This is a genomic window from Corynebacterium sp. HMSC05C01 (genome assembly GCF_001807155.1).
Lineage (GTDB): Bacteria > Actinomycetota > Actinomycetes > Mycobacteriales > Mycobacteriaceae > Corynebacterium > Corynebacterium coyleae.
This window is the reverse complement of the sequence record NZ_KV787948.1, coordinates 1-57387: the sequence shown is the minus strand read 5'-3', so window position 1 is coordinate 57387 and position 57387 is coordinate 1. Positions and strand designations below refer to the sequence as shown.

Sequence of the window (57387 nt, the reverse complement as noted above, 5' to 3'; positions counted from 1 at the left end):
TCGAGGCCGTCACCCTTCTGGTCGAAACCGACGATGGTCGGGTGGATGGCGGTCTTCGACTTGTTCAGGTAGTTGACGTAGTCAATCAGGCCGTCTGGGTAGTGGTAGACAACCTTCTTCTCGCGCTTCTTCTTGACGTCCGGTGCAACCTCATCGCCAGCCTCAACCGGGTTTCCGTCGCCGTCCTTATCAACCTCGGACGCATCGACGGTCTCGGTGGAATCGTCGAACGAGTCGCCGCCGATCAGCGCAGCGGTGTCGCCCTCTTCGGCGATCGCCTCGAGCTCAAGTTCCTCGTCAGTGACGCGCTGGTCCGTCAGCGTGATCGTCAGACCCTTGTTCAGGAACGCCATTTCCTGCAGGCGGCGTGCGATGGTGTCGTAATTGAACTCGACCGTCTCAAAAATCTCCGGGTCCGGCCAAAAACGAATCGCCGTACCAGTACCGCGGGCATTACCGCCCTCTTCCAACTCATCCGGCACGGCCATGTTGAAGCGCTGGTACCAGTGCCTACCGTCACGCTTAATATCCGCCTCAACGCGAGTGGACAGCGCGTTCACCACGGAAATACCCACACCGTGCAGGCCACCGGAAACCGCGTAGGACTCCGAGTCGAACTTGCCGCCGGCGTGCAGCTGGGTCATAACCACCTGGACAGTCGGGGCGCCGGACGGGTGCATCTCCACCGGAATACCACGACCATTATCGACGACCTCAACGCCGCCATCTGCCAACAACGTCACATCGACCTGGTCGGCGTAGCCCGCCATCGCCTCGTCGACAGAGTTGTCCACGACCTCCCACACCAAGTGGTGCAGACCGCGCACACCGGTGGAACCGATGTACATGCCTGGGCGCTTACGCACCGCCTCGAGGCCCTCGAGGATAGTAATCGACGACGCGTCGTAATGGGGTTGCTGTTCAGCCACTGCGGGACGCTCCTCCATGCGTGAAATATGGGCCATAGGCCCGTTGAACTCGTTTCATCTTACACGCCGAGGGGGACATAACGGGCACCCGTCCAACCCGCGAGCGGGCGTTTCACGCCCCAATTTCACGTTTTCGGGTTTTAAAGGACAGTCAATCCGTCAAGGAAATCTTGTTGCTGGGCGATCACAGAACGAAAGCGGTTGTTTTGTCGGATAACCTCCGCAACGTCCTCGTCGATATAGCTCGCGATACTAACGAGGTTATCCGCATCACTATTAAAGTTGTGCCGTCCGAGAAGATGTTCATGATGAGCGATCCGGTTCCGTAACTTGGCAAACTGGTTTAATTCGTTCCTCAGCTGGGAACGCTTGCCTTGATAGTTCGGAAAAGCCTCAACCAAACACGGCTCCCATAGCGTCTGTTCGTAGTTGAGATAGCCGCGCCCTGGACCCGAGTCTCCGTTATTCAACAAGCTAAGCCACATTCCTAGAGAAACTTTTCCTACAAAATAGTCCCCCGAAATAGCAGAACTGGGACGCTTCCGTTTAATCTCACTCAGTTTCTGTTCAAATGCACGGTAGTCTTTTCGCGTCAGAAGGATGTACTTGCTCTTGAGCTGATTCCCTTCTTCGGAAGACGATATGGAGTCTTCTCCATTCATCACTAACGTATGCCAACCGTCTTCGTGGTCTATATCGAAGTAGTCGCACAGTTCGTCGTTCATAGCGTTGCGGACGAGAACCTCCACCAGCGCCACTGCGGGCCAAAAAGACCCCGCGATTTGTGAGTCCCAGAAATACAGTCGACTTGCAGCCCGGTTAATTCTTTCAGAAAGTTCGAGGTGTTGTTCCGCCCTTGGTAAGCGATCAACTGGCGCTTCCTGTCCATTCTTTCCTGGCGTTAAAACATAATCCCGAAACGTTGACATTCTCGGCGAAGAAGCGATGAGATTCATATTCAGATCGCTGAAATTCATTTCCACCCCCAGAAATTTCAAATGCCCCGAGCGTCCTGAAAACTCAGAACCTTCGCCGTTACTGGCTCAATCTGCGGGGCTTACATGGAAAACAATAAGCGACACTTTTCCCCAACGCAAGCTCTAACTGCGTGAGGGTATTGACATTCAAATCAGTAACCCCGGTGATGTGCTGATGCAGGGATCGCTCCGGGGCTTTCGGGGGAAACAATACCACCGTAATCCCTACCCATACGTATCCCGCGGGCCGCGGCCTTTGACGTGCAGCGGCCCGTAGCGCCAACTTTTCGTCTTCGGTCCGTAGATGTGCAGTTTGGTCACCACGTCCGGCCCGACTTTCTCGGCGATGGCGCGCAGCACTTCGCGCTGCATGTACTTCATCTGGGTCGCCCACGCGGTGGAATCACAACTCACGTGCACTTCGTCGCCCTTGATCATCTCCACGTGCGTGTGCTGTGCGATCTTCTCCCCGACCAGGTCCTCCCAGTGCCCCATCACCCAGCCATGCGCCATCTTTTCGGTCCAGTCGCGTTTGCGCACTTCTTTGCCCAGCAGGTTGGCAAAAGAGGAGACTTTGTAACTCCTCGGCAGCGCGCGTCCGTCCAGGCCGGTGGGAATCCCCCGAACATCTGCTTGTCGACGACCCCCTTCCGGCAAGTCCAACCCCGGCACCGTGATGGTGCGGTGGTCGTCGACAAGCGTTGGTGTGTTGCGCCTTGGAATCACACTTGTGCCCTGCCGGGAGAGGTCCGGCAGGCGGCCGCCGCGTTTGCGGGCGGTGGCGCGCAGGTTGTCGAAGGTGGTTTTAATGAGATCGCTCAATCGAACTCACCCCATCCTCCATGGTCACGGCGTAGCGGGCGGTGACGGCGTCGTCGAGGTTGTCGGGCAGATCGTCGCCAACCGCGGCGGTGATCAGGACCTGCTCGGTCTCTTCCGCCACGTGAACGAGGCGCTCGCGGCGTTTGGCGTCGAGTTCGGCGAAGACGTCGTCGAGAATCAGCACCGGATCCTTGCCGTCGCTGGACAACAATTGGTATTCGGCCAGGTGCAGTGACAACGCATACGACCAGGTCTCCCCGTGCGAGGCGTAACCTTTCGCAGGGTTGTCGCCGAGCATGAGCGCCAGGTCGTCGCGGTGCGGGCCGACCAGCGTGATGCCCCGGTCGATCTCCTCCTTGCGGCGCCGCCCCAACTCCGTGAGCATCGCCGCCTCAAACACCGCAGGGTCCCGCGAGGGCCCGCCGGCGAGCTCCGTGACAGCTTTGTCCAGCGTAGAGCGGTATTCCACCGACGCCGGCCGCGATTCCGGCGCCACCGAGTGGTACGCCTCCGCGATCAGGGGCCCAAGCGTATCGACGAGCCCATGCCGCCCCGCCACCACCTGCGCCCCAAAATGTGCAAGCTGGCCGTCCCACACGTCGAGGGTGCTCAAGGCGCTGGCGCCGTCGTCGTCACCATAGCCCCTGCGAAGCGCCATGTTTGAGTGCTTGAGCAGTGCGTTTCGTTGGCGCAGCACCCGCTCATAATCCGCGCGGGCCCCGCCAAGACGCGGCGTGCGCAGCGCCGCCAGGTCGTCCAGGAAGCGACGCCGCTCCGCCGGCTCACCATTGATCAGCCGCAGGTCCTCCGGCGAAAACATCACCGTGCTCAACACGCCCAGGATCTCCCGGGCGGACTTCAACTTCGTGCGGTTGATCTGCGCCTGGTTCGCCCCATGTGGCTTGATCAGCAGGTGTGTTGTGAGTTCCCGGCTGTCGTTGACCGTGGTGACCGAGACGCGCGCGTTCGGTTTGTTGCTGGCTACGAGGGGTGCGTCCGTCGATACGCGATGGCTCGACAACGTGGACGTGTAATGCACAGCCTCCACAATGTTGGTCTTGCCATGGCCGTTGCGGCCGGCGATCACCGTCACCCCCGGCTCGAGCTTGAGATTCAACTCGGGCCACGAGCGGAAATCACGCAGATCAAGCTCGCGGACGTGCATACAGGCCGCCCGCGACTAACCCGGCAGGCGAACCGGCATCAGCAGGTACGTGAAGTACGTATCCGGGGTGGGGAACGTGCCGTTCTCGTCCGCCTCCGGCAGCTCCTCCGGCTCCGGGATCATGATCGCCGGACGCGACGGCTCCGTGAAGCCGAACACCACGCGGTTCGTGCCAATCACCGACAGGCCCTCGCGCAGGTAGCCGGCGTTGAAGGCGATGAGCAGTTCGTCGGCACCGGTGAAGGCGGCGTCGATGGTCTCCTCAGCCGCACCGGAATCCGCACCGGAGGAAAACAGCGTGACCTGGCCTTCCTTGAAGTGCAGACGCAGCTGCGCGTTGCGGTCCGCGACCAGGCTGACACGACGGATCGACTCCATCAGCGGCGCAACCTCAACCGACGCGATCGACGTGTGCTCCTTCGGCAACAACGGCTCCACATTCGGGAACTCCGCATCCAACATGCGAGTTGTGGTTTCGCGGTTGCCGGTGTGCAGGCCAAACAGGCCCTCGCCGCCAATGTTGTCCTCGGAACCGACAGCGATCTCCACCGGCTCGTCGATACTCGTGTCCAGCGTACGAGCGTTATCCAGCAGCGTCTTCGCCGGAACCAGCAGATCCGCCTTCACGTTCGCGCTCGCTGGCTCCCACGTCAGGTGACGCTGCGCCAGACGGAAACGGTCCGTGGCGGTAAGGGTGACATTCTCGCCGTCGATCTCCACGTGAATACCCGTGAGCATCGGCAGCGTGTCATCACGACCTGCCGCCGCCGCGACCTGCGTGACCGCACCCGTCAGCGACGCCGGCGAAATGCGACCCGTGACCTGCGGCAAGTGAGGCAACTGCGGGTAATCATCCAAGGACATAATCGGCAGCTCGAAGCGCGCCGCGGCACCCTGCAGCACCAGCTTCTGACCATCCGTGGTCACCTCAACCGGCTTGTTCGGCATGTTCGCCACAATGTCCGCCAGGAGCTTGCCCGCCACAGCGACGCGACCAGGGTTAGACACCTCCGCGCCGATACGCACACGGGTGGACACCTCGTAGTCAAAGCCCGCGAATTCCAAACCATTGTCATCCGCAGTGATCACCACCGCGCGAAGCACCGGCTGCGTGTTCTTCGTCGGCAAACTGCGCGCAACCCACGCCGCGGCGTCAGAAAGGTCGTCCCGTTCGACGCGGAACGACACGTTGTTGTCACCGTTGATGTCAACCATGGCGGCGCAGACTCCTTGCACGTGGGTAGGGGCCGGATGTAATTACGCAACCACTCTAGGCGGGCACCCCGACACACGCCATTTCCGGGTGCCAGTTTTGTCATTCGCTCTTTGCCTCTCGACGCCTATCGACGAAGCCCCGGCGAGTTCTGCACACCCTCTCTTTCTCTTAGAAGAATTACAAGTAAATAGGTAGGAACAACAGTAAGTCCTGGGGAATCTGTGGATTACACCTTATCTGCGCCGGTCATCTCGGCGATCCGTCTTGTGATTCAGGGTGTGGATAACTTGTGGATAACTGCCCTTGCTTGTGGATAGATTTCTGTGCTTTTTGGAATTACACATTTTGTCCCGAGCTATCCACGGTTTGTCCACATTTCGCTCCCCAGCCGGTCAGCGGCCTTTTGTGACCAAAATCGCCTAATTACAACGGTGTAATTACACAGGTGTGGATAGGTCTGTGGATAGATCTAGGTTGGGTGGGGTTTGGCGTGGTTTTGGTGTGTTGTTGAGGCTCCCTGGCTGACACATTCCGCCAGAATCTGTCAGCCGTCGGCATCGCTGCTGGTCAGAAATGAACCCTGACAAATTTTGTGAAGTTTGTCAGGAAACGCCGTGCGGGAGGCGCGACAACCACAAAAAAGGGAGCCCACCGGAGTGGACTCCCCTATTAACTCAACCGCCTACCGCGCGCGGGCCCGGTTCTTCACCAGTTGCGTGAGCTCCTGGATCTCGTCGTAGGTGCCACGGTTTTCTGTCATTTCCTTGCGGATCTTGCGGTCGGCGTACATGACGGTGGTGTGGTCTTTGCCGCCGAACTCGTCGCCGATCTTGGGCAGTGACAGGTCGGTGAGTTCGCGGCAGAGGTACATGGCGATCTGGCGGGCGTGCGCCACCTGACGGGTTTTACCTGCGCCGACGAGCTGCTCCATGGTGACTTCGAAGTATTCCGCGGCGGCTTCTTTGATGGTGGCGGCGTTGATGTTCACGTCGCCTTCGTCGGGAAGAATGTCGCGCAGTGCTACCTGAGCAACTTCCATGGTGATTGGCTCGTTGATCAGCGAAGAGTAGGCGGAGACGCGGATTAACGCGCCTTCGAGTTCGCGGATCGACGACTCAAACTGCGAAGCGATGAGTTCGAGCACGGCGTGGTCGACTTGGGTGCCGTCGGCGGCAGCCTTCTTCATCAGAATGGCGATGCGGGTTTCTAGGTCTGGTGGCTGAACGTCGGTGATCAGGCCACCTTCGAAGCGCGTACGCAGACGGTCTTCCAGCGTGGTCAGTTGCTTCGGCGGGCGGTCGGACGACAGGATGATCTGCTTGTTTGCCTGGTGTAGCGCGTTGAAGGTGTGGAAGAACTCTTCCTGGGTGCCTTCCTTGCCTTCGAGGAATTGGATGTCGTCGACCATCAAAATGTCCAGGTTGCGGTAGCGCCGCTTGAAGGATTCTTGGCGGTCGTCGCGCACGGAGTTGATGTAGTCGTTGGTGAATTCCTCGGACGACACATATTTAATACGCAGCCCTGGCTGTAGGACGCGCGCGTAGTTGCCGGCGGCGTGCAGCAGGTGGGTTTTGCCGAGGCCGGAGCCGCCCCAGATGAAGAGGGGGTTGTAGGCCTTGGCGGGGTTTTCGGCGACGGCGACGGCGGCGCCGTTGGCGAAGCGGTTTGAGGAGCCGATGACGAAGTTTTCAAAGGTGTATTTCGGGTTGAGGCTGGCTTCGCGGTCGGGGTCGTGAGCTGGCTTTTCGCGCGGGATGCGGCGGTCCACGGTGGGATGAGCAGCTGCTTCTCGACGACGCCCCTCAACCTGAGCGGCATGCATCCGCGCCAGCTCGTCGAGGCCCATTGGGATTTGTTCGCCGGCGGCGGGTTGTTCTGCTTCGTACTCCCCCGCCACGGTTTGGGATTGGCCCCAGGAGTGCTGCTGGACCGGCGGCGTGGGCGGCTGCACCGGTTCGGGTTCGGGTTGTGGTTCAGGCTCGGGCTCGGGTGCGGCGACGGAAACGGCCAGGTTGTAGGGCAGTCCGGTGTGGGAGGTCAGCAGCGCTGTGATGTGCGGGGAAAGGGAGTCTTCGACCACGTTTTTGGCGGCTTGGTGTGGTGCGGAGAGGAGGGCGTAGCCGTCGACAAGCACGACTGGCTTCATGAGCCGCAGGTAGGCGCGCTGCTGCGGGGTGAGTGTGGGGACCGTGGACGAGGGTTGCTCGGAGAGTCTGAGGAGTTCGTCGACGATGCCACGCCAAAGATCCTCGAGGTGTTGATCCGCCAAGGTCCGCTCCAGTCTGTCAATTTCCTGTAATTCCAAATTCACCGCTTGATCCACAAGCGCTGAGGATGATCGGCTTGGCTCTCACCTGCCGATCCACAATGTTATCCACAGGTGTGGACAGCTTCGCATTCGGGAGTTGTCCACAGGTGCATTTTCCTCTGTGGATAACTGTGTGAATTACAGAAACCTGACCTGCCCTGCGGAAATGACCGCCGAACCGGGAAAGTCTCAACCATTACTTCACAGTTATCCACAGGGCTGTGCATGAACAGCCTGTGTGATTGTGGTGTTGAAACATTGTTACCCCGCCCGACCTCGCAGTGTCTAACGTTTTGTCATTCACCAAACTGTGGACAACTTCTGTTGTCGAACATGTGTCCCCATACTCACAGCTGCTCCGCAGGAAACTTCGGCGATTAGTTTCCCGACCTGCGAAAAAACACAAGCTTGTAATTACGGGGGCACCCGTTCGGGCCAGATGAGAAACCCGGAGTGTTGATTTGGCCGCGGCCGCAAATCTCGCGTAGTCTTATCCCCGTCTTCACGCCAGTTACCCCTGGCGTGCTTCACGAGAGCACCGCCCCCGCCGGGCACCGGGCCGCTTACCAAGGCGAGCCGGCGAAGGCGCTGCACGCGACTGCGCACCGATCCACTGGTGCCGAACCGCAATCTCGACGCACTCGTTTCAACTTTGGAACGGCTACTACCCCGGGAGGCTTTCACGAGCCGTCGGCCGTTCATGACCGCACAAGGAGTCCACCGTGTCTAAGCGGACTTTCCAGCCGAATAACCGTCGCCGCGCACGCAAGCACGGCTTCCGCGCTCGTATGCAGACCCGCGCCGGCCGCGCAATCGTTTCCGCGCGCCGCAAGAAGGGCCGCGCGAACCTTTCCGCGTAGTCTTACGCAACCATCGTGCTACCCCGCCCGCACAAACTCACTTCATCCGCCGACTTCAAAACGGCGATGAAGCAGGGAGTGCGCGCGGGGTCTCGCACATTAATGGTCCATGTCTACCCACGCCCGGACGAGGTCATCACAGGTGGCCCACGTTTCGGGCTTGTGGTGTCTAAGCAGGTCGGCAACGCCGTGACCCGCCATGCGGTGTCGCGGAGGTTGAGGCATGTGGTGGTGCAACGTGGGGTCGTCGATAAGCTGCCGCGCAATTACGACGTCGTCATTCGCGCCCTGCCGAAATCAGCCACCGCAACCAGTGATGACCTCGCGCGCGACATGGAACGCGCCATCACCAAAGCGCTGAACCGCTGATGGCGTACTACAACTTCGCCGGCGGCGAAATCCCCGCCGCCCGCGGACCGGCCGCCAAAGCGCTGGTCGGGCTGATTCGCGGCTACCAAAAATACCTCTCACCCCTTAAAATGGGCGGGACCTGTCGTTTTCTGCCGGTATGCAGCGCGTATGGGCTCGAAGCTGTGTCTCGGCACGGCGCTCTACGTGGTGGGATGCTGGCGGCGGCCCGGATCTGCAAGTGCGGACCCTGGCACCCGGGGGGCTACGACCCTGTCCCGGGCAGCATCGAATTGAGTGAGGAGTAACACCGAAACGTGCTGAATTTCATTTATTGGCCGATTTCCTGGGTGCTGAAGTTCTGGCACGAGGTTCTCGGCTTCATCCTTCCGAAGGATTCAGGTATTTCCTGGATCCTCGCCATCGTGCTGCTGACATGCACGGTGCGTCTGCTGCTGCTGAAGCCGATGGTGAACCAGATGCGGTCCACCCGCAAGATGCAGGAGATGCAGCCGCGGATGCAGGAAATCCGCGAGAAGTACAAGGGCGACCAGCAGAAGATCGCGGAGGAGACGCAGAAGCTCTACCGCGAGATGGGTACCAACCCGCTGGCATCCTGCATCGTGCCGCTGGTGCAGATGCCGATTTTTATTGGCCTGCTGCACGTGCTGCGTTCCTTCAACCGCACCGGTGACGGCGGCGGCGTTGGTCTTGGTTTCACGGTTGAGCAGAACCGCAACACCGCCAACTACGCCTTCCCGCCGTCGGACGTGCAGTCCTTCCTGGACGCGGACTTCCTCGGTGTGCCGCTGTCGGCGTACATGTCGATGCCGGAGGAGATGTTCGCAGCCTTCGGTAACGCTGACCTGACGCGTGCGAACATCATCGCCGTCTGTGCCCCGCTGGTCGTGCTGTGTGCTGCGTTTACGCACTTCAACGCCCGCATCATGATCAACCGCCAGGCCGCCCGCAAGGCTGCCGGCAAGACCGCGAAGCCGCAGGGCGAGATGGCCGCGATGATGGAATCCCAGATGGGCATGATGAACAAGATGATGCTCTGGTTCTTCCCCATCATGATTCTGGCCACCGGTGTCATCTGGCACATCGGCCTGCTGTTCTACATGCTGACCAACAACGTGTGGACCTTCTTCCAGACCCGTTTCCTGAACAACAAGATGGACGCCGAGGAGGCTGCCGAGGAGGCCCGCAAGGTGGAGATGAAGCGCACCACCGCGCCTGCCCCGGGTGCCCGCAAGGTGGATCGCCGCACGAAGAAGCAGCGCAAGCAAGGCAAGTAAGCATTTGCTTATCGACGACGCCCCGGCCCCACCCGGGGCATTTTTCATGCCCATATATATGGTGTGGGGCCGTGTCGTGGAGCCGACTACAGTGTTGTGCATGTCGGATACGTCCCCTGCAGCCGCAGCCCAAGTTTTCGGAGATCGCCTCGCATTAGCCGAGGCCTACCACCAGTCGTTGGCCACCACCGCCGCCGAGCGTGGTTTTATTGGCCCCAAGGAAGTCGCGCGCCTGTGGGAGCGCCACATCCTGAACTGCGCGGTGATCTCAGAGGCGTTCGAGGAGGGGCTGAAGGTGGCTGACATCGGCTCCGGCGCCGGCCTGCCCGGCATCCCGCTGGCGATCGCTCGGCCGGACCTGAAGATCACGCTCATCGAGCCGCTGCTGAAGCGCTCCACCTACCTGCGCGAGATCACCGAGGAGCTCGGCCTGGACAACGTCACCGTCATCCGTGGCCGCGCCGAGGAGCAGCCGAAGGCATCCTTCGACGCCGTGACCTCCCGCGCCGTGGCACCCTTGGGCAAACTTGCCGGCTGGTCGCTTCCGCTGCTGCAGGGCGGTGGGGCCATGATCGCCATGAAGGGCGAATCCGTCGCCGAGGAGCTGGAGCGCGACGCCAAGCTCATCGCCAAGGCTGGCGGTAAGGATCCCGAGATTCTCACCGTGGGTGCGACTACGCTTGAACAGCCAACCACCCTAATCCGCATCACCCGCAAGAAGAAGGGGGAATAAGTGGATCACTACGATGACACGCCTTTGATGGAGGAGGCGATGCGGGCGGCGAGGGTGTCGTCGAGAAGCGAAACGCTCCCGCGACCCGACCAACCCCGCGTGATCACCGTTGCCAACCAAAAAGGCGGCGTCGGCAAAACCACCACCAGCGTCAACCTCGCGGCGTCACTGAGCCGCCAGGGCATGAAAGTGCTGGTGATCGACCTGGATCCGCAGGGCAACGCCTCCACCGCGCTCGGCGCCGAGCACACCTCCGGCACCACCTCCAGCTACGAGGTGCTCATCGGTGAGGCCGACGCCGCCGATGCCGTGCAGGCGCACGCAGACAACGAGAACCTGTTCTGCATCCCAGCCACCATCGACCTCGCCGGCGCGGAAATCGAGCTGGTGTCCATGGTGCGCCGCGAATACCGGCTCCACGACGCCATCCGCCGCGGTTTCATGCAAGAACACGGCTTCGACTACGTATTCATCGACTGCCCACCCTCGCTCGGGCTGCTGACCATCAACGCGATGACCGCCGTCGACGAAGTACTCATCCCCATCCAATGCGAGTACTACGCACTCGAAGGCGTGGGGCAACTGCTGGGCAACATCGGCATGATCCGCGAACACCTCAACCACAACCTGCACATCTCCGCGATCCTTTTGACCATGTACGACGCCCGCACCCGCCTCGCCGCCGACGTCGCCGACGAGGTCCGTGGCCAATTCGGCCAAGTCGTGCTGAACAACGTCATCCCCCGCTCCGTGAAGGTCTCCGAAGCGCCGGGCTACGGCCAGACCGTCATCGACTACGACCCCGGCTCCCGCGGCGCACTCGCCTACTTCGACGCAGCCAAAGAACTCGCGCTGCGCGGCGACTACCAACCCCACCCCACCACCGGCCCAATTGGCGTGAGCCCGGAAGTCTCCGCCCAACTCGACAGCACTTCCGAGGAGGACTAAACCATGGCAGAACGCAAAGGCGGCCTCGGCCGCGGACTGGCAGCGCTGATCCCGTCGGCACCCGCAGACATTGACAAGAACGGCAAAACCCCCGGCATCGGTGGCAACGCCTCCGACGTGATCTTTGGCAAGCAGGACAAGGACTCTGGTGCTGGTTCTGGTGCTGCGAAGAAGGGAGCGCCTAAGGGGGCGCCGCGGGCTGTGAAGGGCGCGCCGACCGTTACTGCGAAGCAGGACAACGTCATGCAGCCGGTGCCGGTGGGCGCCCGATACCAGGAAATCCCGATCGGCCAGATCATCCCCAACCCGAAGCAGCCACGCCAGGTCTTCGACGAGGATGAGCTCGCCGAACTGGTCCACTCCATCCGCGAGTTCGGCCTCCTCCAACCCATCGTCGTCCGCGACACCCCCGAAGGCTTTGAACTCATCATGGGCGAGCGCCGTTGGCGCGCCTCGTCCAAGGCAGGCCTCAAGCACATCCCGGCGATCGTGCGCGAAACCTCCGACGAGGACATGCTCCGCGACGCACTGCTGGAAAACATCCACCGCGTGCAGTTGAATCCCCTCGAAGAAGCTGCCGCCTACCAGCAACTTCTCGACGAGTTCGGCGTCACCCAAGAACAACTCGCCGACCGGCTCGGCCGCTCCCGCCCCGTGATCACCAACGCGATCCGCCTGCTCAAGCTGCCGGTTCCGGTGCAGCGCCGCGTCGCCGCCGGTGTGCTGTCCGCCGGCCACGCCCGCGCGCTTTTGGGCATCAAACTTGGCGACGACACCACCGACGCCCAGGCCCAACTCGCCGATCGCATCGTCGCCGAGGGCCTGTCCGTGCGCGCCACCGAAGAGGCCGTCTCCATGATCAACGCTGGCGGCAAGGTGCCGGACAAGCCGAAGCGCCAGCCTGTCCCCCAGCCGGAGTACCTCACCCAGGCCGCCGACTCGCTTGCCGACATCTGGGACACCAAAGTCTCCGTCACCATGGGCAAGCGCAAGGGCAAGATCGTCGTCGAGTTCGGTGATAAGGACGACTTCGAGCGCATCATGAGCCTCATCCAAGGCACCGACTAGGGGTTTTAGGCGGCTGGTTTGGGTCGCCTGTGCGCCCGCGGTGTCCGCATGCCCGCTGCCGGCCTGCCACGCTGCCTGCCGTGCCCGCCACCGGCAGCCGATTCTGACAAATTCTGCCGGACTTTGTCAGGGTCGTTTCTGACCTGCACGTTTACCGGCGGCTGACAGATTCTGCCGCAATATGTCAGTGATTGGGTGCCGGGCGACGGGCGCCCGCTGCCGCGATAGAGGTTGCGATCGAGGCCGTTGCCGCTCCCCTCACCAAAAAAGTTCCACGGAAATCGGCAGATCGCGTTAGGCCCGGGAACTATTTTCGGCCTGCGACGGCGCGACCTGGGCGAAGTGAACTATTTGGGCCCGGAATGCCGAAATAGTTCCCAGGCCGGGAACTATTTGGGTAAAAGAGGGCCGCGGCGGCGCCCAACAACCGGCGGCTAGGCCTGCTCTTCGCGCAGGAGCTCCTTGAAGGAGTAGGTGCCGGTCGGGCGGGTGTCGTGGTCCAGCAGGTAGAGGCGCTTCACGGCGACGACGACGGCTTCGGCGATGGCGTCGCGCTGGGCGGGGTCGGTAAGTACGGCCAGGTCGCCTGGGTTGGTGAGGTAGCCGGCCACGAGCTCCACCGACGGCATGCGGGTCATCCGCAGCATCTCCCAGGTGCGGGCGTGGTTGCGGCAATTCTGCAGGTCAGTGCGGGCAGCGATCTCGCGCTGGATGTAACCGGACAGGGTTTCGCCGGTCATCGAGGAGCTGCCGTGCTCGGAGCCGAAGTAGAAGGTGGCAACGCCGTTGGCCTTCTCGTTTGGGTAGGAATCCAGACGCAGTGAGATCAGCAGGTCGGCGTTGAAGCCGTTGGCCAGGTCGGCGCGGTGCTTGTTGGATGGGTTGTCGCCGCGCGGGCGGGACAGGATGGTTTCCATGCCGGTGGCGACCATGCGGCCCTCGATGCGCTGGGCGAGGTCCCAGAGGATCTCCTCCTCCGTGATGGGACCATACGGGCCCTCCACAACCAGGCCCTTGTCGGAACCACCGAGGTCAGGGTCGATGACCACGCGCTTACCGGCGAGGTTCGGGCCGGCCTGGCGGACGGTTTCGCGCTCACGGATCGCCTGGGCGGAACCTCCGGTGATGCGGCGGCCAAGCAGGGACAATGCATGCAACGTGTCGGGGCCGCACACACCGTCGTCTTCCAAACCGGAGTTCAACTGGTAGTTCATCAACGCTTCGTAGGTCGCGGGGCCGAAGCGGCCGTCGATGCGGTTGGCGTAGAAGCCGAGCTCGTGAAGCTGTGTCTGCAGCTGGCCCACGTCGTCGCCGACCATTTCTTGGCCCGGCTGGTAGCTCAGCACGCGTGCGCCCAACGTGTAGGAGGCTTCGCGCAGCTCGCGGAGCGTCAGGTCGTCGATGGAGCCAGACGGCAAAATGCCGCGAGATTGTTGGAAGGCTTTGAGGGCTTCGGCGAGGGTGTCGTCGAAAAGCATCTCGCTTTCGGTGAAGCGACGCGTGCTATCGATTTCGCCTTCGTATCCGTCGAGGAGACCGAGGCGGGCCAGCGACAACCGAACCTCGGCAACCCGCGAGCTGGAGTCGCCAACGTGCAGCAAGTCTTGCACTAAGCACCTAACTTTCCCGGTCGAAAAAACAAAACCAACTACAACAGCTTACGCGTCGAGCTGCGCCTGGATCTTAGCGACGATCTCCGACTTCGGACGCAGACCCACAAACTCGTCGACGCGCTTGCCGTCCTTGAACAGCAGCACGGTCGGAATGGACATGACCTGGAACATTGCGCCCAGGGTGCGCTCGTTGTCCACGTTGACCTTGGCTACCTTAACCTGGCCTGCCATCTCCGACGCGATCTCATCGAGCAACGGGGAGAGTTTGCGGCACGGGCCGCACCACTCTGCCCAGAAGTCCACGAGAACCGGGGTGTCGGACTCGATGACCTCGCTCTTGAAGGTGGCCTGGGTGACATCTACTGGTGCGCTCATGGCCGTTAGTTTACAGCTCCGCGAGATAGTGCTGTGCGTCCAACGCGGCACGGCAGCCCGAACCAGCCGCCGTGATGGCCTGACGGTATGTCTTGTCCACCAGGTCACCGCAGGCGAACACGCCGGCGACGCTGGTGCGTGTCGACGGATCCTCCACCGAAACGTAACCGCCCTCGTCTACAGCAACCTGGCCCTCGAGGAACCCGGAGCGCGGGTCGTGGCCGATAGCAACGAACAACGCGGTGGCATCCAGGACGGACTCTTCGCCGGTTTCCACGTTGCGTACGTTCAGTCCGCCAACCTTGCCGTCTGCCTCAACGACTGATTCGACGACGGTGTTGGTGACAAACTCGATCTTCTCGTTCTGTCGCGCGCGCTCCAGCATGATGGCGGAGGCACGGAAGTTCTCCGAACGGTGGATCAGGGTGACCTTGTAGCCAAACTTGGTCAGGAAGGTTGCTTCCTCCATTGCGGAGTCGCCACCACCGACGACGGCGATGTGCTGGTCTTTGAAGAAGAAACCGTCGCAGGTGGCGCAGGTGGACACGCCACGGCCGGTCAGTTCGGCCTCGCCCGGGATGCCCAGGTGGCGTGGGGCTGCACCGGTGGCAAGGATGACGGCGCGGGCGTGGAACTCCTCGTCGTCCACGAACACTTTCTTAATCTCGCCGGAGAAGTCCACGCGGTCTACCAGTTCAGGGCGCAGGTCTGCACCAAACTTATCGGCCTGCTCGCGCATGTTGCCCATCAGGTCTGGGCCGAGCACGCCCTCGGGGAAGCCGGGGAAGTTCTCCACGTCGGTGGTGTTCATGAGTTCGCCGCCGAACTCGTAACCCTCGAATACGAGGGGCTTGAGCTCGGCGCGAGCGGCGTAGAGCGCGGCGGTGTAGCCGGCCGGTCCGGAGCCGATGATGATCACATCGTGGATGGTGTCTACATCGGTGCGGGCGGTGGCGGGTTCCGTTGCGGAATCGCCGCTTTCGTCGGTCTGCGGGGTAACGAAATTGAATCCGGAGAAGTTCATATCGGTGAGTCTAGCTGCTTGTTAACCTCTCCCCGATTGCTGCAGCTACTGCCTCCCGGGCACGGTATCTCCGGGACTTCACGGTGCCCGGTTTCACGCCTAATTCGTGGGCGGCGTGCTCGACGGACATGCCTGCGACATCGATCAGCCACAGTGCCTTACGCTGCCCCGACGGCAACACGTTGAGCGCCTGGCGCATCGCGATGGTGCGTTCCATGGCCTCCATGGGGTTGTAGGCGAGGTATTTGTTCATGTCGCTGCTGACGGCCACGGCGTCGTCGTCAAGACTTGCCTGTGCGCCCGCGCGCGTGAACTTGCGTTGGTGGTCGATGGCGGCGTTGATGGTCATGCGGTGCAGCCACGTGGATAGCTTCGCTTCCCCGCGGTAGGTGTGCAGGCTGCGTGCCGCCTTGAAGAACGCGTCCTGGACGATGTCCTGCGCGTCTTGGTCGTTGCGCGTGTAGTTGCGGGCCACGTAGTACATGGCTTTGTGGTGGCGTTTGACGATCTGCCTGAACGCTCGTCGGTCCCCGTCGAGGTATTGGGCGACTAGAGCCCGGTCATTGCGGTAATCCATGATTCCCCCCAGAAAAGTGTTGACCCCCAGTGTGCACGACCCCCGCCCCGAAGGGAAGGGGTCAATTGCACAATCTATTGGACATCCACATGCCCTGCCAACGAAACTTCCGAAATTTCGAGCGGTTTCTGTTCCGCCGGGGTGAAGGAGATGATGACCTCGGTCAGCGCGCCGGTGTAGTCCACATCGGCACTGATCTGGCCGGTGCGCACCGTGCCCTCCGACAGCACCACAGGCGCTTGACCACCCGCGGGCACGCCGGAGATGGTGAAGGTTGCGCCGGTTGCGCCGGAGGCGTCGATAAGCACTTGCTCGAGGTCGAACGGCTGACCGTTGCTTTGCTTGACGACGAGATCCCCTCCGACCTCCCACTTCGTGGCCCGATCACCGTCAACGGCGGCGTGAGCATCAGAGCCGGAAGAGCCAGCAGAGTCAGCAGAGTCAGCAACAGCCTCCAGCGGTGCGATGAGCACGGGTACGCGTGGGGCGGGCGCCACGGAGGATGTCGCGACGGCTTCCTCTTCTTCCTCCCCGGAGACGATGTCCACCAGGTAGGTCGTCAGCACACCGATCGCCACTGCGGCAGCCACGGCCACCAGGGTGACCAGCGCGATTGTCAACGGCTTGGTGCGGCCGCTGCCGAAGCCACCGTGGATGACGTCCGGGTCCTCCACGTGCTCGGGCACGGGCTCGACGGACTCGGGCACCTCGACGACGGGGATGGTGTCGGTCGGGGTGTCGTCTTCCTCGCTGTGGCGGCGCGAGCCCGGCAGGTTGGCTGCTTCCTTCAGGGCGGTGGCGATTTCGCGGAAGGCGGCTTGGTCGACGGCGTCGGCGTCGACAAGCGCTCGCGTGCGTGCGGTGATCTCGGCAAGGTCGTCGGAGGTGACGTTGGAGGTCAGCAACTCCAGGGCGGCGGCGAACGCCTCGGCGTCGGTCGGCTTTGTCGCATCCGGCAGGACGGCCGGGAATGCGAGGCGCACGATGCCGTCTGTATCAATGCGCAACTGCTGGCGGTTGTCCAGACCCAGCGGCACGCCGGCCTCGTGCGCGGTGGCCAGCGCAGCAGCCAGCGGCACGAGTGCATTGGCGACGGCCTCCGTGTGCAGCGTCTGGCCCGACTCCGCAACAGCCTTCACCGAGGAGCCCTCGATCCAGTCGGACACCACGACGGCGCCGGAGCGGAACGACAGGATCTCCACGTGGTCCGGCAGCGCCGGCAGGTGCATGTTGACCAGCTGGCGGGTACGGCGCGCGATGCCCGCGGCCTGCAGGGCGGCCTCGCGCGGGGTGGCGGGCGCCATGGGGGCGGCACCGGTGGTGTCCACGAACGTCAGCGCGACGTCGCGGCCAGTGGCAATCTCGCGCGCCTGCCAGAAGCGGGCGCTGGAGGTGGCGCCGTGGTCGCGGATGAGGCGGAACCGGCCGTCGGACACGGACGCACCGGGCACGAGGCGCGGGCCGCGGACGACACCGGCGGACATCGGCGGCGGTACCGGGGAGGCGTTGAAGGTGTCGGCGGCGAGGAACTGGTTGGACATTTCGCGCGGGTCGACCTGGCCCACTTCGAGGCCGCGGTCGGCATCCGCGGTGATGAACCGGCCCAGGCCCGGGATGCGGCCCACGGCGGAGCCCAGGTTCTGCACCTCAGGCAGGCCGGAGCGCGACAGCACGACGCCGGTGACGATGAGGAACAGCACGCCGAGCAATGCGATCTCGATCAGCGATCCCAGCGACGGCGCACCGATCATGCGCCCAAGGGCTTCCGGGAGGTGGAGGCCGGCGACGTCGCGAAGCAACCAGCGCACGCCGAACACCGCGGCAACACCGACGGCGGACGCACCGATGGCCCACAGGGACGTGCGTAGCACCTCACGGAACTGCAGGGTGCCAAGCTTGCGGCGCAGTAGCAGCGCACCGATGATCGCGCCGGCCACGAAGCCGAACCCGTTCGCGGCACCCAGCAGGATGACCACGTGGCCCGGCTCGCTCGCGATGGTCGGCGCCAGCATGGACAGCGCAATTTTGGTGCCGGTGATGCCGGCGATGATGAACGTTGGCGTCCAGGCCTCCTCGCGCGCGTAGAACACACGCAGGTGCAGCATGACCAGTGCGTACGGGATGAGTGTGAACGCGGCGGCGCTGATGGTTAGGCCGAGGGTGTAGGCGGCTTCGTCGCTAAATGAGCCGTAGGCGAACAGGGCGCTGGCGATGTCGGGGCCGAGCGCCGTCATGAACACGATGATCGGCAGCAGGGCGATAAACGTCAGTTTGGTGCCCATGGTCAGGTCGTGCACGACAGCCTTGTCGTCGCCGTCGGCGGCGTTGCGCGACAGGCGCGGCATGATCGCCGTCAGCAGCGTCACGCCGATGATGCCGTACGGCATCTGCAGCAGCATCCAGTGCTGTTGGTAGATGAACTGTGCCGCCGGGTCCGCCGCGAACGCGATGCGGGTGGTGATGACGTAGCCGAACTGGCTGATCGCCACATAGGTGATGATCGCCAGGGCCATGCCGCCGAACTGCTTGAGGCGCTCGTCGATACCCCACAGCGGCCGCAGGTCGATGCCCAGTTTCCGCAGCGCGGGCAGCATGATCAGGCACTGCACCACCACGCCCGCGGTGGTGCCCAGGCCAAGCAGCAGGACGTGCGGATTGCTTATCGACGACGGCGCTGCCGGATTCAACGTCCCCGGCAACGCCATATACGCCACCAGCACCGCGATGGAGACGACGTTGTTCGCCACCGGCGCCCACGCGCCCGGCCGGAAGTGTTCCTTCGTGTTCAGGATGGCCATGAACAGGGAGAACATGCCGTAGAAGAAGATCTGCGGCAGCAGCAGGTAGGCAAAGGATGTGGTTTGGACGAGGTTGCCTGTGGAGTCCTCGTCCAGCATCATCTCGGTCAGCCACGGCGCACCGACGACGGCGAGCAGCGTGACCACCGTCATCAGCGTCAGCGTGAGCGTGAACAGGCGACGGATAAAGGCGGCACCGTGGTCGGCGTCCTCTTTCTCCGCGCGGACCAGCACCGGCACGACCAGTGCGGTGAGCACCGATCCGAGCACGATCTCGGTGATCAGGTTCGGCAGCGTGTTGGCGGTGTTGAACGCGGAGGCGACAACCTCGCCGAGCGCCGCACCGATGAGCACGGTGCGGATGAAGCCGGTGATGCGCGAGATCAGCGTGGCAATTGCCATCGAGCCGGTGGCGCGGACGACTTTTTCGCCGTCGCTCGGTTCGGTGTCCTCGGCAGGCTCGGTGGGCTCGGCGACCGCAACGCTTGTCGCGGCTGTGGCGACAGCGGCGGCGTCGTCAGCCGTCGGCGGCGGGGCGATGGTCTCGCCCTTGGGGCTGGTGGTCAGCAGGGACTTGTCCGGCAGGCCGGTTGCCGCCGGGGTGGGCGGCTTCGGCTCGCGCGGGGCCGGTACTGGCGCCGGGGGTGCCGGGGCGACGATGCGGCGGCGCAGGCCAGCCTCGGGCTGGCTGTTGTCCTGTGCTGTCACGGCTGTCTCCGTTCACGTGGGTTGCTGGGTGGTGGGCGTTTGGTTGGGCGCCTGTTCGGCGGTGCTTTCCTGCGGGTGATGAGCAGGAGCGCTAGCATCGCGGCGATCAGCGCGCCGGCGAGCGCCCACCCGCCGAGTTGGAGCCCGGCGGTGCGCACGGAGATGTCCACCGGGCGCGAGATCGGTTGGGCCGAGGCACCCGCGAGGTAAAGCTGCAGGTCGGTGCCGCGGTTGTTGTCGGGCAGGTCGGCGGTCATCTGGACGGTGACGGAGCCGCGTGCGGGGATCTTCAGCGTCCCCGGCACGTTCAGTTTCGCGCCGTCGGGCCCCCAGTAGCGGATCTGGGTTTGCACCGGCAGCGGCATTCCGTTTTGGGCGACGATGAGCAGTGGGCTTGACGACGACGCCCTGGTGTACACGTTCCCCGGCGGGATCAACGTCACGGAATCGCGCAGATCGTTCAGCGTTGCCCGGCTGGCGGCGAGGCGGTCGCCGGTGGCGCGCACGGCGTCGTCGTAAAGCGAAAGTGCCCTGCGTCTGTTGGTGCTGAGCGCGACGAGCATGTCGCGGCGCAGTGGCAGGGTGAAGCCGTAGCGGGTCAGCGCGATGGCGGGGTCGTTTGCCATGAGCGCGGTGATGTCGTTGATGAAGCTGTTTTGTTGCGTGACCTGCAGGATTTCCGCGTCGGTGAAGGCGGCGGGGTCCGAGAATGTGGCCGTGGTGTCGGCGGGTGGGACCTCCGGCGGGGCGGCGAGGTAGTCGCCGAACGAGATCGGGCGGGAGGTTCCGTCGGCGATCAGGCCCGCGACCGTGCCCAGGAGCACCGCGGCGGTTTTCGCGTCCCACGTTGCCGGCGGGTTGATCATCACGGGTTGGGTCGGTGCGTCGCCCTCACCCGTGGTGGCGCTCTGGGCGGCAAGCCGCATCGCTGCTGCGGCGTTCACATCGCGCGCGGTATTGGAATCCCGGGTGTAGTCGAAACGCAGGCCCGGGTTGGAATACCCCGGCGTGTCCGGGTGCTCCCCCGTCGCCGCTAGCACCGCGGCCAGCGAATCCTGGTACCCGACCTCCATCACGCCGGCAGTGTTCCACGTGAAACGTTGCGCATCCGCAGGCTTTGCGACGAGCACCTGCACCGGCACCTCCGGCACCGGCGCCGCCGCGCCCGAGAAGTCTGCGAGCTCCGCGCGTTCGAGCGCGCTCTGGTGGGAGTTGGCTTCGGCGTCGGGCGCGCTGTCAGCTTGGGCCGCCTCCCACGCGGCGTGCATCCCGCCGTCGAACACCGTGGAGCGGGTGTGGTCCGCCCAGCCAAGTGCTGGCCCGGCGCCCGGCTCGATGTAGCCGGTGCCGGCGACCACCGTATTGATCGTGCCTTCCGTGCCCAGCACCCGCTGCAGCACAAACGGTCCGCGCTCGACGGCCTCGCGCATCAGCCACGGATCACCCGTACGCGCCACTGCGTTGAGGTCCGCGTTCGCCCACGGCAGCGCCACGGTGCAGCCGGTCGCGGCGATCTCGCGCACTTTGTCCAGCCACGCCTTCGCGTCCTCGGCCCCGGAACCTGGGGTGCGGTGCGTGTCGTCGTTCGAACCCCAGCTGTCGCGCAGACGCTTCGGTTCCTCCACCACGGCGGGGCGCGAATCACTGACGGTGTAGCCGCCGGTCATGCGGTCCACTGTGTCCACCAGCGCCGGGTCGAGCGCCATGCAGGTGGCGTAGCCAACCTCAGGGGTTTCCACCGCCTTGCGGTACTGCTCCACCAGGGTGTCCAAGCGCCCGCCGGGTGCGAGTTGTTCCGCCAGTGCGTCGCTCTGCAGCACCAGCGGCGGGTCCTCGGGGGCCTCGCCGGTCTCTCCCGGCACGATATTCACCGGAGCGGAGACCGGGTACAGGGCGGTCAGCCCGCCCGGTTCGACGTCGTCGGCCGACCCGCGCACGGCCAAGTGGAAGCGGTCGGTGTCCAGGGTGGCGCTGGTGTCGTCGATAAGTTGCAGCATCATCGGGTACGCGCCGATGCCGCCGGGCGCGGTCATCTGCAGCGACAGCTCGGCGCTTTCGCCGGGGCGCAGCCGGGTATCCACGACCACCTCGTCGCCCACAACGCTGTACTCCCCCACCCCGGCGACGGCGGCCACGCGCTGCTCGGAGACGGAGCCCACCGGCGCGGCGCGACGCGTGAGCACTTTGAGGCCCTCGAGGGTTGTGTCGGTCTGATTGGTCACGCGAAGTTTCACGTGAAACGGATCGTGCGCGGAGACGACCGCGGGGGCGTCGATAAGCGACACGCGCGCGAGCTGGCCCTCACCCGGGCGCACCGCCGGGTTGACCCACTGCTCCGCAACCTCAGGGTTCTTCGGGCTCACCGGCACCGCAGGCACCGCGCGAGCCGGGGTCGCTGACGGGACCGCCAGCGCCACCGCAACCGCGGCCGCAGCTAGACGGGAAATCGGCCGAATCATCGCGGGGTAGACCTTCCGGCGGCGACTTCCTTCCGCGCCAGCTCAGGCATCCGGTCAAACGCGATACGCGCCAGTTTGCGCTCGTCGGCATACGCAAGGTGCTCCATCAACTCGCTCATGGGCACCCAGGCCACTTCGGTGACCTCCGGGTCTTCGTCGTTAAACACGCCGTCCACAAACCGCAGCAGGTTGTGGTGCACCGTCTTGTGGATCCGCACTCCGTCGGACACAAACCAGTAATCAATGGTGCCCAGGGTGTCGAAGGCCTCGCCGGTAATACCGGTCTCCTCCCAGACCTCACGCTCTGCGGTGCGCCACTGGTGCTCGCCATCCTCGACGTGGCCCTTCGGCATCGACCACAACAACCGCCCACGGCGATCCAGCCGGCCAATCAGCGCGACGTAGATGCGGCTCATGTCTACCTTGCCGTCCGGGCCGACAGCCTCCGCCATACCGGAGACCACCAGACCACCGGCTGAGGTCTCGTCGCGCACCTCCATCGAAGAATCGTGCTGGCGGTTGTACTGCGAATGACGGCGATGCTGGTTCCGGTTTCGGTTCCGCTGATTCCCGCGCCCGCCCCTCCGGCGGTTGTTCGGGTTACGGCGACGGTGTTGCTTCTTCTTCGGCTTGTCGCCGTCTTCTGATTGGTTCTTGTCTTGGCCCTGCTGGTTTTTATTCTGGCCGCCGCGGCGCTTCCGCGGACGACGCCGCCCGCCGGATCCCCCCTTACCGCTGGGGGGACCCGGTACAGGCCGCGTGTTGTCACTCATTCGTGCCATGCTATCCGGCTTCAGGCCGGTTGTGGTACTCCACGCGCGGGGGTGGCGGGTATCGTGTCCAAGGTGACAAAGCTTTTCGACATGCCCGATCCGAACGACCCACTTGCCCCCGCCGCGTTGATGGCCCGAGCGCAGGGGGTCGTCGAGAAGCAATCTGCCCTGCTGGAGCCGCTTGCCCGACTCTTCGCCGAGCGCGGCGAGTCCTTATATATTGTCGGCGGTTCCGTCCGCGACGCCATGCTGGGCCGCGGGGTGCACGATTTGGACTTCACTACCTCCGCCCGACCTGCGGTTATCCAGGAAATTCTCGCGGAGTGGGGCGAGAAAGTGTGGGACACCGGCATCGAGTTCGGCACCGTCTCCGCGATCCGGCACGGCGAAACCGTGGAAATTACGACGTTCCGCTCCGATCTTTACGACGGCGTCACCCGCAACCCCGAAGTCACCTTCGGCGACACCCTCGAAGGCGACCTCGTGCGCCGCGACTTCGCCTGCAACGCGATGGCCATCGAGCTCTCGCTTGTCGACGACCACCTCGCCCCCACCTTCCACGACCCCGTCAACGGCCTGTCTGACCTGGTCGTGGGCGTGCTGGACACCCCGCAGGAGCCGGAAGTGTCGTTCCGCGACGACCCGCTGCGCATGCTGCGCGCCGCCCGCTTCGTCTCCCAACTGGGCTTTACGGTGGCCGACCGCGTCTTCGATGCGATGCGCGACATGGCAAGCGAGATCGAGCGCATCACCGCCGAGCGCGTCCAGGCCGAGCTAGACAAACTCATGCTTGGCGCACGTCCCTGGGAGGGCATTGACCTGCTCGTGGCCACCGGTGTTGCCGAGTACATCCTGCCCGAGATCCCCGCCCTGCAACTCGAGACCGACGAGCACATGCAGCACAAGGACGTCTACCGCCACTCCCTGACCGTGCTGCGCCAGGCCACCGAACTTGAAGACTCGGACGAAGGCCCTGACCTGAAGCTGCGCTGGGCGGCGCTCATGCACGACATCGGCAAACCCGCCACTCGCGCGCCGAAGGAAGGCGGCGGCGTGACCTTCTACCACCACGAAGTGGTCGGCGCGAAGATGACCCGCAAGCGCCTCAAGGCCCTGAAGTACCCGAAGCACGTCATTTCCGACGTGGGCCAGCTCGTGTTCTTGCACATGCGTTTCCACGGCTTCGGCGAGGGGCAGTGGACCGATTCTGCCGTGCGCCGTTACGTCACCGACGCCGGCGAATTGCTGCCTAAGCTTCACAAACTCGTTCGGGCCGACTGCACCACCCGCAACCCCAGGAAGGCCGCGCGCCTCCAGCGCACCTACGACCACCTGGAGGAGCGCATCGCCGACATCGCCGCCAAGGAGGACCTCGCTCGCGTGCGCCCGGACCTCGACGGCAACGAGATCATGGAGATCCTCGGCCTCAAACCGGGCCCGGAGGTTGGCAAGGCGTGGAAGTATCTGAAGGAACTGCGCCTCGAGCGTGGCGAGCTCGACCACGACGAGGCCGTCGCCGAACTCAAAACCTGGTGGGAGAACGAGAATGCCTGAGTACTTCTACGCCGATCGCCTCTTCAACGCCCTCGAGCGCACTGACCCCGAACCCGGCATGCTGCTCGTCGCCGCACCCGGCATGTACTCCCCCGAGTTCGCCCGCACCGTGGTGCTCATCATCGAGCAGAGCGCGGATCGCACCCTCGGCGTCGTGTTGAACCGACGCAGCGAAACAGCGCTTGCCAACGTGATCCCCGCGTGGGCCGACCTCGCTGCCAAGCCCCAGGCCGTGCACATTGGCGGTCCCGTCCGCCCCGAGGCCGCAGTCTGCCTCGGCGTCACCTCCCCCGGCGTGGACATCGACGCCAACCCTTACTTCCAGCGCATGGCCAACCGCCTCGTGCTGCTCAACCTCAACGTTGAACCGGAGCTTGTCTCCGCCGACATCGACGGCGTCCGCATCTTCGCCGGCTACGCCGAGTGGGAGCCGGGCCAACTCGACGACGAGATCCTCCGCGGCGACTGGTTTGTCGCCCCCGCACTGCCCTCCGACGTGATCGCTCCGGCGGGTGCGGATTTGTGGGGGGACGTGATGCGTCGCCAAGCAATGCCCTTGCCTCTGTTCGCCACCTTCCCGGCGAATCTGGAGGACAACTAATTGGGTGTTTCACGTGAAACAAAGCGGCAGATCCGCCTCGGCCTGAAGGACTCATGGCTCGTCTGCCTCGGTTTGGTGCCGCTCGGGCTGGCGTTCGGGTTGCTGGTTACGCAAGCCGGTTTCGCATGGTGGTGGGCTCCGATCTTCTCCGTCATTATCTATTCCGGCTCGATGGAATTCCTCGCCATCAGCATGGTGACCAGCGGGTTTGGCATCTTCTCCTCCGCGCTGACCGCGTTCATGGTGAACTTCCGCCACATCTTCTACGGCCTCACCTTCCCCCGCGACGTCGCGCGCCCGGGCCTGCCGCGCCTGTACCTCACCTACGGCGTGACCGATGAGCTCTACGCCCTGACGTCCACGCTCGTCGCTAATGGCACGCGCCTGACTCATGCCCGCTTGATGACCAGCGCGATGCTGATCAACGCATCGTGGATCCTGCCGGGCATCATCGGCGCGCTCGTGGGCAACCTCATCCCAGAGGACATCGAAGGCTTCGAATTCGCTCTCACCGCCCTGTTCGCCGTCCTCGCCTACGAGGCATTCCAAAGCAGCAAGGACCTCTCCGCCCCACTCATCGCCGGCGCGCTGGCCGTGGTCGCGGCGTTCATCTTCCCCGACCAGATGATCATCATCGGCCTCCTCGCCTACTTCGGCGTGCTGTTGCTGCGGTTCTGGGCACCGCGTATCGACGACCTCCTCACCTGGCAGGTGAAATAAATGAGCACCCTCGGACTCCCCGACGGCGTCACCCTCGGCATGGCGGCCGCCGTGATCATCCCGGCCGGCATCGTGACGTTCCTGCTGCGCGCCCTGCCGTTCGCGCTCACGCGGTACCTCAAGGGCAGCCCGTTCATCGACTTCCTTGCCGTCCTCATGCCCGTCGGCGTGATGACCGTCCTGGTCGTGTACACCATCGCCGGCGAAGCCGGAAACCCCGGCCGCTTCTGGTCCGCCCTCGCGGCTTTGGTGATTACGTTCGTGCTCCACGCCTGGCGACGCCGCGCCGACCTCTCCATCTTCGCCGGCACCGCCGTGTACATGCTGCTGGTGAATCTGGTGGTGTAGAGCGCTTATATCGCCAGGTAAGCCAATAACGTTACGGTTAAATTACGTTTGGTCACAGGTTGTTGGCTGTGCTTTAATTGCGGTTGTCAAGTTACTTGGCTCACTTTTATCCGCTCTACTTCAGGAGTTTCCCATGAAGCGCACCGCCGCAGCTGTCCTGGCAGCAACCACCGCCCTGTCCCTCGCCACTGTCCCGGCTCACGCTGCTGATGATGTCGTCTACCTCCGCGGCCTGAATAAGCCTGGTGGATCCTCGGCAGTTTCGGACAAAGAGCTTGGCGAATACTTTTTTGGTGCTGGCTTTGTCGAGGGAGCAAACGAGAAGGGCTTGACGAACAACGAGGGTCTGACCTCCTCGGTTCGCAGCATGTACCAGCGCGATCAGGAAAACAAGACGCATAAGTTCACGGATGCTGCCAATGGACCGCTGAAGAGCTCGTTTAAGAACGACGCCAATAACGGTTACAAGGTCGGCACCACGTTCGAGATTCTTCTCGGCACTGGCATCGCTGCTCTGGTTCTCGCTGTCCTCGGTGGCGCTGCTTACGCAGGCGTCATCCCGGGTGTCCAGCTCCCGTTCTAAGTCTTCTCGGCTTTAACGCTTGACTCCTCTCCCGCGCGGAGGGGAGTTTTTCTCTGCTTTGGTTGCGCTTAGTCATCGAATCCGCCCCCGCTTTCTGCCCAGGTTTCGGCGTTGTCGCGGCGGCGTGGGAGTGAATAGTTCTCCGAGACGTAGCGGGTACCGTCTTGGTAGATGAAGTGCACGTCGCTGCCGTCCTTGACGGTTTCGAGGTAGCCATCGGTAACCAAGGAGTGGCAGGCGGAACAGAGTGGCAGCAGGTTTTCTAGATCGGTCATACCGCCCTCGGACCATTCCTTGATGTGGTGGATTTCGATGAAGCGGGAGTGCGTGCAACCGGGAGCGGCACATTGCCCGCCCCACATCGTGAGCAGGGCGTTGACCTGTCCCGGCGTCGCGAAGCGGGAAGAGCGGCCGGTGTTGATGATCAGGCCGTCGTCGTCGACAGTAGAAACGCGCAGGTCAGCGTTCGCGATCAATCCAACCAGTGCCTCGGAGCGTGCGCCGACGTTGTTGGGCATGTAGGCGCGGCCGTCCTTAGTCACCAGAACGTTGACGTGTGCGCCTGGCGTTGTCAGCGCGCTTTTGGGCTGGCTCCGCGTCATGTGCACCATGCCCATGAAGGCCTGCAGCAGCATTCGGCCGATCGGCATGCCATAGCCCGAGGCGGTCTTGCGTGCCTTCTTTGCGGGTTCGACGGCGTCGGCCTTCTGCAGCATGTCCCTGATGGAGAGCTCGGCGACCCGACCGTCTTCGTGGCGCAATGCATCCTCGAGCATTTCCTCCATCTCGTAGTAGGCGATCTCCCCGAGTTTCAGCGCGGCGATGAACGCGGCGCCATCCGAGGCGTTGAGCACCCCGTGGAGGGCAATCTCGCCGTTATCGCGGGTGTGTACGCGCAGGTAGTGGTCCGGTTTCTCGCTATCACCATTCCCTGGTTTGTCGTATCCACTGAGTGCGATTTCGAGTTCGTGGTAGCCGAGTTCCAGGGCCATGTCGACAAGTTGGCGCTCTACCGCCGGGGTTAGGTAGCGAAGCAGCAAGCGAACCACCGAGTAGCTGATCTTGCCCGCAGAGAACTGCTGCTGAAGGTACAGAAACTCGCCGAGGCGGCAGCCGACGTGGACATATTCGTGCGCTGTGGAGATCGAGATCCCCAGGCGACGCGTCAGAAACTGCGCCGTGGTCCGTGCCCCCATCTGCGGTGCGAAACCGCCCTCCTCAAACGCGCGTATCGACGACAACAGCTCCGCCTTACAACGCGTCATGCTTCTGTGCGACTGCTCGATTGCATCCGTAAGCAACTCCGCAAACGCACTAGGTTCAGTGCACTTCTCCTCCACTGCCGTTGTCATTGTGGTCCCCCTTAAGGCCGTATGTATGTTCGATAAAGCAAAGCATACAACCCGCCACGACACGGCTGTGACCTGCACAAACAATGTTTTCTATGTGCGCTATAAAACGCACTAAAACCGAACGGAACAACTCCGCATTGCGGACAATCCCGGCCGCGCCAATCGTTGGGGAGGCCCAACGAATTCGGGCGCGTGGGGTCGTCGTCAAGCATCCGCAACTCCACATTGCGGACAAGTGGGGACGCACCAACTAATTCACCACGCGGTACCAGAGGCGCTTGCCTTCCTTCTTCGGCGGGACGAGTTTCACGCGGACCGGCTGCGGCAGGGTGAAGTCGTAGCCGCCACTCTGGATCTGGCGGCGGATCTCGCGGGCTTTGAGCGTGTCGCCGACGTCGATCCGATGCGAGCGCTGGCTTAGGGGGCGCTTGAAAATCTGCCGACGAACCGCGCTGGGGAGGGCACCGGGACTGGCGGGGATGTCCTTGTACTTCACTACCCCATTGGGCGTGGTGGCCTCGATCGTCGCAACGGACATGTATCTGACGGTCGAGTCCACACCCGGGATGTGCGGGGTGATGTGGATGGTGCGGATGACGCCGTCGATAAGGTCGCGGCGGAATCCGATGGGTGCGCGGCCCGGGAAGATCATCCGGGCGATGAAAAACAGCACCAGGATCGGGAGGAAAATCTGGCCATAGAACGCGATGATCTGGAGCGGGCCAGGCAGCAAGGGGCCTATGGTGTCGAAAAAGCTACCCATAGGCGAAGAATAAAGCTAGTGCGGGAACTTCGCTCGGGCTTCGCTCCAGAGGCCTTCGAATTCGTCGGCGGTGAGGTGGCGGGCGGTGATGCCTTCCATCGCGTCGTAGGTGCGCGGGTGTGGCACGGTGCCCATGGGTTGGTTGGCCTGCCCGATGACGCGTCCGTCGACGTAGATGCCGGTGATGGTCTCGGCGGGGTCGAGTTCGATCATGCGGAGCATGGTGCAGCTTTGCGACGACACCTCCTCCAGCTCAGCGATATTCAGCAGCTCGCCGCCAAGTTCGGGGACGTTGTAGTGGATGCGGACGTAATGTTTCACGTGAAACTCTTTCTGGAGACGTAAGCGGAACAGATCATCAACTGTGCCATGTGATAGATCATCAGCGGGATGATCAACACGCCGAGTTGGGCACCGCCGAAGATGACGGTAGCCATCGGCAAGCCGGTCGCAAGAGATTTCTGTGTGCCACACATCTGCACGGCCACGACGTCCTCGCGCGGGAATCGCAGCGCCTGTGGCACGACGCGGGTCAGCCACAGCATGGCGAAGACCAGCACCACGGAGAACACAATCAGCAGCACGATCTCAAGCGCGGTCACGTTCGACCACACGCCGGAGACGACACCCTTGGAAAAGGCGGAATAGACGACCATCCAGATGGAGCCGCGGTCGACGATCTTGGTGGCCTTCGACTTGGCCAACTCCCCCAGCCGCTTGTGCGCCAACTGGCCGAGCATGAACGGCAGGAGGAGTTGGAGGGCGATGTCGGTGAACACGGTGGTGTCGATGTGCACGCCGTCGCCTGCGCCCATCAGCCACATCACGAGCAATGGCGTAGCGACGACACCCACCAACGACGACACCGACGCCGCCACAACAGCACCGGACACGTTGCCGCGTGCGATGCCGGTCAGCGCCACGGAGGACTGGACGGTGGACGGAACGAGGGTCATGAAGAGTAGGCCCTGGTAGAGGTCCTCGGAGATGAGCCCGGTGGTAGGTCGCGCGAGCAGACCGATCAGCGGGTATGCCACGAAGGTAAACGCGAGGATGAGGGCATGGAGGCGCCAGTTGGTGAGGCCCCGGAGGGCTTCTTGCGTCGATAGGCGTGCGCCGTAGAGGAAAAAGAGCAGCGCGATCGCGAGTTTGACGGCCACCCCAAAGCCGTCCGCGAACGCGCCGCGCGCCGGCACGACGAAGGCGAGGATCGCAGCAACAACGATGCCGACGAGGAGAGGATCGAGCTTCTTCATGTGGCCGAGTCTACGGCCAGCAGGTTAGCTCGCCGGGTTTTGGGCTTCGACCTTGTCGCCGGCTTCGATGACCTCCACCTCGCGCAGACCGGAGATGGCGGGGCCGGAGACGCGCTCGCCGGTCGCAATGTTGAAGACGGAACCGTGGGCGACACACTTAACGGTCTCGCCCTCCACCTTGGTGATCTTCTTCTGCTGGTGCGGGCACACCGCCGAGTATGCGACGAACTGGCCGGCGGACGGCTGGGCGATGATGAACTTGTCCAGGATCACCGCGGAGCCGACCGGCACGTCGGTCTTCGCAATTTCTTCGGGGGCCTCTTCCCCGCAGGCGGCCAGGAAGGCACCGGCGAAGGTGGTGGCGGTGCCGAGCAGGAACATGCGACGTGAACAGGTCATGATGCGATCGTAGCCTGCTTCATGGCGCTGACGTAGTCGGAAAGTTCCCGTTTCAGCCTGTCCATGTTTTCCACACGATTATCGACGACATACTTATCAATAATGTTCGTAATCGCCGACCCGGTAATCGCGCCGGCGGCCCCAGCGGCGATCGCGTCGCGCACGTGCTCGGGACGGGAGATGCCGAAGCCGAGCAGCACCGGTGCGCCGCCGAAGGACTGCACATTATCGACGACCTCACGCAGGCCCTCCACCGTCGCCTCATTCTCCGCGCCGGTGACGCCGTCGCGAGAAATGGCGTAAATGTAGCCACGGGAGTTAGCGGCCACGCCCTCGAGGACCTCGCGGGAGGCCTTTGCCGGGGCGATGAAGATCGGGTCGATGCCGGCGCGCTCGGCGGCGGCGGTGAAGGGGTCAGACTCGCGCACGGGGACGTCGGGAAGCAATACGCTATCGGCGCCGGCCTCCTTGAACTCGGTGTAGAAGCGGTCGAGGCCGCGAGTGTGGGCGACGTTGGCGTAGATCAGCATGCCGATCGGCAGGTCCGGGTAGCGTTCGCGGATGGTGCGCACCTGGTCGAGGGACTGCTGCACGGTTGCTCCCCCACGGAGAGCGCGGACGTGGGCGCCCTGGATGGCAGGGCCGTCGGCGACTGGGTCGGAGAACGGCACGCCGAGCTCGAGTGCGTCGGCGCCTGCTTCGACGATGGCGGAGATGATCTCCACTGCGTCATCCGGGTTCGGGTCGGACAGCATGATGAAGGGGACGAACGCGCCCTCCCCCTTGGTAAAGAGTTCTTCGTAGCGCGACATTTACTTTTCCTCTCTATCTGCGAGCGTCGCTCGCACGTGTGCGATGTCCTTGTCGCCGCGGCCGGATAGGGCGACGAGAATGTTCAGCGGCTCGGCATCGGCCGGGTGCTCGGCGGCGCGCTTCAGGGCGTAGGCCAGGGCGTGCGAGGACTCGAGCGCCGGGATGATGCCTTCGTGGCGGGATAGGGCCTGGAAGGCGTCGAGGGCCTCGTCGTCGGTGACGGGCACGTACTTCGCACGGCCGGACTGGGCGAGGTAGGCGTGCTCCGGGCCGACGGCCGGGTAGTCCAGGCCGGCGGAGATGGAGTAGGACTCTTCGACCTGGCCGTCGTCGTCACGCATGAGGTACGAGCGGGTGCCGTGCAGGATGCCGATGGTGCCCTGGGCGATGGCGGCGCCGTGCTTGCCTTGGCCGAAGCCTTCGCCGCCGGGTTCGGCGCCGACCAGTTCGACGCTGTCGTCGTCAATGAAATCGGCGAACATACCGATTGCGTTGGAGCCGCCGCCGACGCAGGCGACGACCACGTCGGGCAGGGCGCCGGTGCGCTCGAGGATCTGGGCGCGCGCCTCGGTGGAGATCACGCGGTGGAATTCCTTGACGATCTTCGGGAACGGGTGCGGGCCGGCAGCCGTGCCGAGGAGGTAGTGGGATTCGTGGAAGGTTGCGGTCCAGTCACGAAGCGCCTCGTTCACCGCGTCCTTGAGGGTGCCCGCGCCGGATTCCACGCCGACGACTTTCGCGCCCATCAGGCGCATACGGTAGACGTTCGGCGCCTGGCGCTGCATGTCGGTCTTGCCCATGTAGATCACGCAGTCCAGGCCAAGCAGCGCACAGGCAAGCGCGGTTGCAGTGCCGTGTTGGCCGGCGCCGGTCTCCGCGATGATGCGGGTTTTGCCCATCTTCTTCGCTAGCAGCGCCTGACCGATTACCTGGTTGGTTTTGTGGGCGCCGCCGTGCACGAGGTCCTCGCGTTTGAGGAAGATGCGCGCGTTGCCGTCGATCGGCAGGTTGCGGCATTCGGTCAGCGGGGTTGGGCGGCCGAGGTAGTCGCGCAGGAGGGCACGGTATTCGGCCATGAAGGCCTCGTCGTTAAACGCGTCGACGAAGGCTTGCTCGAGTTGGTCGAGTGCTGGCAGGAGGGATTCGGGGACGAACTGTCCGCCGAATTCGCCGTAGTACGCAGGGAGGAGAGTCATGGGGTGTCCTTTAGTCGTGGTAGTTGCCGATGGTGTCAAAGCCGCGTCGCAGTGAGCCCGCGTCTTTGTGGCCGTTGGGGTCTTCGAAGCCGGAGTTCAGGTCCAGGCCGGCGCATCCGACGCGCAGCGCATCGGTGAGGTTGTCGGGGTTGAGGCCGCCCGCGAGGAACGCCTTCTGCTTCACGGCGTCCGGCACGCGCGTCCAGTCGAAGCGCTCCCCCGACCCACCGTCGTGGGCGTCGAGCACTAGCTTGTCGACGATCCCAGCAACCGCCTCGGCCACCTTTTCGCCATCCGGCTGCGTCATGGAGACGGCACGCCAGACCTCGACGTCGACCTCCTTGCGCACGGATTCGATGAGCGCCAGTTCCGTCTCCACGGAGCCCTGGTACGGCGCGTGGATCTGGACGGCTTTGATGCCGGGCTGGACGAGCTCGCCGTAACCCGAGGTGCGCCGGGACACCGCGACGTAGTCAAGGCCGGGCTCGGCAGCGATGATGTCGGTGGCTGTTTCACGTGAAACATTGCGCGGGGAGGCGTCGTCGAAAATGAGCCCGCCGTAGACCGCGCCGCACGCCTTGGCAGCCTGGGCGGCGGAGGCGGTGCGCAGGCCGCAGACCTTGTTCGGGCCGTAGACGAGCTCGCGGCAGGCGCGGTCGATGTCCGGCTGGGAGGTCAGCTGGCTGCCAACCAGGAACGCATCGGAGTGGCTGCCGAGGCGACGCACGGTTGCGGAGTCACGGATTCCGGATTCGGAGACCACCACTGCCCCATCGGGGGCGAGTTCGGCCAGGCGTGCGGAGCGGTCGAGGTCGATGGAGAGATCGTGAAGATTGCGGTGGTTCACGCCGAAGATCTTCGCGCCGAGCTTGATGGCACGGTGAGCTTCGTCCTCGTTGATCACCTCGGTGAGCACGTCCATGTGGAGCGACTCGGCGACGGAAGCCAGGTGCGCGTACTCCTCGTCGGAAAGGACGGAGAGCATGAGCAGGATCGCGTCGGCGCCGAAGTAGCGCGCGGCGTAGATCTGGACTTCGTCGATGATGAAGTCCTTGCACAGCACCGGCAAATGGGTCGTCGCGGCGACGGTGGCCAGGTGGTCGTAGTCGCCGTTGAAGTAGTCCGGCTCGCACAGGACAGAGATGCCCGCGGCGTAGCGGGAGTAGACCGACGCGATCTCCCCCGGCTTGTAGTCGTCGCGAATCGGCCCGAGCGAGGGGGACGCGGACTTGCACTCCATGATGAACGCGGTGCCGGGGCGCGCGAGGGAGTCGTACAGAGAGCGCTCCGAATTGCGTAACGTGCCGAAATCAACGTGTGTAACGCGTGCTCGAATATCGTCAAGGTGACGTTTTCTGTTCTCGACGATATCGGTCAAAATCTTAGACACTGTAATCGGCCTCCTCGTGGGTGGCGAGCCAATCGGCCACCGTGCCGTTTGCAAGCAACTGCTTCGCATGCTCGGTGCCGGCGGCCAGAGAATCAGCGATGCCGTAGAGGTAGAACATCGCACCCGCGGACACGGCGACGGCGTCGCGGTGGGCAGCCGGGCCCTCCCCCGCGAACGTGGCGCGCATGAAGGCTGCGTTCTCGGCACCGTTGCCGCCACGCAGGTCCTCCAGGCTGTGGCGCTCCACGCCGAGCTCCTCGGGCGTGACCGTGTAGTGGGTGATCTCGCCGTCCTTGAGCTCCCAGACCTCGGTATCGCCGTGGACCGCGATCTCGTCGGTACCCGCGCCATGGACGACGAGCGCACGGTTACGGCCCAGCTCACGCATCGTTTCCGCAATCACCTGGCCCAACTTCGGGTTAGCGATGCCCATGATCTGGAACTCCGGGCGTGCCGGGCTGAGCAGCGGGCCCATCGTGTTAAACAGCGTGGACACGCCAAGTGCCTTGCGGACCTGCTGCACGAACGCGATCGCCGGGTTGTACGCCGGGGCGAACAGGAACGTGAAGTTGGAGGACTCGAACTGGCGCACAGCACGATCCGGGTCGAGGTCCAGCGGGATGTTCAGCGCCTCGAGCACGTCCGCCGAACCGGACTTCGAGGACACGGAGCGGTTGCCGCACTTGATCATCTTCACGCCACCGGCAGCTGCGGTAAGCGAAGCGGCGGTGGTGATGTTGATGGTGTTCGCGCCGTCGCCACCCGTACCGGCGGTGTCCATGATCCCCTCCCCCGTCACCGGGAACGGACGCCCGGCGGCAAGGAACGCGCGGGCCGCACCGGCGATGTCGGCAAAAGTTTCGCCGCGCGTGCGGATCATGGCCAACAGTGCGGCGATGTGTACGTCGTCGTAGTCGCCGACGGTCAGCGGGGTAAATGCCTCGATGGCTTCCTCGAGGGTGGGCTCGGGGTTGTCCATGAAGCGGCGGAAGATCTCGAGTTGGCTAGTCATTGTCGTGGCCTTTCTGTAGTAATTTCGTCACACAGTGGTCCAGGATTTGCGGGCCAGAGGGGGTAAGGATGGATTCGGGGTGGAACTGCAGTCCGATGGACATGCCGTCGTCGGTTTCGGCGGCCATGATCACGTCGCCGATCTCCGTGCCGGTCCACGCCAGCGGCGTAATACCGGGTGGCGCGGTGGTGGCGCCGAGGGAGTGGTAGCGGGCGACGGGGACGTGGCGGCCGTCTGTAAGCACCATGCTTTGCGACGACCCATGCACCGGCCCGCACGGCTCAACCCGCCCACCAAAGTGCTCCACCAGCGCCTGAAAGCCCAGGCAGATGCCCAGAATCGGGATGCGGCCCTGGGCGCGTTCGATGACCTCCATCATGCAGCCGGCGTCCGCGGGGTAGCCGGGGCCGGGCGAAAGGACGATGAGGTCTGGGTTGGCGTTCAGCACAGTGTCGGCGGTAACGGTGTTGCGGTAGACCACGGTGTCGTAGTCGGCGAACGCGTCCACCAGGTTGTACACAAAGGAGTCTTGGTTATCCAGCAGGACGATCATTTCTTCACCTCCAGGTCGCGGCCACCGGCGAGTGCATGCAGGACTGCGTAGGCCTTGTGTAGAGTTTCGTCAGCCTCGGACTGGGGCACGGAGTCGCGCACAACGCCCGCGCCGGCTTGCACGATGGCCTTGCCATTGGCCACGAAGGCGGAGCGGATGACGATGCAGGTGTCGAATTCGCCGTCGCCACGCAAGTAGCCCACCGCCCCGCCGTAGGAGCCGCGGCGCTTGCGCTCCACGGAGCGCAGCAGTTCGGTCGCACGCAGCTTCGGTGCGCCGGTGAGCGTGCCCATGTTCATGCACGCGCGGTAGGCGTCAAGCGCGTCGAGGTCCGCAGCCAGCGTGGCGGTGACCCGGCTGACCAGGTGCATCACGCGCGAGTAGCGGTCCACCTGCAGTAGGTCTTGCACCTTGCGGGTACGCGGCTCGGCTACGCGCGCCATGTCGTTGCGGGCCAGGTCCACCAGCATGGTGTGCTCGGCGACCTCTTTGGCGTCGGTGCGCAACTGCAGTTCCATGCGCGTGTCCAGTTCGTGATTGACCGTGCCGTCCGGGTTCAGCCCGCGCGGGCGCGTGCCGGCAATGGGATACAGCTGCACCTGGCGGGTGGTCGGCGAGAACTTCAGGTTCGACTCCGGCGATGCGCCGAACAGTTCGTAGCCCTCGCCGCGGATGTAGAACATGTACGGCGAGGGGTTCGCGGCACGCAGGCGGCGGTACGCACCGAAGGCGTCGTCGCAGTCGGCGGTGAAGCTGCGCGCCGGCACGACTTGGTAGATGTCGCCGTTGTAAATGTTGCCCTGCAGCTGCTCCACTACCCCACGGAACTCCTCGTCCGGCATACCTGCCTCGGCGACGAGGGTGCCGGTGAGGGTGGTTGGGTCGGTGGGTGCGGGGGCGTCGTCGATAAGTGCTGCGATCTCGGCGAGATCAATGCCGTCACCTGCAGCATCAACCCCGGCGAGGTACGCCGTGCCGGTTTGGTGGTTCACGCGCAGCACCACCTCGGCGAGCACGAACTCGTAATCCGGGTAGGTGTTGTCGCCGTCCGCCACCTCGGGCAGACGCTCGAACGTCTCCAGATAGTCGAACGCGAAACCGCCCGCGAGCAGCGGAAAGTCCTCATTGCCCTCGGTGGCGGTCAGTTTGCGCAGCACATCCATCGTGGATGCGGCGGTGAGGCGCTCGCGCTCGTCCTCCACATCAACGCACGGAAACTCGTGCTCGAGCCCGATCTCGTTCGCAATGACCTCGCCCGACGGCGTCAACGGCGTAAGTGTCACGCGGTTGCCGGAGCAAGTAATGCGTATCGACGACCGCAGCACCGCCAACGACTGCAACCCCGAACGTGTCGTGATGTCAGCGGACTCGAGCAGCACCGTATCGGTTGCGTCGAGGCCGCCGATGTGGGCGAAGAGGCTTGCCACATCCTCGTGGTAGCGCACCTCTTGGCGGGTGAATTTCATGTGATCCTCGGTTCTGTTCTTGCTTGCACCGAGGGATAAAAAAGGGCCCGCGGCGCTTGGGGGACAAGCTGGCGGGCCGTGACTTCGCTAGGTGGCGCGCCAGTTAGGCGAGCCACCACCATGTTTGGGAAGTCATGTACGTCACAAAAAGGAAGTGTAGTCGAGGATCCAGCTTCGCGGGCTCATTTTATTCGTTGTTGTCGGCGTGGTCGGCGGCTCGTCGCAAAGCATCAAGGTTCACCGCGGGCTTCTCCTCTTCTTGCGCAGGCGCCTGCTCGCGCGCGTGCTCCACCAACGTCGCGGCGCGCGCACCGAAGTTGCCGCCCACGGACGCCGAAATCACCGCCGCCACCGCCGCGATCGCCGGCATGACCCACATCCAGCCGGAAGCGATGAACGAAAACGCTGCACCGAACGCGAGCGCCAACGCGGCCAGCACCCAGAACGGACCCGCTACCTTATGCGCCTGGTTCCAAATGCCTTCGTCCTTGCGCACAGCCGGCACGTGGAGGCCGATCCACTTGTTGCCGGGCAGCTTGCCCGCAGAGGCGAGCGCGCCGGGGATGAACAGCGCAAGCGTTAGCAACGAGAAGATAATGCCGAGGACAACGTTAAGGGAGCTCATGTTCGCGAACGGACTCATAGCCACTAAGCATACGACCGGACGCTCACCTGCAAAAAAATATGATCAAAATACAGTAGATTGCATAAATACGGGCTACGCTAGGCCCATGCAAAAGAAAATCCTCCACTCATTGCTGTTCTGGGTGGTTGTAGCGATCGCCTTGGGCTTCGCCTGCAGCTTCTTCTTCCCGGACTGGCTTGCCCGCGTCTTTGTCACGTTCAACGGGCTGTTCTCTAACTTCCTCGGCTTCTTCGTCCCGGTCCTTATCTTCGCCCTCATCGCCCCCGCCATCGCGGGTCTGGGTCAGGGCGCAGGCAAGTGGCTCGGCGTCACCGCCGGTGTCGCATACGGCTCCACGTTCATCTCCGGCCTGATCGCATGGTTCACGGCGTCCACGCTGTACCCGAGGCTTCTGGACGGCAAGACCCTCATCACCGATGTCGCCGACCCCGATGCCGGCGGCCTCTCCCCTTACTTCAGCGTTGAAATGCCGCCACCACTGGAAGTCATGTCCGCGCTGCTCCTCGCCTTCGTCGTCGGCCTGTCCATGACGGCGGTGAAGTCCGACAACCTGTTCAAGGTGCTCGGCGAGCTTAACGACATCGTGCTCAAGGTCGTGGTCACCTTCGTCATCCCGCTGCTGCCGCTGTTCATCTTCGGCACCTTCCTCAACCTGGGCATGAACGAGAACTTCGGCGACACCATGGCGGCCATGGGCGTGGTCCTCCTGCTCTCCGTCGTGATGACCGTCGTGATCGTCCTGCTGCAGTACCTCGTCGCAGGCACCGTCGCTGGCGTGAACCCGTTCAAGGCGCTGAAGAACATGCTGCCGGCATACTTCACAGCACTGGGCACCTCGTCCTCCGCCGCGACCATCCCGGTCACCTACAAGTCCACCCTGAAGAACAAGGTTGACGAGGACGTCGCCGGCTTCGTGGTCCCGCTCTGCGCGACGATTCACCTGTCCGGCTCGATGATGAAGATCACCCTCTACGCGCTCTCCATCGTGTTTATGGCCAACCTGGATATTTCCGCCGGCCAGGTCATCGGATTCATCCTCCTGCTGGGCATCATGATGATCGCCGCGCCGGGCGTGCCGGGTGGCGCCATCATGGCCGCTGTCGGTCTGCTGCAGTCCAACCTCGGTTTTGACGAGTCCATGGTCTCGCTCATGATCGCGTCCTACATCGTCGTTGATTCCTTCGGCACCGCCGCCAACGTCACCGGCGACGGCGCGATCGCCCTGATCGTGAACAAATTCGCTGCGGGCAAGATCAAGAACGATTCGCTTGACGACGACACCGTCACCACCCCGGAGGAAGCCACCCGCTAGTCCCCTTCTGTTGAGACGACCGCCCTTCGGGGCGGTTTTCTTTTGCCTTGTTGCTCTTCGAGGTGTTTCACGTGAAACATCAGGTGCTCACTGTATCGAGATGGCTCCTCACTGTATGAAGTGACGCCCTCACTGTAAAAAGAGAGGTGAAAATGGGTTCTCACTGTATTGAGTGATGCCCTCACTGTAAAAAGTGAGTACAGTGAGAGCATGAGTGAGCGGATGGATGACATCATGGCCAGGCTGCGGCGCCAGCGGAATGATGATCACTGGATTGAGGCGAAATCCGGTACGGGGAAGTTGGATACAGCCTTTTGGAAAGCAGTGAGCGCCTTTGCAAATACGAAGGGTGGCCTGATCGTCCTTGGCATTGAGGAAGATCAGTCGACCGGTACGTTCCAGCCAGCCACTGATTTTGACTCTCGTGCGATGAATGATCGACTCATCAGTGCTTTGAGGGTCGACCAACAGAAGCCTCCGGTGACGCCGATACCCGAGGCTGTCGTCGAACTCGATGAATACCAGGGTTCGCCGGTGATCTTGGTTGAGGTGCGGCCGATGCGTACCGATGAGCGCCTCGGAAAGCAGATGCCGTGTTACGTGACCTCGCAAGGACTCCGGGATGGCGCGTACAAGCGAGTACTGGATGGCGATCAGAGGCTTTCCAGCTACGAGATCTTCCAGCTCATGAATCTCTACACGCCAGATTCCTCGGAGTTGCTGCCTGTTCCTGGGGCGAACCTCGATGACCTGGATGGCCAGACGTGGAACGGGCTGATCCAATCTTTGGAGAAGAGGGGATCCCGGATCCGGGTGGGAACAAGAACCGATGCAGAGGTTCTGGAGCGACTGCATGTGCTTGATGCAGAGGGCGTGCCAACCCTTGCGGGCGCGTTGGCATTGGGCAGCTATCCGCAGCAGTTCTTCCCGCAGCTCTTCATCGATGTCGCAGTGCACCCGACGACGGAGAAGTCGACGTCTGAGACACGCTTCCTTGATCGGGCTCACTGCGACGGTCCGCTTCCACTGGCGGTCGAGGATGCGATTAAAGCTGTCGTGCGCAATCTCCGGGTTCGTACTGTGGAAGTTGGGTCGAATATGGTCGACGAACCTGAGATTCCAGAGATTGCTCTGCGTGAAGCGATTGTGAATGCCGCGATGCACCGTGACTACAGTCCGCAGGTTCAGGGGCGGCAAGTGCAGGTTGATGTGTACCCGGACCGGGTCGAGGTAAACAGTCCCGGCGGACTGTGGGGAGATCGCACCGAAGACAATATCGACGAGAACAGGTCGGTAAGCAGGAACCCTTCGCTCGCGAACTTGCTGAGCAACCTTCCAACGCCTTCAGGCTCGATGCGCGTGGCTGAAAACCAGGGAAGCGGCATTCAACGAATGAAGCAAGGGATGGAAGGCTATGGCCTGCCCCAGCCGGTGTTCGATGCCCGGATTGGTGAGTTCACCGTCATCCTCTACAGGTTCGGGATCCTCGATCCTGAAATGTCGGCATGGTTGGAGTCGGTTGCTCCTAATAGCTCTCGAGAGGAACAGATCGCGCTGGCGATTGCCAAGGGTTTGGGTGCTGTGTCCGTGAAGGAGCTCCGTAAGCACATTGGGCTTGATAGTGACGATGCACGGAGTCTGTTGAGTGATCTCGTCACACGCGGGCTGCTCGGTCCGGGCCACACGCGGGATTCGTTTGTTCTTTCAAGCAGCGGCATCGAACTCGATGAAACGGACAACAAACTCATCGCCTACCTGGCCCAGGTTGGAGAGGCAGCAGCACGCGATATCGCGGACCACCTAGACGTGAGTGTCAATACCCTGCGCCCAAGACTCCGCAGCATGGTGGATGTGGGTGAAATTGTGCCCACTGCCCCACCGACAAGCCGCAAGCGAAAGTATCGCCTCCCCAACTAGGCGCACCGTTTCACGTGAAACATCTGCCCGCTCCCCCAATGGCGTAGTGTCATTCGCATGTCCTTCGAGATCGTCACCACTCATTTCGTGGCGCACGAGCCGGACCTCGACGGCGCGTACGAGCTCTACCTGAACCGCATCCGGGCCAGCGGCGTCGAGATTGCGGCGGTGTCGCCGCACCCTCACCCCATCGAGGACGAGTATGTGCTTTGGGATCTCCGCTGCCAGGCCGCGTACGACAACCTCGCCGCGCCGGAGGACCTCCAGCTCTACGAGCTCAACGCGCTCGTGGACTTCTCCACCACGAACCGCGACGAGGCGCTTGACTACTTCTTTTTCGAGGATATGGGCGGCCCCACGCGGTTCGCGGCGGCACTCGGCGGCCTGTCGGACCTCACGCTTCGCGACGAGCCCACCGGCCCCCTCTCCCTCACCACCATCGTCTATCTCGGTGCCTCGCAACACATGGCGGTGGCGCAGCAGCTTTTCGACGACACCCTTGCCGCCCTCAACGCCGTCGCCTACCAACCCTTCGTCGCCCCACTCGAGGGCACCGAACATGCTGATCTCGTCGGCCCGCTCTGGCTTCGCGACGCCACCTTGAACATCATCGGCAAAGGCGACGGCATCTTCTCCCCCGGCAAGGACGCCTGGGCGGGTTGGGTGCTCACCTCAGACAGCAACAACACCGCCGAGCTTCAACTGCGTGAGCGCATCGAGCCTGACGCAGTGGTGATTAGCCGGGCGGTGTCAGAACCGTTCTAGCGGGCGTTAACCGCTGTCCGGTGTTGGCTTAGTTGGTCGGTGCGGTGGCTGCACTGCCAGCTGCATCGTCGGCAGCGCCACCTGCTGCACCGTCAGCCGGAATGGAGTTGGTCACTACCTCGTCGGAAATAACCGCGTCGCTCGGCGCCAACGGATCCTCGGAGACAACAGCCGTATCGGAGACGACCACATCGCCGGTGGAGTCCGTGCCACCCGTGCTGCCCGTGTCGCCTGCGGTGGTGACGGCGTCGCTGACGTCGGAGACCACACCGTCGGTCGGGGTGGACACGGAGTCGGTGGCGTCCTCCGAGTCGTTGCAGGCGGCCAGTCCGGTTGCGCCGAGAACAAGAGCGGTAGCGGCGGCTGCAATACGAGTGTTGGTCATGTTTACTCCTTCGCTAATTGATTCGCACGAGTTGATTCGCTCGGGCGTCGTGCCCGTCGCTATTCACTTGTACGGGCCGAATCTGTGTTGCGAGTTGGAGAAATCACACAGGTTTCGTGTTCTTCACTGACGTTTGCGTCCCCACTCCGTCACGCGACGGTGAAAACGGCTGCTCTCGGGAACTTTTTTCCCCTACCGCACCCAAATAATTCACTTTCGCCAGGAGCCCACGGAGCAAGACCGAAGAAAGTTCCACATGGCAACGCAAAACCCGGCCCCCCTCACAAGGGACCGGGTTGAGTTGGTGGTTTCTAAGCGCAGCGACTTAGAACGGCAGTGCCGGGAGCTGCACGCCCGGGATAGCACCGGAGAACGCAGCAGCTGCGCCGAGCAGTGCAACGAGTGCGACCGGGACGCCGATCAGGAGGCCGAGGGCACCGGACTTGTAGTCCTCGTCCTGAACTAATCCCTTGATGCAGGTGCCAGAAGGCGTGGAGCTGAAGACCTTAGCCTCCTTGTAGGAGGCCTCGACAATTTTCTTGCGCTCTGCCTTCTCAGCTTCGGTGGGAGCATCTTCAGCCCACTTCCAGTCTTCCTTGACCCCGTCGACGCACTTCTTGTAAGCCTCGGAGGAGCTAGGCGTCTCCTCCGCGGCGAATGCCGGGGTTGCGAGTGCGGTCAGGGACATGGTTGCCGCGACGGCGGCGGTAGCGATGCGCTTCATCGTTTCTCCTTGAGATTTGGTGTGTAGAAAGTATTAAACGGGTGTCAAGCGCCTTCCGCAGGAAAATCGACAAAATTACCTCAGAATCACAGAAAGACCCACCCCCAACCGGGGGAACTGGGTCAAAGTACCGCGTCTAAGTGTGACTTAGAACGGGAGAGCCGGGAGCTGAACGCCCGGGATAGCGCCGGAGAAGGCAGCCGCTGCGCCGAGCAGTGCGACGAGAGCGACCGGGACGCCGATCAGGAGGCCGAGGATGCCGGCCTTGTAGTTGTCGTCCTTGATGAGCTCCTGGATGCAGTCGCCGGTGGACTTGGTTTCCTTGGCCTTGGCTTCGTCAGCCTTAGCGTCGCCGTCCTTGGCTTCGACCTTCTTCTCTTCCTTCTTGCACGCCTTGAAGCGCTCGGAGGAGCCGACCTTGGTCTCGCCGGTCTTGTCGCCCTCCTGCTTGGAGATGGAGGAACCTTCCTTACCCGGCTTCTGGGCGTTGGTGCCCTCGGTCTCAGCGAAAGCCGGGCCGGCAACGAGGGACAGGGACAGGGTTGCAGCGGCTGCTGCGGTAGCGATGCGCTTCATGGGGTTCTCCTTAATGTGATCGGTGAAACATGCCAGGGCTCTGACACGTGTAAACCTAACATCGCTCGCCAGGCGATGTGTGTTACTTCGTCGCTAAAATTTTTTTCCATGGCGAATTTGAGTGAGACTGCAGCGGTTCTTGGCATCACGGCGTTGGTGGGTTTCGGTGGCGCCGCCGTCGGCTACAACATGGTGGATGTGCCGGAGATTTCGCAGGTCACGATGCAAACGCATGGCGCGCCGAATGCGATTATCGACGACCCTCAGCAGGTCCTCTCCCCCGACGACCGCGCACGTCTCGAGCGTGACACTGCACGCATTGATGCGCCTGAGGTGGTCACGGATTTCCACTACATGGTGTTCAAAACGAACCACAAGAACGTCCTCGACGACGTTGAGGCGCTCCTGCGCACCCAGTACCCGGACCTTGTCGATCAGTCGAAGGGCGAGAACGGCCACCTTGCGGACGGCGCGCTCATCGTCGGCGTTGGCCTCGACCCACGCCAGGCGTTTGTGTACGGCGGCGAGGATGTGACTCGCGAGCTCATGCTTGACGACGACTCCCACCTCACCGATCTCCAAGACGCCATGAAACCCGGCGTGAAGGACGGCAATATCCCGGCCGGGCTGTTCCGTACCGCGAACCAGGCCATGAACGCCGAGGCACTCGCCCAGAAGCAGGTGGACGACGCGACTGATGATCAGATCGGCGCGACCATCGGGCTTGGCGTCCTCGGTGCCGGTGTGGCAGGCGCTAGTGGGGGTGGGTTGTTGGCGGTGCGGGGGCGTCGTCGAAAAGCAGTCGCCCAGGCGCGCAAGGACTACGACACCGTGACCAGCGAATACACCCGCCTCGCGGGACGGCTGGACGAGGTGGACGTGCGGGCGAACTCGCTGACGTCCGCGTTTGCCGACGAAACCCTGCGCCGCCAGTGGGCGGAAGTCCGTGACCGCTTCCTGAGCATGAACGAGTTGGTCCACGGCGCGGCGGGGCTGAACGCGATCAACATGAACGACGACAAGGACGTGTACGAGCACCGCAGGCAGTTGGCGGACGCGGCCGAATCCGTCAAGCACGTGTCTAAGGCGGAGGAAAACATCGACAGGCTTTTCGCCGTCGAGCATGGCGACGCCGCAGCGCGACGGGCCGACCTGACCAAGATCCGCGAGGACGTGCTGCGGGCGCGCAGTGAGGTGAAGGGCAAGGAGCTGAAGCGGGAACTCGACCTGCTGATGGGGCGGATCGAGGCGCTGGACGCAAACCCGAACTCCCCCACCTTCCTCGACGACTTCGTGCGCGTGCTCGGCGATTACCGCGTGATCCTGGACCAGGTGAAGAAGAAGCAGTTCAGCGACGTGAAGGAGAAGCAAAAGCTGCGGGCACCGGCGGTGTACGAGACTGGGTTCTGGTACGGCGGGTACGTCCCATACGTGCAGATGCACTCGTGGCACGCGGCGAACGTGCAGGCGGCAAAGGCGGCGTCGTCCTCCTCGAGTGGCTTTAGTGGCGGCGTGTCCTCGTCAGGCTTTTCCGCTGGTGGCGGTAGTTCGTCATTCTAAGAAATTTTGAGGTGACAGTCGTCACAAAACACAGTTAGGGCTTTTCCTTTATTAGGTCCGTGTTTATGCTTAGGCGCGGAGAAATTCGAAGCGCAAACCCGCCACTGAGAACACGCAGTGGCGGGTTTCCTTATGCCACGACCTAGTAGGTAGGTAGGCGTACCGTGAAGGTATGTCTGTCGAAATTGGCAAGGTCAAGAAGATTTTGGGTGACCTCATGTCAACCGGAACCGAACGCGAAGCGCTGTACAAGCACTTCCACCAACACCCCGAGCTGTCCATGCAGGAGCATGCGACCGCGGAGCGGATCGTAAAGGAACTGGAATCCTCAGGTATCCGGGTAACCCGGGTGGGGGAAACAGGGGTGGTGGCGGTCGTCGATAATGGCGAGGGCCCAGTCGTGGCCATGCGCGCAGACATTGATGCGCTGCCGGTCAAGGAAGCCTCTGGCAAGGACTATGCCTCCACGGCCACGCAGGTTGACGTTAAGACCGGCGCGGAGGTCCCCGTCGCCCACTCATGTGGTCACGATTTCCACCTGATGTCGCTGCTCACCGCGTTGCAGGCGTTCAACGCTCACAAGGACCAGTGGTCCGGCACCTTTATCGGCGTCTTCCAGCCCGCTGAGGAGACCGCTGAAGGTGCCCGTGCGATGCTCGCTGCTGGTTTAGAGGAAGCAATGCCACGGCCCGATGTGTACCTGGGCCAACACGTGCTGGCCAGCCTGCCCGGCGGACACGTGGGCACGCGACGCGGACCGGTGCTGTCCTCCGCATTCTCGGTGAAGGTCACGGTGCACGGCAAGGGCTCCCACGGTTCGATGCCGGAATTGGGAGTGGACCCGGTGGTGCTTGCCTCCACCATCGTGATGCGCCTGCAAACCATCGTCTCGCGCGAGGTAGCAGCCAAGGAAACCGCGGTGGTGACCGTCGGTGCGATCCACGCGGGCACGAAGTCCAACATCATCACGGACTCCGCCGAACTGCTCATCAACACCCGCGCATACAGCAGCGAGGTCAGCGAGCACCTCAAGGAAGCCATTGAGCGCATCGTGCGCGCGGAATGCGTCGCCGCCCGCAGCCCGATGGAACCCGAGTTCACCTACTACGACCGCTACCCGCTTACCGACAACGACGGGGACGCTACCGACACCGTCCGCGAAGCCTTCGACGCATACTTTGGCGACGAATCCTGCGACCTCGACGCCGTACCCGCCTCCGAGGACTTCTCCATCATCCCCGACGCGCTCGGTGTCCCCTACACCTACTGGGGCCTGGGAGGCTTCGCGGACATGAGCAACGCCGTGGGCAACCACAACCCGGCGTTCGCACCTGATCTCCAGCCCACACTCGACCGTGGCACCGAAGCAGTCGTCGTTGCTGCTTCCGCCTGGCTGACCGTGCCGGTCTCGGCGGATTAGTGGAGTTTAAAAATTTATGCAGCGGCCAATGGGGGGCATGGGCCGCTGCAAAGGACCCGAAGGCCCTGGGTGGGGACTATGTCCCCCAAAGGGAGCCCGCGCCTCTCGCACTCTAAATGGGGGGGTGGGTGAGTGCTCAGCCGGTTCTCGGGGGGTGTAACCGTGGGCGGGGCTCCGGCTCAAATATAGATCATGTGTAAATGGCTTGTCTAGTCTTAGTGCAAAATACTGTTAAACATGCAGGTAGATAGCGTGGTTTTGCGGTTGTGAGGTGCGGTTACGGCAGTTCCACGCCACACTGCTTGAGGATCGTTTTGAGCAGGCGGAAGCGAGCGGCCATGCGAACAGGTGTGCTAATTTTGTGCTGAAGATTCTCGGCACCTATTAAACTGTCGGTTAATAAAACTGCTGGTTACGAAAGAAGCAGACGGAGGCGAGAAAGTTGCCATTGGAAATCACTGTCACCAATAGTGAAGAGCTTCTTGAAAGGAAGCGAGAGTGTTTGGCATCTCTAAGGGCCACCACTCGCCTTCCCCATGCTGAATTTCAAGACCTCAAGGTGCTGGCGAATGCCGGCATGTTGAGCGAGGATGAGCGGACCGTGTACGACGAGCTGCAGACAGTTCTCTTACTGCTCGGTGAGGGTCGTTTTGGGAGTGCATGATGCGGCAGGGCGGTTTCTCGGCGACGTAAGAGACACGTTACTTGAGGCGTTGCCGCTGGCATGCAGAGCGGATTTACAGGCGAAAGCCAAGCTAAACATCGACAAGAATATCGTGGTGGGTGATTTCAAGGCTCCTCTCGTTCACGGTGCTGGACAACCTGAGGGCTCAGTGCGCAGGGAAGACTACAGTCAACTCTTTCACGTGATTATCAATTACGAACTGTCATCCGATTCGTCGGAGAAGTTCCTAGCCGTAAAGAGCAGCAAATTCGAAATGCGGGTTGCTACGTCGCCGGGCATACGTTTCGAGTTTGAGCGTGACTACACCAGCGCGCCCTGTGCGCATATCCACTACTCAGGGGTCGCAGGGTTGCTCAGTCCAGCGTTAATGCAGAACTTTCAGGACAAATCAGGCAACCCGAGGAAGAAGGGCCGCCTAGATGAATTGCACTTACCTGTGGGAGGAAAGCGTTTTCGTCCGTCGCTTGAGGACTTCCTCTATTTTGTGATCAGCGAATGTGGATTCCGCGGGAGGCCAGGATGGGAACCTGCACTACAGGAACGACGCCGAGTATGGCTTTCTAAACAGGCTTCTGCGGCAACCCGAGATCATCCCGAAGCTGCTGCAGAGGCGCTCAGGGACCTCGGGTTTACCGTCACTCCCCCGAAGGGGTTCACTACGCCTAAAGCAGATGCGCAATGGTGAATTGCCCGTTAGCTACGGCAGTTCCACACCGCACTGCTTGAGGATCGTTTTGGGCAAGCGGAAGCGAGCAGTCATGCGGGGGTCGACGATCTGGCTGATCTGGGTGTCGCCAACCAGGGATAGCAGCATGAGGGCGTCGGTGGCGTCGAGCGCGGATACGCTCACGAGCCAATCGCGCATCATGCGGGTGGACTCCTTGACGGCGTCCATCAGTTCGATCTCGGAGGAGATGGCGTAGACCGCGTCGCCGGAATCCAAGAACGGCAGCGGCAGCGGGCGGCCTTCGAGCACCGTGACGCGGATCTTCACCTCGGCCTCGATCTCGGCGCCACAGACTGCGACTTCGCCATCGCCCATGACGGCGTGGACGTCGCCAAGGCTAAGGTTCGCGCCGTCGACCTCCACTGGCAGGTACAGGGTGGAGCCGGCGACGATCTCCTTCGTGTCCATGTTGCCGCCGTGCTGGCGCGGCTCACCGGTGGGTACCGACTCGGATGCCGGTGCGGTGCCGATGACGCCGATCATTGGGCGGATGGGGATGGTGATGTCGTCAGAAGACTGCGCCTTGCCATCGCGGATCGGGACGATGCGGGTGCGCTCCTCCACCGTGCCGGGCAGTGCGCCGAAATCAGGGTGGGTGGTCATGGTGGCCTGCTCGCCGACCTCGATGCTGAGGATCTCCACCTTCAGTGTGTCGCCAGGGCGTGCTCCCTTGACCGCGATTGGGCCGGTGGCTGGGTTGACCTTGTCCCAGCCGACGGTGCTGAACAGCTGGGACTCGTCGGTAATCGTGTTGGAGAAGCAGTCAAGGGTTCGAACCGTAACCTCGTCGCCGCTTTCCACATGAAGGCGCCGCTCTTGGTCCGGAGACAGGGCCAATACACACGCGTTGGAATCGATGGAGTGCATCCTTTTACCTCTCTTCGAAGGAACAACCAGCGGATACCTCTGACCATAGTTGGAAACAGAAATTCGCAGGTGAAGGTTGTGAAAAGGGTGGGTGCGTTCAGGCCGTCAGAGGCCTTCAGGGGCCTGGAGCATTCATTGTCGACGAAGCCCGCAATCGCTTGGCATGTGGACACTGCGGCCGGTGGCTTCGAATGTTTCACGTGAAACCCGGCTGTTGTAAGGGCGCTGGCGGCTGTGGCGGTGGCGATACCGAAGTCGTGACTTGACCCCCCGAGTTTCCCGGTACCAAAAACGCGGAACACGGGAGCATCGACTCTGCGAAACACTGAGACCAAAGACCTGCATTGGCACTTCGGGCATTTGGTATCGATTCAATGATTGCTCAGTAGATCATCTATGTTTGGGTTTACGCACACCACGTCCTCTCCGGTTCGCCGTGACGGCGTGGTTTTCTCAATCCAAGGGGGTAATGGATGGGTTAAGGGTCAAAAGGGGACGCGGACATTTTGACCCTTAACCCTAGGCGCCTAAAAACGCTTGAGAATAGCGGAATCCCCTCCGCCTACTCGCACTCTAAATGGGGGTCGGTGAGTGCTCAACCGGTCTCGGGGGGATGGACCGTGGGCGGAGGGGCCCAAAAGCGGATATAGACGATCGCCCTCAGTGTGTCTACACCTAGAGCAAAAAAGTTTTTCGGTGCAGGTGGGAGGGTGCTATGGGATGATAGTCGGCATGACCATTCAGGCCCGGGCGCTGACATATAAGCGTGAAAAGGAGCAGTCGGCCGCGATCCGTTTGTTGCACGCGGACAACGCCCCGGTGCTACTCGCGGTCGTGGCGGAGCACTTCCCGCGAGGCGCAGAGGTCCGACCTGCGGAGCAGCTCTATCAGCTCATGGCTGAGGACTTCGCGGTGTTGCGCGGTATCTTCGAGCTCCCGAAAAAACCCCAGGCGTACTGCAACGACTGGGTGAAAGCCGGGTGGCTGGTGCGCAAGTCTGGCACCAAGGAAACGGGTGAGACGCTTGAACCAAGCGAGCAAACGCTCACCGCGCTGCAGGTGATGGACCGTGTCAGTGCACCGCGATCGGCGGTGACGGCGAGCCGGGTGGCGTCGATAAGCAATGCCCTGCAGGCGCTCGCGCGGGACACGGACCCGAACATCGACTCCCGCCTGAGGCACCTCGAGGCCGAACGCGCCCGCATCGAGGCAGAGATCGAGCAGGTCGAGCGCGGGGAATTCGAGCTGCCCTCCCCCGCCACCGTGCACGAACGGGTGGGCGACATTCTGGAGCAGGCGAATGCGATCCCCGGCGATTTCGCGCGCGTGCGGCACGAGCTGGAAACGCTCAATACGCAGCTGCGCCGCCAACTGCTGGATCCGGAGGGCTCGCGCGGCGACGTGCTGGACGAGATCTTCGCCGGCGTGGACTTGATCGGGGAATCCGATGCTGGCAGAAGCTTCAACGCGTTCTACTCGCTGGTGGTCGACCCGGAACGCGGCGCGTGGTTGGACACGTGGATTGGGCAGGTGCTCGAGCGCGCCGACAACACCGCGATGACACCCGAAGAGCGGGCGAAATTCCGCAGGCTGTTCCGCGACATGGAAGACGCCGGCTACGAGGTTAACCGCATGATGACGCGCCTGGCCCGCAACCTACGCAACTACGTGGCCAGTGAACAGTTCGCCGAGGACCGCCGAATGATCGAGCTTTTACGCGACACCCGCAAGCTCGCCGCCGACGCCGCGGAGCGCGAGGAGCTTGCAGCCACCCACAAGATGGACACGCCCTTGCAGCGCATCGGGATGCAGATCACCTCGGTGGCGCAGATCAAGCTGGCGGACCCGGGCGCGGAGGTCATCACCACTGCGGTGGAGGCGTTTGAACCCGGCGAGGGCGACGCGGAGGCGCTCTACCAGGCGGTACGTGAAAGCGAGATCGACTTGGAAGAGCTTATCGCGGCAGTTGGGGAGACGGTTGGGATGGCCGGAGGGGCGTCGATAGGCAAGGTGCTCGAGCGCCATCCCGCCTCCCAGGGGCTGGGGTCGGTAGTGGGCCTTGTGTACCTGGCCCTGAAGCATGGGGTGCGGCAGGACGGCAGCGAAGAGGTGCGCTTCGAAGAAGACGATGGGAGCGTTCGCTTGGCGACGATCCCGCGGTGGCATTTCGACGCCGCAGCAGTAAAGGAGATGCAATGACGGAACCGCTGTGGACGGGCGACACGGGCACCCTGTCCGAGGAAACCCGGCGCGCACTGGTGGACCTGCTCAAAGGTCCGCTCATCACCGCCGACCGGAAGAAGGAAACCTGGCACGCCATCACCACCGACACGGAGACGCTGCGCTCTCGGCTGCACGATGTGTTTTTGGAGCTGGTTGTGGACGAGGACGCCGGCATCGCGTTCACTCGCCACGTCCGCCCGGACAACGAGGACGTGAAAGTGCCGCCGGTGTTGCGCACGGAGGCGCTGACGCACTTGCAAACCGCGATCCTGTTGCAGCTGCGCCACGAGCTGGGCATGTCTACCCCAGGCGAGCGCGTCGTGGTGGGCGAAGATGAGTTGTATGGCGCCATCAGCTACGTCCGTGCGGTGGACAACCGTGACGAGTCCGGGTTTAAGAAGCGCTTCACCGCGGCGGTGAACACCATCCGCAAGTACAGCCTCCTCATCGACACGGAGACCGAGGGGCGCTGGGAGGTCTCCCCTGTGCTGCGCCACATCTTCGACGCTGATACGGTCCACGCGCTGCGCGAGGAGTATCTGCGCCTGGCACAGGAAGGGGAAGAACAGTGACAGAGCAGTTCCGTCTTGCGCGCGTGCAGCTGGTCAACTGGGGCACGTTCGACGGCTACTACGACATCCCCGTCGGCGAGCGTGGGTTTTTGATCACCGGCGCGTCCGGCTCGGGCAAGTCCACGCTTATCGACGCCTTCTCCGCCGTACTAGTCCCGCCTGGCAAGCTGCGGTTCAACGCCGCCGCCCAGCAGGAAACCGGCCGTGACAAGGGGCGCAGCCGCGTGTCCTATATCCGCGGTGCGTGGCGCCGCAGCGAGGACCCGGCCACCGGCGAGATCCGCAGCCAGTACCTGCGCTCCGGAGCGACAGCCAGCATTGTCGCGCTGACCTACCGCGCCGGGAAGGAGGCGTTCACGCTCGCCGCAATCTACCGCCTCAATGCGGGACAGCAGCAGGAAGCGCAGGTGAAAACGCTCTACGGCATCTTTCCCAGCGAGGTGGACGTGGACGGGTTCGTGCCGTTGCTGCAGAACTCCCTGGATAAGCGCAAGTTGGAGGCGAAATACAAAACTGCCGGCGTGACGTTCACGGACCAGTACTCCGTGTTTGCCAACCGCTTCCGCTCCAAGCTGGGTATCGGCAGCGAGGAAGCGCAGATGCTGCTGCACCGCACGCAGTCCGCGAAGTCCCTGTCCAGCATGGACGAGCTGTTCCGCAACTACATGCTGGACGTACCGGACACGTTCCAGGTCGCGGAGGACGCCGTGGCCACGCACGAGGACCTGCGCCAGGCGTACGAGCGGCTCGAAGACGTGCACCAGCAGATTGAGACGCTCGCTCCTCTGCCGGGGCTGAACACCAAGCTCAAGGATGCGCAGGCGACGCAGGAGAACAATGCCGCGTTGTCTGCCGCCCTGCCCAACGTGCGACGTGCGATTGAGGCGAAGCAGCTGCGCGAGCGTATCGACGTCAGCTCCGCCCAACTCGCCGCCCTCGAAGTGCAGGCGCAATCTCTCGAGGCCCGCAAGGATGCGCAACAGGCGGCTGTGCAGCGCGCCGCTGTCCAGAGAGAGCAGGTCGCCGGGCAGAGTTTGAGCGAGATTGAGCGCAACATCGCTCGCGAAGAGCACGAGCTTGCCACGCGTGACGCGAAACGGCGGGATCTGGCTTCCATGGTGCAGATGGACGGAGCGCTGGATACCGAGCGCTTCGCAGAGCTGAAAGCACAGGCGTCGGCGGAGCTGGCGGCCGCGCCGGAGCAAGTAGAGCACCTACGCGAAAAGTGGTTTCAGGCCCGAAGCGAACGCGAGAGGCTTGCCGGCGCGGAGGCGTCGGTGGAGACGGAGTTGGCGTCGTTAGGCAACCGCACCTCCAACCTTGACCGGCGGTACGTGGAGAAGCGCGCGCAGCTGTGTGCGGATACCGGGCTGACGGTGCGTGAGCTGCCGTACGTGGGTGAGCTCATCGACGTGCTACCGGAGCAAGCCGAGTGGGAACCGGTGGTCCAGCGCCTGCTCGGCGGTTTTGCCGCGACTCTTTTGGTGCCAGCGGAGCGCGAGCGCGAGGTGAGCAGCTGGGTCAATGGCCGCCACTTGGGGATGCGGCTTGAGTACCGCACCGTGCCCGAGGGCGTGGAGGTCCCGCGCGGGCCGAGGAACCCGCTCAGCCTGTTTCATAAGGTGCGCGTGGTGGAGCACCCGATGCGACCGTGGCTGATGCGCATGCTGGCCACCACCTTCGACTACGCCCTGGTGCGCACCGTGGACGAGCTGGAGAGGCAGACCCAGCGCGCGGCCACCATCGACGGCTTGGAGCGCAACCCGGCCGATAGGACCGGCTCCGCCAGGTACGTGAAGAACGACCGGCTGCGCCTGGGCGAGCGGCGCAACTACCGCCTCGGCTCCTCCAACCACGCCAAGGTGGAGGCGCTGCGCGCGGAGCTGGCGGAGGCGAAACGCGCGACCACTGCGGCGGGCAACCGCCTGGCGGAGGTCAAGCGCAAGCAGGAGGCGCTGGCCAGCGACGTTGCTAAGGCCCGGGCTGTCGACGCCATGGAGTGGGCCAGCGTGGACACCGAGAGCGCCGAGGAGCAGTTGGCTGGCCTGCGCGCGGAGCTTGAGCGGCTCACCTCCTCCCCCGAGGCCAAGGAGCTGGAGCGGGCGTGGCGTGAGGCGTCTGACACGCTTAAGGCCACCGAGCTGGAGTTACGCGGCGTGCGCGACGAGCTCGCCGTGGCCACGCGGGCGCTGCAGGACGATCAGGCGCGGCTGAAGAGGATCGAGTCGGAGCACGTGGAGGTGGACCCGGCGCTGGCGGAGCAGCTCGAGGCGATGCTTGCGGCCACCACGCGCCGCCTGACCCCGGAGAACTTGAGCGACAGCGCCTTCAAGGTCACTGCGCAGCTGGACGCGCAGGCGAAGCAGGCGGCGAAGACGATCACGGACTCCAGCAATGCCGTCGTGAACATCCTGTCCAACTACAAGTCCCAGTGGTCCGCGGAGTCCGCGGAACTGCAGGCTACGGCCGATTTCGCCGGCGAGGCCATTGCGCGGCTGGAGATGCTGCGCTCGGACCGCCTGCCGGAGTTCCGCGGCCGCTTCCTGGACCTGCTCAACGGCCAGTCCGTGATGCACCTGAACACGATTTACAAGGAGCTGCAGCGCGCGAAGGGCGACATTGAGACCAACTTGGGCCCCATCAACGCGTCGCTGCGCCGCTCCCCGTACACCGAGGGGCGCTACCTGCAGATTGAAGTCCGTGACAACCGAGACCGCGTCGTGCGTGACTTCCTGCAGGACCTGCGCGAAGCGACCGCCGGCAGCTTGAGCGAGGCGGACGAGAAGACCGCCATCGAGCGCTACCACCGCCTGGCCAAGATCATGGATCGCCTCGGCTCCTCCGAGCGTGCCGACCGCAGTTGGCGCAACGTCGTGCTGGACACCCGCAGGCATGTGAAGTTCGTGGGCAACGAGGTGGACGCCGAGGGCACGGTGCACAACACCCACGTGGATTCCGCGTCGTTGTCCGGCGGCCAGGCGCAGAAGCTGGTGTTTTTCTGCCTCGCCGCGGCGTTGCGTTATCGCCTTGCGGGGGTGGATGCGGACGTGCCCCGCTACGCCACCGTGGTGCTGGATGAGGCCTTTGACCGCGCAGACCCTGTGTTCACCCGCACCGCGATGGACGTGTTTGAAAGCTTCGGTTTCCACATGGTGCTGGCCACGCCGATGAAGCTGATTAAGACTCTCTCCCCTTACGTCGACGGCACCATCGTGGTCCACTACACCGAGGACCCCGTCGCGCGTTCCACCTTCGAGCTCATTGATACCCATGCGTCTGCCTGACCAGCTGCCCGTCAAGTTCAACATGGAGCTTTTGCTTCTCGACGAACCTTCGGCCACCTCCGTTCCCCTGCATCCCCCAACACGCGCGCAGGTGCTCGCCGACGAGGCTGGTGCCCGCGAGTTCGTCCGCGCCTGGCAGGCATGGGAGCCCGCCGGAGAGGTGGAGTGGGCCACCCGGTCTTGGGCGGGTCTGGGCAAACAGGACGTGCCCGTACGCGTGACGCTGTCCGGGTGGGACCGTATCGCGGAGGTGGCCGGCCGCGCCGGGGAGGTTGCGCTGGCCCGCGAGCGGTTTGCGGTGTTGGTTGGGGTGTTCCCGGATTGGCCGGAGTTCCGGGAGCGGGCGGCGCGCTCGTGGTCGTCATGGCTGGTGTTGTCGGACGACGACTTCGCCCGCCTGTGCCTCGCTCTGCGATGGTTTCACGTGAAACCTTCCTCGGGCCTGCGCGCACGCGCCGTGCCCATCGAAGGGCTGGACACGAAGTGGATCGCCGCTCACCGGGGGCTGCTGCAGCGCTTGCTTGGGGTGGCTGACCTGGGACTTGCCGAGGGCGACCGGCTGATGCGCGTGCGGTTCCTGGATGGCACGCTTGCGCCCGCGCCGGGGTTGCTCGATGTGGCTGTGCCGTTCGGGTCGTTGGCGTTGCCCGACGGTTTGTTGGTGATCGTGGTGGAGAACAAGGAGACGTTCCTGGCACTCCCCCGGGCGTCCGAGGGGTCGGGCGCGGTGCTGGTGTGGGGCTCCGGGTACACCGCCGGCGCGCTTCCGGAGCTGCCGTGGGTGCGCGCGGCGCGCCGGGTCCTGTACTGGGGTGACGCGGATGCGGACGGCTACGCCATCCTGAACGCCCTTCGGTCGCGTTTAGCTGCCGACGGAGCTTCTGCCCCCGTTGTCAGCGTGACCATGGACGTGGAGACGGTGGAGCGCTTCCTGCACCTCGCCGTCGACGACCCCGGCGACACGACCCGGGTGCTCCCCCACCTCACCGACGACGAAGAACGCGCCCGCCGGTTCCTGGTCGCCTCCGGTGCGAAGCGGTTGGAGCAGGAGCGTGTGTCCCTGGAGTGGGCGCTGGCGATGCCGGAGTTCGCGTCGGTGTGGGGGTCTTGTGCTTCCACTGCGGAGTAGTACTATGTGTGGTACTGCTGGTTCCCATGGGGGACGATATCCAAAAGATCCTGGACGCGATGCAGCGTTCCGGCAACAACATTCGTTACGCCGATCTTCGTAAGGTCTGCGACCACTTCTTTGAGAAGCGGCCCAACAGCGGCGGAGATCACGACACATACAAGACACCCTGGGTTGGCGATCCGCGCGTCAATATCCAGAACCGCCGCGGAAAGGCGAAGCCGTACCAGGTCAAACAGGTGCTGGCTGCGGTGAAGAAGCTAAAAGAGCAGGAGTAGACGATGACTGAACGCTTGTCGGATAAATACACCTACCAAACCTTCTGGTCTGAGGAGGACGCTGAGTACGTGTCCACCGTTGCCGAGTTCCCGTCCTTGAGCTGGCTCGATGAGGACGCCCAGCGGTCAAGTGCTGGACTTCGGAAGCTTGTCGCCGAGGTAATCGCGGACATGCAGCAAACCGGTGAGCGTATCCCCCAGCCGTTCGGTCAGCGCGACTTTTCCGGACGGTTCAACGTGCGTGTCAGCAGTTCCCTCCACCGCCGTCTTGCCATGGACGCTGCGCGGGAGGGTGTGTCCTTGAACGCGTGGGTGACGCAGAAGCTCGCGAGCGCGTAGACGGGAACTTCGGTCGGGATGAGCGCTGTCCGGGTCAATATCCAGCCCCGCATGCTTGCTTGGGCGGTGGATTGCACTGGCCTGCCAGAAGGCGGAGAAGCGGTTTCCAAAGCTTCCGCAGTGGCACTCGGGTGAGAGTCGCCCAACGCTGAAACAGGCGAGGGAGCTCTCGAAGCTCGCTCGCATTCCTTTCGGCCGATTGCTGTTGGATGAGCCGTCGGGTGAGCGAGTGGGTGTGACGGACTTTCGGACCGTCGGCAACAAGGCGATGGGTACCGTGAGTGCCGATTTGCGGGAGACTATCCGTTCGAGCCAGAGCAGGCTCGCGTGGTACGCCGAGTTCGCTGCTCAAGAGGATATCGCTCCACCGACAATGTATGCCTCGGCCACGGTCGAGCATGACCCGGTTGAAACGGCAGAGCGAACTAGGGAGCATCTTGGTGTCGAGAGAGGCAAACCACTCCCGGGAAGCGACAAGGTAAGTGAGCTCGCTGCAGCCATGGAGGAAAACGGAATCCTGGTGGCGAGAAACTCGATCGTCGGTAACACCACTTCGAGGAGGCTCAGCGTTGGCGAGTTCCGGGGCTTCACGATCGAAGACGGCGGCTACGTCTTGGTGTTTGTTAACACCGCGGATGCCAAAACTGCCCAGTTGTTCAGCTTGGCCCACGAATTGGGCCACGTTGTTCTTGGGCGCACTGGTATCTCTGATCACTCTGAGCATGCGGACGTCGAGCGTTGGTGCAACAGGTTCGCGACCGTGGTGATTGCACCGCTGGAGGCAGTGGAGCAGGACCCCACCTCACGCGCAGAAGCTAGAGACGCGGCCGGGTTACTCGAAGCACATCCATCCGACAAGCGTGAAAGCGGGGGCGCTCCCCCATTTCGCACAATGGTGCGCTTGCGCGTAGGCAGCCGTTTCTTCGACTCGATCACTCATGCATGTGTTTTGTCAAGTTGTTTTAGGCCGTTT

54 protein-coding genes (1 of these 54 only partly in view) are annotated in these 57387 nt (G+C 63.1%); 25 read left to right on the top strand and 29 right to left on the bottom strand.

Going from position 1 to position 57387, the window contains the following annotated elements; translation table 11 throughout:
- The 6 genes from gyrB to dnaA form a co-directional block, all read right to left on the bottom strand.
- Nucleotides 1-965: the start of a DNA topoisomerase (ATP-hydrolyzing) subunit B gene (gene gyrB, locus HMPREF3145_RS03725; RefSeq protein ID WP_210384143.1), read on the bottom strand. The gene continues 1171 nt to the left of window position 1, outside the view; the window shows 965 of its 2136 coding nt (coding positions 1-965); the start codon lies at nt 963-965; its stop codon lies off the left edge, out of view.
- A gap of 104 nt (nt 966-1069) precedes the next feature.
- On the bottom strand, nt 1070-1912 hold the full coding sequence (locus HMPREF3145_RS03720) for an Abi family protein (RefSeq protein WP_141740798.1): 843 nt from the start codon (nt 1910-1912) through the stop codon (nt 1070-1072).
- A gap of 219 nt (nt 1913-2131) precedes the next feature.
- Nucleotides 2132-2728, bottom strand: coding sequence for a DciA family protein (locus tag HMPREF3145_RS03715; RefSeq protein ID WP_070421916.1), 597 nt, complete (start codon nt 2726-2728; stop codon nt 2132-2134).
- A complete protein-coding gene (gene recF / locus HMPREF3145_RS03710; RefSeq protein ID WP_070421915.1) occupies nt 2712-3893 on the bottom strand; it encodes a DNA replication/repair protein RecF in 1182 nt (393 codons plus the stop codon). The genes HMPREF3145_RS03715 and recF overlap by 17 nt, the downstream gene beginning before the upstream one ends.
- 15 nt (nt 3894-3908) lie before the next feature.
- Entirely contained in the window at nt 3909-5108 is a 1200-nt protein-coding gene (gene dnaN, locus HMPREF3145_RS03705; protein ID WP_070421914.1) for a DNA polymerase III subunit beta, read from the bottom strand.
- A 683-nt stretch (nt 5109-5791) separates the two neighbouring features.
- Nucleotides 5792-7378 carry a chromosomal replication initiator protein DnaA gene (gene dnaA / locus HMPREF3145_RS03700; protein WP_070421913.1) on the bottom strand — a complete coding sequence of 529 codons (1587 nt, stop codon included), beginning with the start codon at nt 7376-7378 and terminating at the stop codon, nt 5792-5794.
- A 761-nt stretch (nt 7379-8139) separates the two neighbouring features.
- On the opposite strand from dnaA, the gene rpmH reads away from it, so the two are divergent.
- Genes rpmH through HMPREF3145_RS03665 form a run of 7 tightly spaced genes read left to right on the top strand, consistent with a single transcriptional unit; the run spans nt 8140 to nt 12672 of the window.
- Nucleotides 8140-8277 (top strand): 50S ribosomal protein L34, encoded by a 138-nt coding sequence (gene rpmH / locus HMPREF3145_RS03695; RefSeq protein WP_070421912.1) that lies wholly within the window; start codon nt 8140-8142, stop codon nt 8275-8277.
- A gap of 15 nt (nt 8278-8292) precedes the next feature.
- Entirely contained in the window at nt 8293-8646 is a 354-nt protein-coding gene (rnpA, locus tag HMPREF3145_RS03690; RefSeq protein WP_070421911.1) for a ribonuclease P protein component, read from the top strand.
- Entirely contained in the window at nt 8646-8933 is a 288-nt protein-coding gene (gene yidD / locus HMPREF3145_RS03685; RefSeq protein ID WP_070421910.1) for a membrane protein insertion efficiency factor YidD, read from the top strand. The genes rnpA and yidD overlap by 1 nt, the downstream gene beginning before the upstream one ends.
- A 9-nt stretch (nt 8934-8942) precedes the next feature.
- Nucleotides 8943-9923, top strand: coding sequence for a membrane protein insertase YidC (gene yidC, locus HMPREF3145_RS03680; RefSeq protein WP_070421909.1), 981 nt, complete (start codon nt 8943-8945; stop codon nt 9921-9923).
- Nucleotides 9924-9927: 4 nt separating this feature from the next.
- A complete protein-coding gene (gene rsmG, locus HMPREF3145_RS03675; protein WP_371325694.1) occupies nt 9928-10656 on the top strand; it encodes a 16S rRNA (guanine(527)-N(7))-methyltransferase RsmG in 729 nt (242 codons plus the stop codon).
- Between the two features lie 27 nt (nt 10657-10683).
- Entirely contained in the window at nt 10684-11604 is a 921-nt protein-coding gene (locus HMPREF3145_RS03670; RefSeq protein ID WP_101732884.1) for a ParA family protein, read from the top strand.
- 3 nt (nt 11605-11607) lie between these two features.
- Nucleotides 11608-12672 (top strand): ParB/RepB/Spo0J family partition protein, encoded by a 1065-nt coding sequence (locus HMPREF3145_RS03665; RefSeq protein WP_070421906.1) that lies wholly within the window; start codon nt 11608-11610, stop codon nt 12670-12672.
- Between the two features lie 434 nt (nt 12673-13106).
- Here the strand turns inward: HMPREF3145_RS03665 and HMPREF3145_RS03660 are convergent, their stop codons facing one another.
- The 7 genes from HMPREF3145_RS03660 to HMPREF3145_RS11935 form a co-directional block, all read right to left on the bottom strand.
- A complete protein-coding gene (locus HMPREF3145_RS03660; protein ID WP_070421905.1) occupies nt 13107-14282 on the bottom strand; it encodes an N-acetylmuramoyl-L-alanine amidase in 1176 nt (391 codons plus the stop codon).
- 48 nt (nt 14283-14330) lie between these two features.
- Entirely contained in the window at nt 14331-14660 is a 330-nt protein-coding gene (gene trxA, locus HMPREF3145_RS03655) for a thioredoxin (protein WP_070421904.1), read from the bottom strand.
- Nucleotides 14661-14670: 10 nt separating this feature from the next.
- Nucleotides 14671-15684 carry a thioredoxin-disulfide reductase gene (gene trxB / locus HMPREF3145_RS03650; protein ID WP_083279369.1) on the bottom strand — a complete coding sequence of 338 codons (1014 nt, stop codon included), beginning with the start codon at nt 15682-15684 and terminating at the stop codon, nt 14671-14673.
- Nucleotides 15685-15694: 10 nt separating this feature from the next.
- Nucleotides 15695-16261, bottom strand: a complete 567-nt coding sequence (locus HMPREF3145_RS03645; RefSeq protein ID WP_070421903.1) for an RNA polymerase sigma factor — start codon at nt 16259-16261, stop codon at nt 15695-15697.
- Nucleotides 16262-16335: 74 nt separating this feature from the next.
- Entirely contained in the window at nt 16336-19767 is a 3432-nt protein-coding gene (murJ, locus tag HMPREF3145_RS03640) for a murein biosynthesis integral membrane protein MurJ (RefSeq protein ID WP_070421902.1), read from the bottom strand.
- The gene (locus HMPREF3145_RS03635) at nt 19764-22226 is read right to left on the bottom strand and encodes a DUF6049 family protein (protein WP_070421901.1); all 2463 of its coding nucleotides are present in this window, start codon (nt 22224-22226) and stop codon (nt 19764-19766) included. The genes murJ and HMPREF3145_RS03635 overlap by 4 nt, the downstream gene beginning before the upstream one ends.
- Nucleotides 22223-22999, bottom strand: a complete 777-nt coding sequence (locus HMPREF3145_RS11935; protein WP_083279368.1) for an NUDIX hydrolase — start codon at nt 22997-22999, stop codon at nt 22223-22225. Before HMPREF3145_RS11935 ends, HMPREF3145_RS03635 begins: the two co-directional genes overlap by 4 nt.
- A 129-nt stretch (nt 23000-23128) precedes the next feature.
- On the opposite strand from HMPREF3145_RS11935, the gene HMPREF3145_RS03625 reads away from it, so the two are divergent.
- The 5 genes from HMPREF3145_RS03625 to HMPREF3145_RS03605 all read left to right on the top strand — a co-directional run bounded on the left by HMPREF3145_RS03625 (nt 23129) and on the right by HMPREF3145_RS03605 (nt 26805).
- Nucleotides 23129-24553 (top strand): CCA tRNA nucleotidyltransferase, encoded by a 1425-nt coding sequence (locus tag HMPREF3145_RS03625; RefSeq protein ID WP_246817497.1) that lies wholly within the window; start codon nt 23129-23131, stop codon nt 24551-24553.
- Nucleotides 24546-25154 carry a YqgE/AlgH family protein gene (locus tag HMPREF3145_RS03620; RefSeq protein ID WP_070421899.1) on the top strand — a complete coding sequence of 203 codons (609 nt, stop codon included), beginning with the start codon at nt 24546-24548 and terminating at the stop codon, nt 25152-25154. The genes HMPREF3145_RS03625 and HMPREF3145_RS03620 overlap by 8 nt, the downstream gene beginning before the upstream one ends.
- Nucleotides 25155-25874 (top strand): AzlC family ABC transporter permease, encoded by a 720-nt coding sequence (locus HMPREF3145_RS03615; protein ID WP_070421898.1) that lies wholly within the window; start codon nt 25155-25157, stop codon nt 25872-25874. It abuts the gene before it with no gap.
- Nucleotides 25875-26222 carry a branched-chain amino acid transporter permease gene (locus HMPREF3145_RS03610; protein ID WP_070421897.1) on the top strand — a complete coding sequence of 116 codons (348 nt, stop codon included), beginning with the start codon at nt 25875-25877 and terminating at the stop codon, nt 26220-26222. It abuts the gene before it with no gap.
- Nucleotides 26223-26355: 133 nt separating this feature from the next.
- Nucleotides 26356-26805 (top strand): hypothetical protein, encoded by a 450-nt coding sequence (locus tag HMPREF3145_RS03605; protein ID WP_070421896.1) that lies wholly within the window; start codon nt 26356-26358, stop codon nt 26803-26805.
- A gap of 68 nt (nt 26806-26873) precedes the next feature.
- Here the strand turns inward: HMPREF3145_RS03605 and HMPREF3145_RS03600 are convergent, their stop codons facing one another.
- The 12 genes from HMPREF3145_RS03600 to HMPREF3145_RS03545 form a co-directional block, all read right to left on the bottom strand.
- Entirely contained in the window at nt 26874-28157 is a 1284-nt protein-coding gene (locus tag HMPREF3145_RS03600) for an HNH endonuclease signature motif containing protein (protein ID WP_070421895.1), read from the bottom strand.
- A 250-nt stretch (nt 28158-28407) separates the two neighbouring features.
- Nucleotides 28408-28920 carry a hypothetical protein gene (locus HMPREF3145_RS03595; RefSeq protein WP_070421894.1) on the bottom strand — a complete coding sequence of 171 codons (513 nt, stop codon included), beginning with the start codon at nt 28918-28920 and terminating at the stop codon, nt 28408-28410.
- 15 nt (nt 28921-28935) lie between these two features.
- A complete protein-coding gene (locus HMPREF3145_RS03590) occupies nt 28936-29241 on the bottom strand; it encodes a hypothetical protein (RefSeq protein WP_070421893.1) in 306 nt (101 codons plus the stop codon).
- Nucleotides 29238-30176, bottom strand: coding sequence for a bile acid:sodium symporter family protein (locus tag HMPREF3145_RS03585; RefSeq protein WP_070421892.1), 939 nt, complete (start codon nt 30174-30176; stop codon nt 29238-29240). Before HMPREF3145_RS03585 ends, HMPREF3145_RS03590 begins: the two co-directional genes overlap by 4 nt.
- 24 nt (nt 30177-30200) lie before the next feature.
- On the bottom strand, nt 30201-30575 hold the full coding sequence (locus HMPREF3145_RS03580; RefSeq protein WP_083279367.1) for a Rieske (2Fe-2S) protein: 375 nt from the start codon (nt 30573-30575) through the stop codon (nt 30201-30203).
- A complete protein-coding gene (gene trpA, locus HMPREF3145_RS03575) occupies nt 30572-31387 on the bottom strand; it encodes a tryptophan synthase subunit alpha (protein ID WP_070421890.1) in 816 nt (271 codons plus the stop codon). Before trpA ends, HMPREF3145_RS03580 begins: the two co-directional genes overlap by 4 nt.
- A complete protein-coding gene (trpB, locus tag HMPREF3145_RS03570; RefSeq protein WP_070421889.1) occupies nt 31388-32584 on the bottom strand; it encodes a tryptophan synthase subunit beta in 1197 nt (398 codons plus the stop codon).
- Nucleotides 32585-32594: 10 nt separating this feature from the next.
- Nucleotides 32595-33974: a bifunctional indole-3-glycerol-phosphate synthase TrpC/phosphoribosylanthranilate isomerase TrpF gene (trpCF, locus tag HMPREF3145_RS03565; protein ID WP_246817489.1), complete on the bottom strand. Its 1380-nt coding sequence runs from the start codon at nt 33972-33974 to the stop codon at nt 32595-32597.
- Nucleotides 33967-34986 (bottom strand): anthranilate phosphoribosyltransferase, encoded by a 1020-nt coding sequence (gene trpD, locus HMPREF3145_RS03560; RefSeq protein WP_070421888.1) that lies wholly within the window; start codon nt 34984-34986, stop codon nt 33967-33969. Before trpD ends, trpCF begins: the two co-directional genes overlap by 8 nt.
- Entirely contained in the window at nt 34979-35539 is a 561-nt protein-coding gene (locus tag HMPREF3145_RS03555; RefSeq protein ID WP_070421887.1) for a glutamine amidotransferase-related protein, read from the bottom strand. Before HMPREF3145_RS03555 ends, trpD begins: the two co-directional genes overlap by 8 nt.
- Nucleotides 35536-37005: an anthranilate synthase component 1 gene (locus tag HMPREF3145_RS03550; RefSeq protein ID WP_070421886.1), complete on the bottom strand. Its 1470-nt coding sequence runs from the start codon at nt 37003-37005 to the stop codon at nt 35536-35538. The genes HMPREF3145_RS03555 and HMPREF3145_RS03550 overlap by 4 nt, the downstream gene beginning before the upstream one ends.
- Before the next feature lie 187 nt (nt 37006-37192).
- Nucleotides 37193-37648, bottom strand: a complete 456-nt coding sequence (locus HMPREF3145_RS03545; protein WP_224213302.1) for an SdpI family protein — start codon at nt 37646-37648, stop codon at nt 37193-37195.
- Between the two features lie 88 nt (nt 37649-37736).
- Between HMPREF3145_RS03545 and HMPREF3145_RS03540 the strand changes: the two genes are divergently transcribed.
- From HMPREF3145_RS03540 to HMPREF3145_RS03530, 3 genes are all read left to right on the top strand, one after another.
- Nucleotides 37737-38963, top strand: coding sequence for a dicarboxylate/amino acid:cation symporter (locus HMPREF3145_RS03540; RefSeq protein ID WP_070421885.1), 1227 nt, complete (start codon nt 37737-37739; stop codon nt 38961-38963).
- Between the two features lie 210 nt (nt 38964-39173).
- A complete protein-coding gene (locus HMPREF3145_RS03535; RefSeq protein ID WP_070421884.1) occupies nt 39174-40880 on the top strand; it encodes an ATP-binding protein in 1707 nt (568 codons plus the stop codon).
- A gap of 57 nt (nt 40881-40937) precedes the next feature.
- The gene (locus tag HMPREF3145_RS03530) at nt 40938-41645 is read left to right on the top strand and encodes a hypothetical protein (protein WP_070421883.1); all 708 of its coding nucleotides are present in this window, start codon (nt 40938-40940) and stop codon (nt 41643-41645) included.
- Between the two features lie 28 nt (nt 41646-41673).
- On the opposite strand, the gene HMPREF3145_RS03525 is transcribed toward HMPREF3145_RS03530, so the two are convergent.
- From HMPREF3145_RS03525 to HMPREF3145_RS03515, 3 genes are all read right to left on the bottom strand, one after another.
- Nucleotides 41674-42030 carry a hypothetical protein gene (locus tag HMPREF3145_RS03525; protein ID WP_070421882.1) on the bottom strand — a complete coding sequence of 119 codons (357 nt, stop codon included), beginning with the start codon at nt 42028-42030 and terminating at the stop codon, nt 41674-41676.
- A gap of 325 nt (nt 42031-42355) precedes the next feature.
- On the bottom strand, nt 42356-42754 hold the full coding sequence (locus tag HMPREF3145_RS03520; RefSeq protein ID WP_070421881.1) for a hypothetical protein: 399 nt from the start codon (nt 42752-42754) through the stop codon (nt 42356-42358).
- A gap of 147 nt (nt 42755-42901) precedes the next feature.
- Complete coding sequence (locus HMPREF3145_RS03515; RefSeq protein WP_070421880.1) at nt 42902-43330, bottom strand: hypothetical protein; 429 nt, start codon at nt 43328-43330, stop codon at nt 42902-42904.
- Nucleotides 43331-43438: 108 nt separating this feature from the next.
- Between HMPREF3145_RS03515 and HMPREF3145_RS03510 the strand changes: the two genes are divergently transcribed.
- The 3 genes from HMPREF3145_RS03510 (at nt 43439) to HMPREF3145_RS03495 (ending at nt 47680) form a co-directional block, all read left to right on the top strand.
- Nucleotides 43439-44890: a DUF5129 domain-containing protein gene (locus tag HMPREF3145_RS03510; protein ID WP_070421879.1), complete on the top strand. Its 1452-nt coding sequence runs from the start codon at nt 43439-43441 to the stop codon at nt 44888-44890.
- A 172-nt stretch (nt 44891-45062) separates the two neighbouring features.
- Nucleotides 45063-46310, top strand: coding sequence for an amidohydrolase (locus tag HMPREF3145_RS03505; protein ID WP_070421878.1), 1248 nt, complete (start codon nt 45063-45065; stop codon nt 46308-46310).
- Between the two features lie 656 nt (nt 46311-46966).
- Complete coding sequence (locus HMPREF3145_RS03495) at nt 46967-47680, top strand: hypothetical protein (protein WP_070421876.1); 714 nt, start codon at nt 46967-46969, stop codon at nt 47678-47680.
- A 12-nt stretch (nt 47681-47692) separates the two neighbouring features.
- On the opposite strand, the gene HMPREF3145_RS03490 is transcribed toward HMPREF3145_RS03495, so the two are convergent.
- Nucleotides 47693-48589 carry an acetamidase/formamidase family protein gene (locus HMPREF3145_RS03490; protein WP_070421875.1) on the bottom strand — a complete coding sequence of 299 codons (897 nt, stop codon included), beginning with the start codon at nt 48587-48589 and terminating at the stop codon, nt 47693-47695.
- A gap of 732 nt (nt 48590-49321) precedes the next feature.
- On the opposite strand from HMPREF3145_RS03490, the gene HMPREF3145_RS03485 reads away from it, so the two are divergent.
- From HMPREF3145_RS03485 to HMPREF3145_RS03455, 7 genes are all read left to right on the top strand, one after another.
- Nucleotides 49322-50788: a DUF3375 domain-containing protein gene (locus tag HMPREF3145_RS03485; protein ID WP_070421874.1), complete on the top strand. Its 1467-nt coding sequence runs from the start codon at nt 49322-49324 to the stop codon at nt 50786-50788.
- Nucleotides 50785-51384, top strand: a complete 600-nt coding sequence (locus HMPREF3145_RS03480; protein ID WP_070421873.1) for a DUF4194 domain-containing protein — start codon at nt 50785-50787, stop codon at nt 51382-51384. Before HMPREF3145_RS03485 ends, HMPREF3145_RS03480 begins: the two co-directional genes overlap by 4 nt.
- Nucleotides 51381-54668 carry an ATP-binding protein gene (locus HMPREF3145_RS03475; protein WP_070421872.1) on the top strand — a complete coding sequence of 1096 codons (3288 nt, stop codon included), beginning with the start codon at nt 51381-51383 and terminating at the stop codon, nt 54666-54668. Before HMPREF3145_RS03480 ends, HMPREF3145_RS03475 begins: the two co-directional genes overlap by 4 nt.
- A complete protein-coding gene (locus tag HMPREF3145_RS03470; protein ID WP_070421871.1) occupies nt 54655-55797 on the top strand; it encodes a DUF3322 domain-containing protein in 1143 nt (380 codons plus the stop codon). The genes HMPREF3145_RS03475 and HMPREF3145_RS03470 overlap by 14 nt, the downstream gene beginning before the upstream one ends.
- Nucleotides 55798-55823: 26 nt before the next feature.
- Nucleotides 55824-56075 carry a toxin HicA gene (locus HMPREF3145_RS03465; RefSeq protein ID WP_070421870.1) on the top strand — a complete coding sequence of 84 codons (252 nt, stop codon included), beginning with the start codon at nt 55824-55826 and terminating at the stop codon, nt 56073-56075.
- 3 nt (nt 56076-56078) lie between these two features.
- Nucleotides 56079-56414, top strand: coding sequence for a type II toxin-antitoxin system HicB family antitoxin (locus tag HMPREF3145_RS03460; protein ID WP_070421869.1), 336 nt, complete (start codon nt 56079-56081; stop codon nt 56412-56414).
- A 277-nt stretch (nt 56415-56691) separates the two neighbouring features.
- On the top strand, nt 56692-57387 hold a 696-nt coding region (locus HMPREF3145_RS03455), incomplete at its 3' end, for an ImmA/IrrE family metallo-endopeptidase (RefSeq protein WP_168162443.1).

Coding starts and splice junctions, on each gene's coding strand:
- HMPREF3145_RS03580 (WP_083279367.1), bottom strand. CDS start 30,575: ATGACCTGTTCACGTCGCATGTTCCTGCTCGGCACCGCCACCACCTTC.
- HMPREF3145_RS03645 (WP_070421903.1), bottom strand. CDS start 16,261: ATGGATTACCGCAATGACCGGGCTCTAGTCGCCCAATACCTCGACGGG.
- HMPREF3145_RS03540 (WP_070421885.1), top strand. CDS start 37,737: ATGCAAAAGAAAATCCTCCACTCATTGCTGTTCTGGGTGGTTGTAGCG.
- HMPREF3145_RS03465 (WP_070421870.1), top strand. CDS start 55,824: ATGGGGGACGATATCCAAAAGATCCTGGACGCGATGCAGCGTTCCGGC.
- trpB (WP_070421889.1), bottom strand. CDS start 32,584: ATGACTCTCCTCCCTGCGTACTACGGCGAATTCGGCGGACAGTTCGTC.
- HMPREF3145_RS03555 (WP_070421887.1), bottom strand. CDS start 35,539: ATGATCGTCCTGCTGGATAACCAAGACTCCTTTGTGTACAACCTGGTG.
- HMPREF3145_RS03520 (WP_070421881.1), bottom strand. CDS start 42,754: ATGAAGCGCATCGCTACCGCCGCCGTCGCGGCAACCATGTCCCTGACC.
- HMPREF3145_RS03490 (WP_070421875.1), bottom strand. CDS start 48,589: ATGCACTCCATCGATTCCAACGCGTGTGTATTGGCCCTGTCTCCGGAC.
- HMPREF3145_RS03460 (WP_070421869.1), top strand. CDS start 56,079: ATGACTGAACGCTTGTCGGATAAATACACCTACCAAACCTTCTGGTCT.
- HMPREF3145_RS03470 (WP_070421871.1), top strand. CDS start 54,655: ATGCGTCTGCCTGACCAGCTGCCCGTCAAGTTCAACATGGAGCTTTTG.
- HMPREF3145_RS03670 (WP_101732884.1), top strand. CDS start 10,684: ATGGAGGAGGCGATGCGGGCGGCGAGGGTGTCGTCGAGAAGCGAAACG.
- trpA (WP_070421890.1), bottom strand. CDS start 31,387: ATGTCGCGCTACGAAGAACTCTTTACCAAGGGGGAGGGCGCGTTCGTC.
- HMPREF3145_RS03485 (WP_070421874.1), top strand. CDS start 49,322: ATGACCATTCAGGCCCGGGCGCTGACATATAAGCGTGAAAAGGAGCAG.
- HMPREF3145_RS03610 (WP_070421897.1), top strand. CDS start 25,875: ATGAGCACCCTCGGACTCCCCGACGGCGTCACCCTCGGCATGGCGGCC.
- HMPREF3145_RS03525 (WP_070421882.1), bottom strand. CDS start 42,030: ATGACCAACACTCGTATTGCAGCCGCCGCTACCGCTCTTGTTCTCGGC.
- HMPREF3145_RS03535 (WP_070421884.1), top strand. CDS start 39,174: ATGAGTGAGCGGATGGATGACATCATGGCCAGGCTGCGGCGCCAGCGG.
- HMPREF3145_RS03585 (WP_070421892.1), bottom strand. CDS start 30,176: ATGAAGAAGCTCGATCCTCTCCTCGTCGGCATCGTTGTTGCTGCGATC.
- HMPREF3145_RS03620 (WP_070421899.1), top strand. CDS start 24,546: ATGCCTGAGTACTTCTACGCCGATCGCCTCTTCAACGCCCTCGAGCGC.
- HMPREF3145_RS03515 (WP_070421880.1), bottom strand. CDS start 43,330: ATGAAGCGCATCGCTACCGCAGCAGCCGCTGCAACCCTGTCCCTGTCC.
- HMPREF3145_RS03635 (WP_070421901.1), bottom strand. CDS start 22,226: ATGATTCGGCCGATTTCCCGTCTAGCTGCGGCCGCGGTTGCGGTGGCG.
- HMPREF3145_RS03510 (WP_070421879.1), top strand. CDS start 43,439: ATGGCGAATTTGAGTGAGACTGCAGCGGTTCTTGGCATCACGGCGTTG.
- HMPREF3145_RS03625 (WP_246817497.1), top strand. CDS start 23,129: ATGGCCCGAGCGCAGGGGGTCGTCGAGAAGCAATCTGCCCTGCTGGAG.
- HMPREF3145_RS03665 (WP_070421906.1), top strand. CDS start 11,608: ATGGCAGAACGCAAAGGCGGCCTCGGCCGCGGACTGGCAGCGCTGATC.
- HMPREF3145_RS03550 (WP_070421886.1), bottom strand. CDS start 37,005: ATGAAATTCACCCGCCAAGAGGTGCGCTACCACGAGGATGTGGCAAGC.
- HMPREF3145_RS03605 (WP_070421896.1), top strand. CDS start 26,356: ATGAAGCGCACCGCCGCAGCTGTCCTGGCAGCAACCACCGCCCTGTCC.
- HMPREF3145_RS11935 (WP_083279368.1), bottom strand. CDS start 22,999: ATGAGTGACAACACGCGGCCTGTACCGGGTCCCCCCAGCGGTAAGGGG.
- dnaN (WP_070421914.1), bottom strand. CDS start 5,108: ATGGTTGACATCAACGGTGACAACAACGTGTCGTTCCGCGTCGAACGG.
- HMPREF3145_RS03505 (WP_070421878.1), top strand. CDS start 45,063: ATGTCTGTCGAAATTGGCAAGGTCAAGAAGATTTTGGGTGACCTCATG.
- HMPREF3145_RS03480 (WP_070421873.1), top strand. CDS start 50,785: ATGACGGAACCGCTGTGGACGGGCGACACGGGCACCCTGTCCGAGGAA.
- HMPREF3145_RS03545 (WP_224213302.1), bottom strand. CDS start 37,648: ATGAGTCCGTTCGCGAACATGAGCTCCCTTAACGTTGTCCTCGGCATT.
- trxB (WP_083279369.1), bottom strand. CDS start 15,684: ATGAACTTCTCCGGATTCAATTTCGTTACCCCGCAGACCGACGAAAGC.
- recF (WP_070421915.1), bottom strand. CDS start 3,893: ATGCACGTCCGCGAGCTTGATCTGCGTGATTTCCGCTCGTGGCCCGAG.
- trxA (WP_070421904.1), bottom strand. CDS start 14,660: ATGAGCGCACCAGTAGATGTCACCCAGGCCACCTTCAAGAGCGAGGTC.
- trpD (WP_070421888.1), bottom strand. CDS start 34,986: ATGACTAGCCAACTCGAGATCTTCCGCCGCTTCATGGACAACCCCGAG.
- HMPREF3145_RS03530 (WP_070421883.1), top strand. CDS start 40,938: ATGTCCTTCGAGATCGTCACCACTCATTTCGTGGCGCACGAGCCGGAC.
- HMPREF3145_RS03600 (WP_070421895.1), bottom strand. CDS start 28,157: ATGACAACGGCAGTGGAGGAGAAGTGCACTGAACCTAGTGCGTTTGCG.
- yidD (WP_070421910.1), top strand. CDS start 8,646: ATGGCGTACTACAACTTCGCCGGCGGCGAAATCCCCGCCGCCCGCGGA.
- HMPREF3145_RS03595 (WP_070421894.1), bottom strand. CDS start 28,920: ATGGGTAGCTTTTTCGACACCATAGGCCCCTTGCTGCCTGGCCCGCTC.